This is a genomic window from Spirochaetota bacterium (genome assembly GCA_034190085.1).
Lineage (GTDB): Bacteria > Spirochaetota > UBA4802 > UBA4802 > JAFGDQ01 > JAXHTS01.
Map to the genome: position 1 here is coordinate 1 of JAXHTS010000052.1, position 57671 is coordinate 57671.

General features: G+C 30.2%; 54 protein-coding genes and 2 pseudogenes (1 of these 56 running past the window's edge). 43 read left to right on the forward strand and 13 right to left on the reverse strand.

What is annotated here, in order from left to right:
* Positions 1-56 precede the first annotated feature (56 nt).
* A pseudogene (locus SVZ03_09790) lies at positions 57-266 on the reverse strand (transposase).
* A gap of 322 nt (positions 267-588) precedes the next feature.
* Between SVZ03_09790 and SVZ03_09795 the strand changes: the two are divergent.
* The 30 genes and pseudogenes from SVZ03_09795 to SVZ03_09940 all read left to right on the forward strand — a co-directional run bounded on the left by SVZ03_09795 (position 589) and on the right by SVZ03_09940 (position 29042).
* A complete protein-coding gene (locus tag SVZ03_09795) occupies positions 589-900 on the forward strand; it encodes a MarR family EPS-associated transcriptional regulator (GenBank protein ID MDY6934498.1) in 312 nt (103 codons plus the stop codon).
* A 208-nt stretch (positions 901-1108) separates the two neighbouring features.
* Positions 1109-2587: a lipopolysaccharide biosynthesis protein gene (locus SVZ03_09800; GenBank protein MDY6934499.1), complete on the forward strand. Its 1479-nt coding sequence runs from the start codon at positions 1109-1111 to the stop codon at positions 2585-2587.
* Positions 2588-2757: 170 nt separating this feature from the next.
* Positions 2758-3654, forward strand: coding sequence for a glycosyltransferase (locus SVZ03_09805; protein MDY6934500.1), 897 nt, complete (start codon positions 2758-2760; stop codon positions 3652-3654).
* 41 nt (positions 3655-3695) lie between these two features.
* The gene (locus SVZ03_09810) at positions 3696-4382 is read left to right on the forward strand and encodes a class I SAM-dependent methyltransferase (protein MDY6934501.1); all 687 of its coding nucleotides are present in this window, start codon (positions 3696-3698) and stop codon (positions 4380-4382) included.
* Between the two features lie 33 nt (positions 4383-4415).
* Complete coding sequence (locus SVZ03_09815) at positions 4416-5039, forward strand: hypothetical protein (GenBank protein ID MDY6934502.1); 624 nt, start codon at positions 4416-4418, stop codon at positions 5037-5039.
* Positions 5039-6034, forward strand: coding sequence for a glycosyltransferase (locus tag SVZ03_09820; GenBank protein ID MDY6934503.1), 996 nt, complete (start codon positions 5039-5041; stop codon positions 6032-6034). Before SVZ03_09815 ends, SVZ03_09820 begins: the two co-directional genes overlap by 1 nt.
* Positions 6031-7143 (forward strand): DegT/DnrJ/EryC1/StrS family aminotransferase, encoded by a 1113-nt coding sequence (locus SVZ03_09825; protein ID MDY6934504.1) that lies wholly within the window; start codon positions 6031-6033, stop codon positions 7141-7143. The genes SVZ03_09820 and SVZ03_09825 overlap by 4 nt, the downstream gene beginning before the upstream one ends.
* 2 nt (positions 7144-7145) lie before the next feature.
* Positions 7146-7808, forward strand: a complete 663-nt coding sequence (locus tag SVZ03_09830) for a GNAT family N-acetyltransferase (protein MDY6934505.1) — start codon at positions 7146-7148, stop codon at positions 7806-7808.
* A gap of 11 nt (positions 7809-7819) precedes the next feature.
* Positions 7820-8986, forward strand: coding sequence for a hypothetical protein (locus SVZ03_09835; protein ID MDY6934506.1), 1167 nt, complete (start codon positions 7820-7822; stop codon positions 8984-8986).
* A gap of 113 nt (positions 8987-9099) precedes the next feature.
* The gene (locus SVZ03_09840) at positions 9100-9753 is read left to right on the forward strand and encodes a polysaccharide deacetylase family protein (protein ID MDY6934507.1); all 654 of its coding nucleotides are present in this window, start codon (positions 9100-9102) and stop codon (positions 9751-9753) included.
* 46 nt (positions 9754-9799) lie between these two features.
* A complete protein-coding gene (locus SVZ03_09845) occupies positions 9800-10240 on the forward strand; it encodes a MaoC/PaaZ C-terminal domain-containing protein (protein ID MDY6934508.1) in 441 nt (146 codons plus the stop codon).
* Positions 10233-12173, forward strand: a complete 1941-nt coding sequence (locus tag SVZ03_09850; GenBank protein MDY6934509.1) for an HAD-IIIC family phosphatase — start codon at positions 10233-10235, stop codon at positions 12171-12173. Before SVZ03_09845 ends, SVZ03_09850 begins: the two co-directional genes overlap by 8 nt.
* Positions 12166-12414 (forward strand): acyl carrier protein, encoded by a 249-nt coding sequence (locus tag SVZ03_09855; GenBank protein MDY6934510.1) that lies wholly within the window; start codon positions 12166-12168, stop codon positions 12412-12414. The genes SVZ03_09850 and SVZ03_09855 overlap by 8 nt, the downstream gene beginning before the upstream one ends.
* Before the next feature lie 17 nt (positions 12415-12431).
* A complete protein-coding gene (locus SVZ03_09860) occupies positions 12432-13664 on the forward strand; it encodes an MBOAT family O-acyltransferase (protein ID MDY6934511.1) in 1233 nt (410 codons plus the stop codon).
* Positions 13665-13836: 172 nt separating this feature from the next.
* Positions 13837-14859, forward strand: coding sequence for a hypothetical protein (locus tag SVZ03_09865; protein MDY6934512.1), 1023 nt, complete (start codon positions 13837-13839; stop codon positions 14857-14859).
* Positions 14856-15608: an SDR family oxidoreductase gene (locus tag SVZ03_09870; protein ID MDY6934513.1), complete on the forward strand. Its 753-nt coding sequence runs from the start codon at positions 14856-14858 to the stop codon at positions 15606-15608. The genes SVZ03_09865 and SVZ03_09870 overlap by 4 nt, the downstream gene beginning before the upstream one ends.
* Positions 15609-15659: 51 nt before the next feature.
* Positions 15660-16121 carry an acyltransferase gene (locus SVZ03_09875; GenBank protein ID MDY6934514.1) on the forward strand — a complete coding sequence of 154 codons (462 nt, stop codon included), beginning with the start codon at positions 15660-15662 and terminating at the stop codon, positions 16119-16121.
* Between the two features lie 131 nt (positions 16122-16252).
* Positions 16253-17149: a glycosyltransferase family A protein gene (locus tag SVZ03_09880; GenBank protein ID MDY6934515.1), complete on the forward strand. Its 897-nt coding sequence runs from the start codon at positions 16253-16255 to the stop codon at positions 17147-17149.
* A 917-nt stretch (positions 17150-18066) separates the two neighbouring features.
* Positions 18067-18264, forward strand: coding sequence for a hypothetical protein (locus SVZ03_09885; GenBank protein ID MDY6934516.1), 198 nt, complete (start codon positions 18067-18069; stop codon positions 18262-18264).
* Between the two features lie 35 nt (positions 18265-18299).
* Positions 18300-18578 (forward strand): hypothetical protein, encoded by a 279-nt coding sequence (locus SVZ03_09890; GenBank protein MDY6934517.1) that lies wholly within the window; start codon positions 18300-18302, stop codon positions 18576-18578.
* 494 nt (positions 18579-19072) lie between these two features.
* Positions 19073-19993 carry a glycosyltransferase family A protein gene (locus SVZ03_09895; GenBank protein ID MDY6934518.1) on the forward strand — a complete coding sequence of 307 codons (921 nt, stop codon included), beginning with the start codon at positions 19073-19075 and terminating at the stop codon, positions 19991-19993.
* A complete protein-coding gene (locus tag SVZ03_09900; protein ID MDY6934519.1) occupies positions 19990-21216 on the forward strand; it encodes a hypothetical protein in 1227 nt (408 codons plus the stop codon). The genes SVZ03_09895 and SVZ03_09900 overlap by 4 nt, the downstream gene beginning before the upstream one ends.
* A 105-nt stretch (positions 21217-21321) precedes the next feature.
* Positions 21322-22143, forward strand: coding sequence for a glycosyltransferase family 2 protein (locus SVZ03_09905; protein MDY6934520.1), 822 nt, complete (start codon positions 21322-21324; stop codon positions 22141-22143).
* A gap of 18 nt (positions 22144-22161) precedes the next feature.
* Positions 22162-23304: a glycosyltransferase gene (locus tag SVZ03_09910; protein MDY6934521.1), complete on the forward strand. Its 1143-nt coding sequence runs from the start codon at positions 22162-22164 to the stop codon at positions 23302-23304.
* Positions 23305-23438: 134 nt separating this feature from the next.
* Positions 23439-24128, forward strand: a pseudogene (locus SVZ03_09915) (transposase).
* A gap of 103 nt (positions 24129-24231) precedes the next feature.
* Positions 24232-25047: a class I SAM-dependent methyltransferase gene (locus SVZ03_09920; GenBank protein MDY6934522.1), complete on the forward strand. Its 816-nt coding sequence runs from the start codon at positions 24232-24234 to the stop codon at positions 25045-25047.
* Positions 25048-25138: 91 nt separating this feature from the next.
* Positions 25139-26236 carry a glycosyltransferase gene (locus SVZ03_09925; GenBank protein ID MDY6934523.1) on the forward strand — a complete coding sequence of 366 codons (1098 nt, stop codon included), beginning with the start codon at positions 25139-25141 and terminating at the stop codon, positions 26234-26236.
* A 42-nt stretch (positions 26237-26278) separates the two neighbouring features.
* Positions 26279-26986: a class I SAM-dependent methyltransferase gene (locus SVZ03_09930; protein MDY6934524.1), complete on the forward strand. Its 708-nt coding sequence runs from the start codon at positions 26279-26281 to the stop codon at positions 26984-26986.
* 171 nt (positions 26987-27157) lie between these two features.
* Positions 27158-28027, forward strand: a complete 870-nt coding sequence (locus SVZ03_09935; protein ID MDY6934525.1) for a glycosyltransferase family 2 protein — start codon at positions 27158-27160, stop codon at positions 28025-28027.
* Positions 28028-28058: 31 nt separating this feature from the next.
* Positions 28059-29042, forward strand: a complete 984-nt coding sequence (locus SVZ03_09940) for a lysylphosphatidylglycerol synthase transmembrane domain-containing protein (protein MDY6934526.1) — start codon at positions 28059-28061, stop codon at positions 29040-29042.
* A 31-nt stretch (positions 29043-29073) separates the two neighbouring features.
* On the opposite strand, the gene SVZ03_09945 is transcribed toward SVZ03_09940, so the two are convergent.
* From SVZ03_09945 to SVZ03_09965, 5 genes are all read right to left on the reverse strand, one after another.
* The gene (locus SVZ03_09945) at positions 29074-30489 is read right to left on the reverse strand and encodes a radical SAM protein (protein ID MDY6934527.1); all 1416 of its coding nucleotides are present in this window, start codon (positions 30487-30489) and stop codon (positions 29074-29076) included.
* A gap of 7 nt (positions 30490-30496) precedes the next feature.
* Entirely contained in the window at positions 30497-32521 is a 2025-nt protein-coding gene (locus SVZ03_09950) for a hypothetical protein (GenBank protein MDY6934528.1), read from the reverse strand.
* Complete coding sequence (locus SVZ03_09955) at positions 32522-33052, reverse strand: methyltransferase domain-containing protein (protein MDY6934529.1); 531 nt, start codon at positions 33050-33052, stop codon at positions 32522-32524.
* Positions 33053-34702: 1650 nt separating this feature from the next.
* Entirely contained in the window at positions 34703-35281 is a 579-nt protein-coding gene (locus SVZ03_09960) for a hypothetical protein (protein MDY6934530.1), read from the reverse strand.
* Between the two features lie 81 nt (positions 35282-35362).
* The gene (locus SVZ03_09965; protein ID MDY6934531.1) at positions 35363-35980 is read right to left on the reverse strand and encodes a hypothetical protein; all 618 of its coding nucleotides are present in this window, start codon (positions 35978-35980) and stop codon (positions 35363-35365) included.
* Positions 35981-36358: 378 nt separating this feature from the next.
* On the opposite strand from SVZ03_09965, the gene SVZ03_09970 reads away from it, so the two are divergent.
* The 11 genes from SVZ03_09970 to SVZ03_10020 all read left to right on the forward strand — a co-directional run bounded on the left by SVZ03_09970 (position 36359) and on the right by SVZ03_10020 (position 46736).
* Positions 36359-37129 (forward strand): glycosyltransferase family 2 protein, encoded by a 771-nt coding sequence (locus SVZ03_09970; GenBank protein ID MDY6934532.1) that lies wholly within the window; start codon positions 36359-36361, stop codon positions 37127-37129.
* Positions 37129-38292 (forward strand): GDP-mannose 4,6-dehydratase, encoded by a 1164-nt coding sequence (gene gmd / locus SVZ03_09975; GenBank protein MDY6934533.1) that lies wholly within the window; start codon positions 37129-37131, stop codon positions 38290-38292. Before SVZ03_09970 ends, gmd begins: the two co-directional genes overlap by 1 nt.
* Before the next feature lie 66 nt (positions 38293-38358).
* Complete coding sequence (locus tag SVZ03_09980; GenBank protein MDY6934534.1) at positions 38359-39519, forward strand: GDP-L-fucose synthase; 1161 nt, start codon at positions 38359-38361, stop codon at positions 39517-39519.
* Positions 39516-40484: a GDP-mannose 4,6-dehydratase gene (locus tag SVZ03_09985; GenBank protein MDY6934535.1), complete on the forward strand. Its 969-nt coding sequence runs from the start codon at positions 39516-39518 to the stop codon at positions 40482-40484. The genes SVZ03_09980 and SVZ03_09985 overlap by 4 nt, the downstream gene beginning before the upstream one ends.
* 223 nt (positions 40485-40707) lie before the next feature.
* Complete coding sequence (locus tag SVZ03_09990) at positions 40708-41616, forward strand: MraY family glycosyltransferase (protein ID MDY6934536.1); 909 nt, start codon at positions 40708-40710, stop codon at positions 41614-41616.
* Positions 41613-42878, forward strand: coding sequence for an O-antigen ligase family protein (locus SVZ03_09995; GenBank protein ID MDY6934537.1), 1266 nt, complete (start codon positions 41613-41615; stop codon positions 42876-42878). The genes SVZ03_09990 and SVZ03_09995 overlap by 4 nt, the downstream gene beginning before the upstream one ends.
* Positions 42879-43220: 342 nt before the next feature.
* The gene (locus SVZ03_10000; protein MDY6934538.1) at positions 43221-44174 is read left to right on the forward strand and encodes a metallophosphoesterase; all 954 of its coding nucleotides are present in this window, start codon (positions 43221-43223) and stop codon (positions 44172-44174) included.
* Positions 44175-44226: 52 nt separating this feature from the next.
* Positions 44227-44646 carry a hypothetical protein gene (locus SVZ03_10005; protein MDY6934539.1) on the forward strand — a complete coding sequence of 140 codons (420 nt, stop codon included), beginning with the start codon at positions 44227-44229 and terminating at the stop codon, positions 44644-44646.
* 43 nt (positions 44647-44689) lie between these two features.
* Positions 44690-45289, forward strand: coding sequence for a hypothetical protein (locus tag SVZ03_10010; GenBank protein ID MDY6934540.1), 600 nt, complete (start codon positions 44690-44692; stop codon positions 45287-45289).
* A gap of 178 nt (positions 45290-45467) precedes the next feature.
* Positions 45468-45992, forward strand: coding sequence for a signal peptidase I (gene lepB, locus SVZ03_10015; GenBank protein ID MDY6934541.1), 525 nt, complete (start codon positions 45468-45470; stop codon positions 45990-45992).
* 18 nt (positions 45993-46010) lie between these two features.
* A complete protein-coding gene (locus SVZ03_10020) occupies positions 46011-46736 on the forward strand; it encodes a methyltransferase domain-containing protein (protein ID MDY6934542.1) in 726 nt (241 codons plus the stop codon).
* A 7-nt stretch (positions 46737-46743) separates the two neighbouring features.
* On the opposite strand, the gene SVZ03_10025 is transcribed toward SVZ03_10020, so the two are convergent.
* The 5 genes from SVZ03_10025 to SVZ03_10045 form a co-directional block, all read right to left on the reverse strand.
* Positions 46744-47793 carry a hypothetical protein gene (locus tag SVZ03_10025; GenBank protein ID MDY6934543.1) on the reverse strand — a complete coding sequence of 350 codons (1050 nt, stop codon included), beginning with the start codon at positions 47791-47793 and terminating at the stop codon, positions 46744-46746.
* Positions 47794-47877: 84 nt separating this feature from the next.
* Positions 47878-48612: a 23S rRNA (guanosine(2251)-2'-O)-methyltransferase RlmB gene (gene rlmB, locus SVZ03_10030; protein MDY6934544.1), complete on the reverse strand. Its 735-nt coding sequence runs from the start codon at positions 48610-48612 to the stop codon at positions 47878-47880.
* Positions 48594-50024: a cysteine--tRNA ligase gene (gene cysS / locus SVZ03_10035; protein MDY6934545.1), complete on the reverse strand. Its 1431-nt coding sequence runs from the start codon at positions 50022-50024 to the stop codon at positions 48594-48596. Before cysS ends, rlmB begins: the two co-directional genes overlap by 19 nt.
* 15 nt (positions 50025-50039) lie before the next feature.
* Complete coding sequence (locus tag SVZ03_10040) at positions 50040-51578, reverse strand: ABC transporter substrate-binding protein (GenBank protein ID MDY6934546.1); 1539 nt, start codon at positions 51576-51578, stop codon at positions 50040-50042.
* Positions 51541-52068: a hypothetical protein gene (locus SVZ03_10045; protein ID MDY6934547.1), complete on the reverse strand. Its 528-nt coding sequence runs from the start codon at positions 52066-52068 to the stop codon at positions 51541-51543. Before SVZ03_10045 ends, SVZ03_10040 begins: the two co-directional genes overlap by 38 nt.
* Before the next feature lie 341 nt (positions 52069-52409).
* Between SVZ03_10045 and murB the strand changes: the two genes are divergently transcribed.
* Positions 52410-53348, forward strand: coding sequence for a UDP-N-acetylmuramate dehydrogenase (gene murB / locus SVZ03_10050; protein ID MDY6934548.1), 939 nt, complete (start codon positions 52410-52412; stop codon positions 53346-53348).
* Between the two features lie 86 nt (positions 53349-53434).
* Here the strand turns inward: murB and SVZ03_10055 are convergent, their stop codons facing one another.
* Both SVZ03_10055 and SVZ03_10060 read right to left on the reverse strand, forming a co-directional pair.
* Entirely contained in the window at positions 53435-54988 is a 1554-nt protein-coding gene (locus SVZ03_10055) for a hypothetical protein (protein MDY6934549.1), read from the reverse strand.
* A gap of 350 nt (positions 54989-55338) precedes the next feature.
* On the reverse strand, positions 55339-55692 hold the full coding sequence (locus SVZ03_10060) for a hypothetical protein (GenBank protein MDY6934550.1): 354 nt from the start codon (positions 55690-55692) through the stop codon (positions 55339-55341).
* Between the two features lie 768 nt (positions 55693-56460).
* On the opposite strand from SVZ03_10060, the gene SVZ03_10065 reads away from it, so the two are divergent.
* Positions 56461-57671: the 5' portion of a CoA transferase gene (locus tag SVZ03_10065; protein ID MDY6934551.1), read on the forward strand. 70 nt of this gene lie beyond the right edge of the window; 1211 of the gene's 1281 nt are visible here — the first part of the coding sequence; its start codon is at positions 56461-56463; the stop codon falls past the right edge of the window.

The window sequence follows — 57671 nt, forward strand, 5'->3', positions numbered from 1 at the left end:
CTGGTGATGAATCTTGAAAGGAAGCTAAGGCTTCTTTTTGCCCAAATTTTACTGCGTCACATGAGACGATGTGAATGTGGAGTGTTCCCTGTATAGTCTAAATATCTACTTTTCCAGGAAGCCTTATTTAGAAAATGTAAGCATGCTTTTTTTAACTCAAGAAATGTTTCGTAATATTTGTTATAATGGATAATCTTATGAAGAAATTTCCATAATCGTTCTATAAGATTTAGATTTGGCGAATATGGCGGTAAAAAAAAGTGTAGAAAACTGGATATTTAATTCTATGATTACTTGTTGGAAAGATTATCTGGTTTCGATATAATACCTCAATTGTCAGAAATTATCCGTGAACAAATTCTTGGTAGTACATAATATCTATGCTTATAGTAGCACCATGAAGGGCAAAAAGAGGAACGGTAATTAATTTTATTTTGCCTACTACTTCTTGATAAGTTACAAAATATTATGATGTTTTAATTAAAAAATATTGACAATTTACTAAAATTAAAATAGTGTGTTCAATGATTGAACGTTTCCATGAAAATTATCAATTCATATTCATAATTAATGAAAAATCATGAAAATATAGAGGACATCTATAAGATAATAAAAGAGATTGAGAGTGATGACTTTACTACGCAGCGCTCTATTGCAGATAATCTTGGGTATAGTCTTGGCAAGGTGAATTATCTAATAAAATCTCTTGTAGACAAGGGTGTTATTAAGCTTGAGAATTTTAAAAATAGCAATAATAAATTAGCTTACAGATATATATTAACACCTGTCGGCATTAAAGAAAAGATGAAGATTACTCGTGAATATTTGCGCAGAAAGGAAGAGGAGTATGAGGTGATGAGAAGTGAGATTGAGGAACTGAGGAGAGAAGTGGAGATTTGATATTATATATTAGTATTTATAAAAGTGATAGCAAAAGTAATGTATAATCATTCATAAACTATAATTATCTTGTCTCATATCAATAAATATAGTCTAGGGAATGGTATTATAGTATAAAATTTATATGATAAAAATAAAATCAAAATAAAGTATCTGTCTTTAATAAATAAATACAAAACATCTTAACTAATGATTTAAAGTTTCAAAATTGGAGAAAATAATAAAATCATTCATAAATACGAAACTAAATATATCAATTCAGAAGTTCATAGGAGATGGAAATACTCTTAAAGTAAAAGTAACAAAAGGATTTTATTGGTTATTTCTACTGCAACTTTTAAACAAAGGTCTTGGATTTATTAAGACGATTATTTTAGCTCGACTTCTTGCTCCAGAACACTTTGGTTTAATTGGAATAGCGTCAATAGTTATAAGCTTTCTTGAGTTGTTCTCCGAGACGGGCTTTAGAAGTGCTTTGATTCAGAATCAATCAATTGATGAGAATTATTTAAATACTGGTTGGACAGTATCAATTATCAGGGGTTTAATTTTATTTCTCATTTTATTTTTATCTGCCCCACTAGTTAGTGATTTTTTTGAAGTCGCTGAATCTAAGCTTATAATACAAGCAATGTCCTTTAATTTTATTATTAAAAGTTTTAGGAATATAGGAATAATATTATTTTCAAAAAACTTAAATTTCAAAAAGAGTTTTATTTTTGAAATTATCAGCATTATACCGAATATCGGAATTACAATTTTATTAGCATTTATACTAAGAAATGAATGGGCTATTGTCTGGGGAACACTTATAACAACTATGATAACAACAACAGCATCTTTTATGATACATCCATACAAGCCAAAATTTAGGCTTGACCTTGAGAAAGCTAAACAATTATTTCGCTATGGTAAGTGGATTTTATTAACTGGTATAGTAATATTTCTATCGAAAGAGGGTGATAAAATTGTAATAACTAAAATATTAGGAGTAACAAGCTTAGGAATATATATAATGGCTAACCGAATTGCTGAATATATTGCAACATTTAATAAAATTATTCAAAAGGTCATGTTCCCTGCCTATTCAACAATTCAGATGGATGTATTACGACTAAAAAAAATATATTTACAAATTTTATCAATTATAGCTTTAATATGCATTCCCTTTGTTGGTGGGCTTATCATATTAGCTCCTTCGTTTGTAGAACTATTGTTGGGGAAAAAATGGATATTAGCTGTAACCCCAATACAGATTATCTCAATAGCAATTTTAATAAAAATCTTTACTGATTCCAGTGCTTCATTATTTAACGCATTTGGTAAACCAAAAATAACTTTTTTAATGGTAACATCGAGGGTAATTATATTATTTTTGGTAATAGTTCCACTTACAAATCAATATAATATAACTGGTACAGCTATTGGACTTCTGATATCTACAGCAAGTACAACTATAATCTGGTTTATTTATTTATATAAGATATTTACAGTCAAGATTAATGAACTAAAATTTATTATATATCCATTATTCAATACATTGATTATGGTATTAGGAATATATTATTTAACATCGATTATCGCAATATCAAACTTATTTATATTTTTCATATCTGTCTTAATCGGAGGATTCATATATGTGTTACTATCAATAATAATGTATAAATTACAGATTATAAAAATATAGTAAAGCATTATAAAAGCAGTAACAAATTTGATGAATAAATAATATGAAATTGATGTATTGAGAATAAACAGTAACATACAATAAATAAAATTTTATACACAGAATTATTGAGTGCTGGCAATTTTAATTAAAATAGTTTTCAATAGTGAAATTGTAAAAAGTATAAAAATATGAATCCTAAAAAAGTAAGCAAACTATTCGATAATAAACCTTCACGAATATCAATTTTATCTCCATCTGATACAGATTCAAATCTATACCGACAAATGCAATGGGGTGACTACTGGGTAAAATATGAGCTTACTAAAGCTTTGGGGCAATTAGGATATCTTGTAACAAACGATAAACCAAATATTATTATTCATTTATTCGGATCTCATATGAAATTGCCCAAAAATGCGTTTAAAATTATCTGGATATATAGTCATCCTGAAAAAGTTGATGATAACCTATTAAAAAGATATGATAAAATATTTTGTTTATCTTCCTCATTTAACAAAAAAATTGAAGAAATGGGATTTGAATCCAACATTTTATTTGGAGCTACTGCTAAAAAATGTTTTCATACTCCTGATAATAGTTTTGATTACGATATCTTTTTTGTAGGAAATAATAGAATTGATGGGATAAGGCAAATTGTGCAGGATATAGGAAAGACTAAATATAACTTTAAAGTATGGGGAACAAGATGGGAAAATAGAATTAATAGTCAATATATTGGTGGACAATATATTGACTATACAAATCTTAATGAGTATTATGCAAAGTCAAAAGTCAGCTTAAACGATCACAGCGATGAAATGAGAAAAGAGGGTTTTGTTGCTGTACGTATCTTTGATATTTTAGCTAGTGGAGGATTTTGTATTTCTGATCTTAATCATGGTATTGATGAATTATTTAGAGGAACAGTTCCGCAATATGAATCTCCTACTCATTTGAAAAATTTGATCAATTTCTATATTGAAAATGACAAGGAACGCCAAGAACTTATGCTCCAAGGAAGGGAAATAGCTTCCAATTACACATGGGATAAAGTTGCAAAATCTCTTATCTCTTCGTTTTTATAAATTTTTAAATTAATAGAATCATTAGTATAGGGAGTGAATAAATGAATATAGTATCATTAATTAATCGCATTATAGAAAAAAATAAGAATGGATCGGCTTGGGAGTTATGGCAAAATAAATGGGATGATAATAAAGTCGATAGAATTTGGGGTGAAAAATTAAGAAATGAAGATTGGGAAAAAGATCCAACCTATAAGCTAATAGCAGAGAAGTGTGTAAAAAACGGAACAAATATTCTTGATATCGGATCAGGGGGAGGAGTGCAATATAGAGCAATAAAAGAATATGCTGATAGGATATCTTATACTGGTTTAGATATAACTCCAAGGCATATTGAATTTTCACGAAAAATGTTCCCAGAAGCAAGGTTTGAATTAGGAGATGCTGCAAATTTACCTTTTAATGATAAAGAATTCGATGTATCTATTATTAGACATGTCATTGAACATCATCCAAAAGATAAAGCAGAAAAGATTCTTGCCGAATCTTTAAGAGTCAGTAAAAATTGTGTGTTGATTCTATTTTTTATTCCCCCTATTGAAATGCAAGAGGATATAATTATAAAGAGAAAAAAATCTGGTTTTTTTCTCAATACTTACAACAGAGATTTTATTATTAACACAATAAAAATGAACGTAAAGAACCCAAAAATCAACCAAGAAATGATTTTTAAAACTGAATCATCACCTGCTCTTTCAGATCAAGAATTATATATTATTAAATTATGAATATGTTAATTTTATTTCATGATAAAATATTTAATGAAATTAATTAAAAAGGCTGCGAAAAGGTTATATCAAGTTCCAATTATTAAACATATTTATATAGCTCTCTTTAACGCTTTTTCAATAAAAAAAATAAAAAAAATCAATACTTTAAAGTTACACCTTGGTTGTGGATCAGTTAAATTAGATGGATTTATTAATATTGATATTGAAAATTGGGCTGGAAAATGTGATCTCATTATGGACTGTGTTAAATTAAAAAAGATTAAATCAAAATCTGTCGATTATATCTTTACTCATGCCTTATTGGAACATATACCACCATACAAAACTTCTGATACGCTTATAGCATGGAATAGAGTGTTAAAAATAGGTGGAATAATTCTAATAGAAGTACCTGATCTTGAAAGAATATTTGAAGATTGGTTAGTTAAAGGGATACTTTCTGAAAAAGAAGCAATAAATAATATTTTTGGAGGAAATAAAAAAGAAAAAGACAAATATTCAGCTCAAGATCATTTGACTGGATTTACATATACTCGACTGTGCAATTTCTTAAAGGAATGCGGTTTTAACAATTTCAAAAGGATTGAACATGATATATATCACCATATTTTGTGTATCCAAGCAATGAAAGTAAAAGATGTAGGCAAGAATTGATGAATTTTAAAGTGTTGTACGTTGATACGATTTCAGAACCACAAGCGCAAATAAATGTTGAAGGTATTTCTTCAGCTTATAATAAAATAGTAAAGTTAATAAAATTCGATTATCGTAAGATAGCAAAGTATTTTGGAAAGCAGATAATGAATACATCCCTTTATATAGTTGCAAAAATAACAAGACCGAATTTAATACATATTGGGAAAGGTGAAACAATACAAGGGGATACTATAAAAATAATAAAAAAAAATTCTAAATGCAAAGTAATACATTTTTATGGCGATTTCCGAAATACTCCTCAACCTTACGTTATTGATATTGGCAAATACGCTGATATAACATTATTGTATCATAAAGATCAAAGAATAATTAAGCAGCACCACGATTTGGGAGTAAAAAATATCGGTTTCTGGTGGGTTGGATCAGATCCAGATATTTATAGACCGATTCAATTAGAAAAAAAATACGATGTTGTTTTTTTTGGAAACAATGCCGACTTTTTACCAGGACATGAAGAAAGAAGAAATTTAATTAAGGCAATTGCTGAAAGTGGAATTACAATACATATTTTTGGAAACAACTGGGATTTATTTACAGATCACCAAAACATTGTATTGCATAATTTTGTTGTAAGTAAAGAATTTGTCGATACATGTTCAAAGGCAAAGATTACTTTAGGGTATAATGCAGTAAATGATGTTTATTATTATGCCTCTTGGCGCAGACCTTTTAACTGTATGGCATGTGGTGCGTTTCATCTTACAAAATATTTCCCAGGTATAGAAGAGGTCTTTGAAACAAAAAAACATCTTGTTTGGTTTGATACAATCAATGAAGCTGTAGAGTTAATTCATTTTTATCTTAATAATTCTGAAGAGAGAGAAAATATTGCACAAAATGGAAGAGAAGAAATAATCAACAATCATACTTGGGATAAACGGATTGAAGAAATGATTAATATATATAAATCAATAGGTGGCGAAATAAAATGATACAAGTATTTAAACCATATTATAATGAAGAAGAGATAAATGCTGTGAGTGAAGTAATACGATCAGGATGGGTCGGTCTTGGTCCGAAAACAGCAGAATTTGAAAGAGAATTTGCAAAATACTGTAATGTTAAATATTGTATAGGTCTAAATTCATGCACAGCGGCTCTTGATATGGCAATGAAGCTTCTTGGTGTTAATCATGGAGATGAAGTTATTGTACCAACAATGACTTTTGTTTCTTCAGCTCATTGTGTTGTTTATAATCTTGCAACACCTATTTTTGTAGATATTGATGAAGATACATTAAATATCGATATAGAGGATGTTGCTCGTAAAATTTCACCAAGAACTAAAGCAATTATTCCTGTACATTATAGTGGTAGACCTGTTGATATTGATAAATTAAAGGAAATAGCAGGTAATATCCCCATAGTTGAGGATTGTGCGCATGCTTCTGGAGCAAAATATAAAGGTAAACCAGTTGGAGGATTAGGTGACATCGGATGTTTTAGTTTTCATGCAGTTAAAAATCTGGCAATGGGAGAAGGTGGCGCAATTACCTTAAATGATGAAAATTTGGCTAATAGAGCCAAGAGAAATAGATGGTTAGGAATCGACAAAGGTACGTGGGATAGGACAAAATTAGATAGAAGTTATTGGTGGGAATATAGTGTAGATGAGATTGGTCTTAAATCCCATCTCAATGATATTTCTGCAGCAATTGGGTTAGTCCAATTAAAAAAATTAGAAAAAGGGAATAAAAGAAGAAAAGAAATTATTGATATGTATAGGGAAGGATTGAGGGATTTAGAAGAGATAAAGATGCCCCCAGAAGATAATGAAGTTTTTAATTCATCATGGCATCTATGTGAAATTAAAGCTCAAAACCGTAATGAATTAAGTGTTTTCCTTCAAGAAAAAAAGATAAATACAGGTGTGCATTACAAGCCAATTCATTTGTATCGTTGTTATGGGAATCGAACAAGCTTGCCGAAAGCAGAAAAAATTTTTCAAATGATTATCACCCTACCTTTATATCCTGATTTAACAAATAATGAAGTACAATACATTATTGATACAATTAAAAAATTTTATAACAATAAGTAAGTATGAATTCTTTAGAAATAATAAGTAATCTAAAAAATGGTAAGATATTAAATAATAATTTTCTAAGAGCATACGACAATGAGAATAATCTTTATTATTTACGTCCTGTCAAGATTGGAATTGATGATGCGAGGAACATGTCGAGATGGCGAAGAGATTTTTCTAAATCATTTTTATCATGGATAGAGCCTGACGAAAACGAGGTATTGAATTGGCTTCAATCTTATAAAGATAAGAATAATGATATAATTTTCATTATTGAATCTGAACATAATATATCAATAGGACAAATATCAATTTACAATTTAAATCCACTTACAAAACAAGCAGAATTTGGGAGAATTATCCATGATAAAAATTGCAAATCAAAAGGTATTATGACATCCGCTTCAAAAACTTTAATAAAATGGGCTTTTGAAAATTTATCCCTAGAAAAGCTATCGTTAGAAGTATTTGTAGATAATAAATCTGCAATATTGCTCTATAAAAGATTAGGATTTATTATTGATAGCATATCAGTTTATTATAAAACTATCACAATTGATGATGTAGTTACATGGAGAAGATTTGATGAAATTACTAAATATCCAAAAAATTCCCAACAAGGTGAATTTCGAGAAGTATATGAGATGAGTATTAATAAACAAATATTTAAACAGAATTAAATTTATCTTTTATGGGTAGTAAGGCAATTGTACGAATAGCAAGAATCAAAGACAAAGAAGAAATATTTAATTTTATATCAAAAAACTGGAAGGAACGATCTCCATATCAGATACCTGAGAGATGGGAATGGTTATTTATAAAAAATCCTTTCATAATAAAGAACTATATTAAATTACCTCTTCCAATTTGGATTGCAAAAAAGAATAATCAAATTGTTGGGCATACTGCTGCAATGATAGTTCCTTTGAAATTAGGGAAAAAAATTTACACAGCGTCATGGTCTATTAATACGCTTGTTTTATCTGAATTTAGAGGTGAATCAATTGGATACAATTTGCAGAAAGCGAATCAGGAATCAGCGCAAATTTTTATGAGCCTTGGAATGAGTAAGGCAAATCGAAGCATTAAACATAAGCTTGGCGGAATTGATGGTCCACCAGTGTTTAATTATTTCTTGAGACAAAGATGGACAATTGAAAAAATATCTAATGCTTTATTAAAACGACTTAATATGTTTAACAAATTTGGGGATTTAATTTTTATATACATAAAAAAATTTAAGATTATAATATTATTACATTATATATTGAATCTTCCTTTAAAAATTAGGTTGTTATATTATAAAATAAAAAATTATACAGTTTTGAATAAATCTGGAATAAGTATTAGTGAAATTGAGCGTTTTGCCGATTTATTAGATAAAGATTTAATAGGATTAATGAAACCATACAAATTTGCTGTTAATAGAACAAGTGAATACTTAAACTGGAAATTCGTTGATCAACCTCATCTAGAATATCGTATTTTTTTAGCAACAAAAGGTGAAAATGTTTTAGGTTATACAATAATTAGAGTTGGACAAAAACCTCATGAAAATAATAACGGGATAATACTTGAACTAATGGCAGACCTAAAAGATAATAAGACAATGTATTATCTACTCAATCATGTATTGTCAATTTTTACAGATGCAAAAACAGAATCCTCAATCATTTCAACCTCTATAAGTGAAATAGAGAAAGTGATTAAACGATTTGGGTATAAAAAAAGAAGTGAGACAATCCCTGTAATATATATATCAGACGATATTGAAGAAAAAAAATTATTCCAAGATAAAACATCTTGGCTTTTCAGCTATGGAGATCATGATCTAGACCAGTTCCCAAATATAATATAAAAAAAATTTCAATAATGACTTACCGATCAATTAAAAAAAAAATATTATATCTATGTACAATAATCGGCTTACCAAAACTTTTTTATATATTTCATCCAAGAGATGTTATACTTATGTATCATTCTATAGAAAAAGAAAAATCCAATTATGAATATGCCATATCAGAACAAAAATTAATTAATCAAATTAAAATAATAAAAAAATTTTTTATTATTGTACCTTTGCATGAGTTAATAAATAAGCAATCAATTAATTTCCCTCGAATAGCACTAACTTTTGATGATGCTTTTGATGATTTTTTCTATAATGCTTTTCCAATTCTTAAAAAAAATAATATTCCTGCTACAGTATTCGTTCCTACAGCATTTATTGAAACAGACAAATCAATGATAGAAGGTAAAAAACATTGTTCTTGGCAACAAATGAAAGAAATGATGGAAACTGGTCTTATAGATTTTCAATCACACGGGCATTGTCACAAACATTTTAAAAATATGGATATTATAACTTTGAAAAATGACATTATGCTATCAAAGAAAATCATTGAAGAAAATTTATCGAATAAAGTTGATATGTTTGCCTATCCTGGTGGTAAATTTCATGACTGGCAGAACGATGTTATACTTAAAATGGGGTATAAAGCAGTCTTTACTTCAATATCAAAAACAATTCATAGAGAAAGAAAAGTGTTACCCAGACTTACAATAACTGATAAATGTGATAGTATTAATTTTAAGATGTTAATTAGTGGTATTAATGAGATTTAAATTATTATACTCAAATTAAACATTTATGCTAACAGATAGATTTGATATGTCATCAGATAAGTTGATATGGTATTCAATTGATGAATTATATGGAAAATCGATTGAACGAGAATTCATAATAACTGAAGAATTGATTGATCACTTTGCTCATATTTCTGGTGATTTTAGTAGTATACATATTTCAAATAAAGCAGCTAAAGCTAAAGGTTTTAAAGGACGAGTTGCGCATGGAATCTTATTAACGAGTTTTGTTTCAGCAATAATTGGGATGGACTTGCCTGGTGAAAAAAGTATTTTACAAAGTATTGAAATGAAATATCTCTATCCATGTTATCACAATGACAAGATTACAATCAAGTTGGAAATAACCGAAATATTCAAATCTGTCAAAACTGTAATTGCAAAAGTAAACATCTTCAACCAAGAAGGAACTAAAGTTTCGAAGGCTAAAATTCAAATTGGATTAAAAGAAGATTATAATGGATGAAAAAATAACTAACGAATTGAAAGAATTTATTACATCTGAAGGGCAAAAAAGATTACTCCTTTTCCCAAAATTTAAAAAATCATTATCGAAAATGATTTCTTCAAATCAATCAGATGTTGCATTCAACGTTTTGAAATCAGCTTTATCTATAGATTATGACTACTCTACTTTTAAATCCTATTATAATTTAGTAAATAAAGTACGAACATATAATCTGAATAAAAATATAAATAAGACAAAAATAGCAATATTAGGTAGTTATACGACCAATCAGTTAACATGGTTTATTGATCTATTTTTATTCTGTTCAGACATTGATGTAGAAATTTATGAGTCAGAATATAGCGTAATAAATCAGGAAATTTATTCAAAAGATTCGAATTTATATCGCTTTAAACCTCAAATTGTCATTCTAATATGTGGACACAAGGATATCAAATTATTTCCAAAATTTGGACTAAGCGAAAATGATGTAAAAGAAATTGTTGATCAGGAAATCAATCGTTGGATGAATTTATGGAATACATTACACACGAATATTAACTGTCAAATAATACAAAATAATTTTGATATTCCTCCATGGAATGTTATGGGCAACATTGAACACAGAGTTCCATATTCACAAGGAATGTATTTTACATATTTGAATCAATCTTTATCTAAAAAAGCTCCAGCTTATGTCAATATTCATGATATTGACATGCTCTCTTCAATGCATGGGAAATTAGAATGGTGTGATCAAAGATTTTATTACGATTCTAAACTCCCTTGCACACCAGAATTACTTCCATCATATGCCAACAGTATCGCATCGATAATAGTTGCATTACTTGGCAAAAGTAAAAAATGTTTGGTTTTAGATTTAGACAATACTATATGGGGAGGTGTTATTGGTGACGATGGATTAGGTGGTATTTCTCTTGGTCAAGGAAATCCAACAGGTGAAGCATTTCTAAATTTTCAGCAATATATAAAAAATCTAAAGGATCGAGGTATTATTCTAGCAGTTTGTTCTAAGAATGATGAAAAAAATGCTAAAGAACCATTTTTAAGACATCCTGATATGATTTTAAAATTAGACGACATCACTTGTTTTTTAGCAAACTGGAATAATAAAGTAGCAAATATACAGAAAATAGCACAAGAGATTAATATTGGCACTGACTCAATAGTATTTGTTGATGATAATCCACACGAGAGAGGAATTGTACGATATTATCTCCCTGAAGTTGCTGTGCCTGAAATGCCAGAGGACCCAGCATTTTACATACAGAAAATTGACAGCTATCGTTATTTTGAGACAACTTCCTTCACTAATGAAGATCTAATACGAGCAGAGTTATACTCGTCAGATATTAAAAGAAAGAAATTGCAAAATAAGATAGTAAATATTGATGATTATCTTCAGTCACTGAATATGAAAGCAATAGTAGAACCAATTAATCCAGAAAACATCAACAGGTCTGTTCAACTAATTAATAAGACAAATCAATTCAACCTCACAACAAAACGTTATACAAAAATTAATATTGAAGAAATAATAAATAATTCTTCCTGGAAAACCTTTACAGTACGACTTATTGACAATTTCGGTGATAATGGCTTAATTTCAATTATACTATCTGAAATTAAAAATGAAACTTTGATAATTGATACTTGGCTTATGAGTTGTCGGGTTTTAAACCGTGGAGTTGAACAATTTCTTATGAATTATATCTGTAATTTATCACGAAATAATAATATTTCGATTATTGAAGGTAAGTATATACCGACTGCAAAGAATAAAATGGTTGAAAAATTATACTTCCATTTAGGATTTGAACAAATAAATGATTTAAATGACGGTACTACATACTGGTCATTAAAAACAAATTCAATTAATATTAATAATTTAAAATATTTCATTATGGAGGGAAAAAAGAGAGATGTCTGATGTTAAAAATCAATTACAACAAATATTCCGTGATATTTTTGAAGATGATAGTATAATAATTTTTGATGAGATGACAGGTGATGATATTGAAGAATGGGATTCCCTTGAACATATTAATCTTATTATTGCTGTTGAGAAAAACTTTAATATTCAATTTGCCACATCTGAAATTTCCAGATTAAAAGATGCAGACCAAAATGTTGGAAAATTTATTAAACTTATTGAACAAAAAATTTGTTAATGGTTTAACTAAATCAAATGAATATTGCTTCCATTCCCTTTCTGATTTTCATAAGTTTATCAGTTATCCTGTTTTTATTAGGAAACAATCTTGTATATCGTCAATTACTTTTAAGTTTTATTAATTTAATTTTTCTTATTACTTATATACAAAATATTAATACTTGTATTGTTTTTTTTGTTTTTATTTTATCAAGTTATTTAATCTTAAAACTTATTAAAAAATACTCATTACAAAATTATATATTCATTTTTGTATCCATTATCGTTGTATTTTTCCTCTTTATAAAAAAATATGATTTTCTAAAACTGATCATCCCTACAAACTTACTAGATCATAAAATTGAGTTGATTGGCATATCCTATATGATGTTTAAATTAATACATATGATTATTGACTTATATCAAAATCAATTATCCAATATCAAATTACTTTACTATGCAAACTACCAGTTAGGTTTTTTTTCTTTGTTAGCAGGACCAATTCAACGTTATAATGATTTTTATAATTATTTTAATGAAATTGATAAAACCTCATTCACTAAAAATGAAATCTTATCTTCATGGAATAGGGTACTTACTGGAATGTTTAAAATGGGATTATTATCAATTTTAGCACTCAAACTTTATCAAAGGGAAGCTATTGGAGTAATAAGTAATGTTTCAAGTATCAAAGTAATTGTACACTTTATGATATATTTTTATAGTTATCCAATTTATGTTTATTTAAACTTTTCAGGTTATTGTGATATCGTTATTGGTTGCGCTCAACTTATTGGTCTTAAATTACCAGAAAATTTTAATAGTCCTTTTATAGCTCGCAATATGGTTGAATTTTGGAACAGATGGCATATTACTCTTTCAATCTGGATTAGGGACTATATCTTTATGAATTCTTACAAATGGATCGCTCAAAAATGGAATAGACATGCGAAGAATGCTGGATATATACTTATATTTATAACATTTTTTATTGCTGGTGTTTGGCATGGTTCAACCTGGAATTTTATTATTTTTGGATTAATTCATGGTTTTGGTGTTGCAGTAACACGTATTTATGGGGATATTTTAAAATCATTGCTTGGTCGTTCAGGATTGAAGAATTACTATAAGAATTCTGCAATTAGGTTGATTGCTATATTTATCACTTTTAATTATGTTTGTTTTAGTTTTATTTTTTTTCATGTTGATTTAAATCGAACTTTAAAAATTGTTAATACTTTTTTTATATCCATAATTTCATTTATATAATCAATTAATAATAAATGATGAAACAATTTATAAAATTTAACAACAGAATAAAACCAAATGATACATATTTTATGGTTTATATCATTTTTAAAGCTATCATTATTTTAATTATTCTTTCTGTATTGTGGGCATTGGAAAATAAAGATTCTGTTGTTCTATATATGGATTTCTAATGAAGTCAAGTAATCAGAATAATGATAATAATGATAATAATAAATGGATAATAATATCTCCATCAATGTATATTTTAATTATTTCATTGTTTATAATGATATTACTTTACTCAATATCAATATTTTTTTCAAAAGATATGAACCAATTTCTTAAGTTATACCGAGTTCCTACATTTGAGGAGTCACTAATCTATTATCAAATGAGTTATGTTCACAACTCAAATGAGTATAATGATGTGATTTTTCTAGGAGAAAGTGCATGTCTTTCTGGAATAATAACAAGACAATTTGAAAAAAAAACAAACTTAAAAGCCTACAACTTAGGTACATTAGGATGGCTCGGTCCTGATGGATATATTGATATACTGAAATCTTACATTGAAAATCATCATGAACCAAAAATTATTGTATTTGCAGTTTTCCCACCTTTATTGGCAGATGAAAAGTCAAAAAATCCTGAAATAAAAAAAAGATTTATAAGATCGTTTGGTGGTGATATTAAAACAAGTATGCTTAATTCTTCTATACCTCCTCAGTATTTGGTTCGCGAGGGTATAAGAACTATTTTTGGTAAAATTCAAGGGGGAGCTGATTATTATTTCAATGTAAATCGATATCATAGACCTAGTCATTTTGATATGTCGAGATCTATTTTAGAGCAAAGGGGTTTTCAGGAAGATATTCGTCGAAAAACAATCAAACCAATTGAAAAAAAAGCATTTATAGTCTCAAAAAAATACAAAAAAAACATATTCGATATGGCTCTTTTAGCAAGAAAAAAAAATGTTATTCTAATGATTCGTCTAATGCCAATTCCCTTTCAGGAAAATTATATCGATGCAACGCCTTTAATTCAATACTTGAAAGTTATTGAAAAAGAATTTTCGAATGTTATTATTGATAAACCAATAATACTTCATTATAATACAAAACTCTACGCTAAAATCACACACCTCAATATATATGGTGCTAGAAAATTTACAAATTATTTATCAAAAAGGATATCAAAAATAATAAAATGACAAAATCATACAATTTTGATACTTGTTTAATCACTGGAGGTTCACGAGGAATTGGTGCTGCAATAGCCTTAAAGTTATATAGTAAAGTTAAAACTATATATTTAAATTATCATAAAAACCGAAATCAAGCGAATCTAATCTGCAATCTTATTCATGAATCAGGGGGAAGAGCAATCCCCATCAAAGCAGATGTGTCAGATATTCTTGCTGTGAACAAAATAATAGAAAAAATACAAATAGAAAATAGTAAACTTGATATTTTGATTCATAATGCTTCACTTCCAATTATTCCACAAAAAACTTTGAAATTAGATTGGGAAGAAGACATTTTACCTCAAATAGAAGTTGCATGTTTAGGTTTTCTTAATTGTATAAAATCAGCAAATCATTTGTTTGTCGAAGGTAGTAAAATAATTGTTATTTTAACAGATGCTTTATTTCATACACCACCTGTGCAAATGGGTGCATATTTAACAGCAAAAGGCGCATTATGGGGATTAGTCAGATCCGTTGCAAAAGAATTTCAAAGCAAAAAAATTTCAGTTAATGTAGTTTCACCAGGTATGACAAAAACTGAATTACTAACTAATTATAATGAGAGGTCATTGGAAATTATTGCTAATGATTTACCTTTAGGTAGACTTGCAAAACCTGAAGAAATTGCATCTGCAATAGAAATAATAATTGGACAATCAGGAGATTATATGCATGGAGCTAATATTGTGTTAAATGGTGGTGTGTATTTTTAGAGTCAACAATAATACATTAGTTATTATTAATTTTGTAGTACAGTTTAAAATATGATTCTTTGTATTAAACAAATATTTTATCTTATCCAATATTATTGGAGAGAGTTCAAACAAAAATGTATAAAACAATTATATTTTAATCAAATTGAAAAACGTGATGGATGCACCATTAGTTCTCTAGCCAATTTTACTGGGCCTATTGAAAACATTTCTATTGGGAAAGGTTCACGCATTAATGGATATGCAAATTTACGATTCAAGAAAGGACGAATTACAATTGGTAGCAATGTGCTTTTTGGCCAGTTCGTTACAATAATTGCACATTCTTATAATTACGAAAACAAAAATCAACTCATTAAAGATCAAGGTATGTATACGAAGGATGTAGTAATTGGCAATGATGTTTGGATTGGAGCCTATACACTCATTATGCCTGGTGTTAAGATTGGAGATGGTGCCGTTATTGGAGCATCTTCAGTTGTTACAAAAAATGTTCCTGAATATGAAGTTTAGGCTGGGATCCCTGCTAAAAAGATAAAAGAACGGATATAGATAAGTTTATTATTTTTATAAATTGTTCTTTCGCAAAAAAAATAATAATAAGTATAATTCTTTAAAAACAAATTATTTTTTCAAAATAAAATATGAATCCTATAGTATCAATCATTATACCTACTTATAATAGAGCAGAAATGTTGAAAAGAGCAATTGATAGTGTTCTATTACAAACATTTCAAGATTTTGAATTAATTGTCATTTCTGATGGTTCCACCGACAATACAGACAAGATAATATTACATTATAATGATGACCCTCGTATTGTTTATATTAAACGAGATATTTCAGGTGGTGCTTCAGCTGCTCGAAATGAAGGATTAAAAATTGCAAAAGGAAAATATATTGCTTTTTTAGATGATGATGATGAATGGGTTCCTGATAAACTTGAATTGCAATTACCTTTAATTGAGAATTCATCAAAAAAAGTTGGATTAGTATATGCATGGATGGAATATTTTGAAGACAAAAAACCTGTAGCTATAAATGCACCCCAATTAAAAGGTAATGTCTTCCCAGAAATGCTGGATAAACAAGCTATTGGTGGTTGTCCAACAATAATTATAAAAAAAGAAGTCGTTGATAAAGTAGGCTATTTTGATGAAGAATTACCACGAGGAAATGATGGTGATTACTGGCGAAGAATTACAAAACATTATCTGGTAGACTTTACACCAAAAGTTCTCGCAAAAGTATATATTGGACATGATAGGATAAGTGTGAATAATAAGAAAGGCTTAAAAAATCATATTAAATCAGCAGAAACAAGATTAGAAAAGTTTAGTGAAGATTTTAATAAGTTTCCAGAAGCAAAAGCAAAGCTATTGTTTGAAATAATGAAAGCAAATTTTAAATTGAAACAATTTAAACATTTTTTCTATAGTCTATTTCGGATTTTACGTGTTTTGAATATAAATCCTATAAGATGGTTAAACTTCTTATCAAAATTTTTAAAGGTAAATAGGGATGGTAAAATTTTTTGGTAATCCTGCTGTGTCACCATGGTTGTATTAAATCAGGAGTTGGTGATTTTATTTTTAACGGGGAAACAAAGTATAGTGCTTTTATTAAAAAATGTTAAATTAATAATTTAAAATATTTAGAAATTAAAAACTAACAAATGTAAAATTAAAAATTATTAATTCAAGAAATACTCCAACAATCTCAAAAAGATATTGTTGCGCGCAAACTAATTTTTCGGGTATAAAGTCATAAAAATGCTATTAATTATTTAACATTATATTATAATCTCCCTTAAATATTTTAAGGGAGATAGGGAAATATATCGAACAAAAAAATTAAAAATGGTTACCAGAAGCAATTAAGAATGAACTATTAGATTTAATGGAAAAATAAATTGAGTCAATCACAATAACAAATAATGTTAAGACATGCACATTGCATCATGTGTTTGAAGTTAAAGTACTCGATATCGGGAAACGATATAAACAAAAAATGTTAGAGAAGATTGCTGCACATGAAGCAGAAGAATATGGGAAAATACATATCCCCATTGTCATGGAAGACTAAAAAATAAAGGTAAAATCAAGTGGATAATTTCAACTACAACTGGAGAAGTAACTATTTATCGTCAGCATTATGTATGCGTTAAATGTATGAAACATGTTTATCCTGTGAATAGAGTTCTTGAGATATCCAGAAGTCTGCCAAGCAAACACTGTGCAAGCGATAAGTCTTGTAGCTTCATTTATACCATTTGAGCATACAAGATTCTTTATCACAATTACTTATCTTAGATGTTAGTGAAACATGTATTGAATGAGTAACTCATCGAATAGGAACAAAACTATATCATGATTCATGGATAAAAGGTCGATATCCTTATATTTTGTGTATAGAAGCAGTATCTCCAACACATATATATATCCAGATGGATGGTGGCATGGTGCCAATATGTGGTAATAAGAAAGTAGTTTATAAGGAAAACAAACAGGGGATTGTGTATATGGATTCTGATATTGTGTATAAAAAGAGTAAAAATGGTAAAGAAAGGATAGAAATACATAATAAGCGCTTTGTAAGTAGTCTTGGAGAAGGAGTTGATACATTTAAAAAAGATGCTTTATGCATAAATCTGTGAGCAAGGCGTAAGAAAAGGCTAAGGTAGTAATAATTTTGGAATATGGCGCAATATGGACGAATAAATTCAAAGAGGATTATTTCCCCGATGCAGATCAAATATTAGATTGGTACCATGCAGTGGAACATTTATGGGATACTGCGCGTGTTTTCTTTGGAGAAAATGATATGAAACGATGTGAAGAATGGGAAAGTCTATTAAAAGCATTCTTATGGGAAGGAAAGGTCGATGTTGCAATTGCTAGGATATACCAGGAAGCAATGTTACTAAAGAGTAAACGAACAACGTTTTTAAATTACGAAGTTATTTTGTAAGTAATAAGGATTATATGAAATATGATGTATACCGAGTAAAAGGATACAATATTAGAAGTGGTGCAATAGAGTGCTAACAAGTATATAGTCGGTCAACGTTTAGTTATCTGGTATGCAGTGGACGATCTCACACGCTAATGCATAGATATGCATATTCGTTGCAAATACTTATGAAGGCTGCTGGGAGGAATTCTGGGATGATTTGAATTTAAAGGAATACCTTGACCATGGGCTTACCAAAAAGCATAAAGCTGCATGAACTGCCCTAACCCTAATAATTAAAGTGCGCACGATATCAGTATCGTTTTGGAGTAATTGAACCAGTAAACAATTTTTTTATTAAGGGTAAAATGTGGGCATGATAATTGATTAATAAATTTACATTATCCCATTTTCATTGATGCGATACATAATTGGTTGTAAATTATTTATAATATTTTTCCTTAATCAACGATTTTGCATTTTAAACAAATCTATTTCTATTCAATAATACAATGATAAATATCTCTGTAATAATTCCAGTATACAATAGAACAAAAGAATTATTAAGAGCATTGGACTCAGTCTATAATCAAACATCAATCCCTGAAGAAGTCATAATTGTAGATGATTGTTCTGATTATGATTTGAGTTCCGATATAGATTTGAGTTTCTATACCGGTTTGAATTCTAATTTAATATTCATTAGAAATAAAAAAAGGCTAGGAGCTGCGGAGTCTAGAAATATTGGGGCAAGAATTGCTAAAGGTAAATATCTGGCCTTTTTAGACTCAGATGATTATTGGGACTCTCATAAACTCGAATTGCAATTAAAATTAGCATTATTTAATGAAAATATAGGATTAATTTACTGCGATCAGTGGGTTATTGATAGTAATGGTTTAAATAGACCATCTGGGAAACAAATGATCAATGATAATATCCTTGATCATTTGTTAAAGGGTTGGACAGCTCCTAATACATCAACATTGTTAATAAAAAAAAATATTTTTCAAGAAATTGGTGGTTTTGATAACACTTTAGCAAGCTGTCAAGACCATGATCTTTGGATGAAAATAGCAATAACAAATGTTATTGTCCAATATATCCCAGATAGATTATCATATTTTTCAACCAATTCAACTAATAGAATTTCATTAAATTATGAAAACAGATTATCTGGTGCAAAATACTTTTTAGATAAGTGGGGAAATCTAATAACAGAATTGAAAGGAACAACTTACTACAAAAAATTCAGGAAAAAATATATCAATATCGTTCTACTTCCAATTATTCTGGACTTATTTATTAAAGAAAAAAGAATATTAAAATCAATAAATATATTTATAAAAAATTTGTTATTTATCAATGCAAATTTTTACATTTCACTATTTAATTCCATTATAAGTAAATGGACCTACAATAATAAAAAATGATTTTAAAAAATACTCTATCATTATTATCTATATTTATAATGTACACTTCTATGCCATATATTACTCATGCTTTATTCCCCGGATATCATTTTGTCGTATCAGGCGGTCTCACTGTAGCCCTTTTTATAATGCTTATACCATATTTTAATTTAGATAATAGAGATCTTACATGGATAATGTTATGGGTAATATATGTTATAGCCCTCTTTATATTAGCATTTATTCAAAGCCCTGTTGAGCTTGAAGAATTAAGAAGGCCATTTGGTGTCGTTTTTAAGTTCATATTTTTAATAAGCACATGTATAATATTAAAAAATGGTTACAATTTTTACATAAAGAGTATATATTTTATCAACTATATAATCATTGGTTTATCAGTAATTTTATTCACTATATTAGCAATTGGTGTAGATATTGAACCTATTCCTTTTATGGTGCGTACTCGCCCCTATCTTTTTTATTATATCGGATTGATATGTAAAAATGTACATTTCAGAATAGGAGACATTTCAGTAATTAGAATATGCGGTCTTGCAAATGAACCTGGGGCGCTTGCTTTAATTATCACTTGGCTTTTAGTTTTAAATGAATTTACGTTTAAATCTACAATTACCAGAGTTTTCCTGGTTATATCAGGATTTTTGACACTTTCAATGGCTTTTATAATATCTTTATTTTTTATGGTAATTTATTGGTTTGTTATAAGTAAAAACAAAGTTAAACAAATCTGTATTTTAGTTTTGACTTTTTTAATAGTTATTATTGCTTTTCAAAATTTTTCAAGCCCAGCTATTAAAAGTGTAATTAATGATAGACTGCTTGCGCGCTTTCAATATAATCCAACAGCCAATTCTTTTAGCGGTGATAATAGAAATATGCTTCAAGATTTTAAAACAGATATAGTGAATGAAAATGCATTATTTGGTTTATCAAAAAAAAAATTTGCAAATGATAACACTATTGTGAAGACCAGCGGAGTGGGCTTTTTATTAAGAAATGGTATATTCGGATATGTCTTTTTTTATCTGCCTTTCCTTTTTCTTTGTTATAAAAATATTGGAAGTAAAAAAATTATTTTATTGTTCATGTTAGGTTTAAATTTTCTTCAACGCCCACAAATTGAAAATATGAGCCCAATGGTTTTTTTGTCTCTTTTGTACTATTCACAGTACTATTTTATACAAATAACAAATAAACATAAATCTCTTGAAAATAAAATTTAAAAAAATATTTTCAATATTCAAATTTATACAACAAAATTATAATGTATTTATTGACTATATTGCCTTTAATTGACGAATAGTGAATTTTTATACAAAGAGTAAAAAATGCAGGGTGGATTAAAAGTTAAAAATTTAAAAAAATATAGAGATCAAAATAAACGACTCATTAGTATCATTACTGTTGTTTTAAATAGTGAACAATTTATAGAAGGTACAATTAGAAGTGTTTTAGATCAGTCGTATGATAATATTGAATTTATAATAATTGATGGCAACTCTACAGATAATACTCAAAATATAATAAAAAAATACGAGAATCAAATTGATTACTGGATTAGCGAGCCTGACAATGGTATTTATGATGCTATGAATAAAGGACTTGAATTAGCTACAGGAGATTATGTAAATTTTTTAAATGCAGGAGATAGATTTTATAACAATGATACATTGGCAATTCTTTTTCATGATGTAAATTCTGTTGATATTGATTTGGTATATGGTGATACTATTGTACAAACTGAAAAAGGAAACAAATTGGGATATTTAAAAGCTTTTGATTATAATAAAAAAAATTTGATTCGAATGGGAACAAGGACTGTTAGTCATCAGTCTTTGTTTATTAAAAAGAATAAAACCCCATTTTATGATTCAAAATATCAGCTTAAAGGTGAACTGGACTGGTATTTTGAAATATTAGAATCAAATAAGGATTTAAAAATTTTCTATAAAAACATTCCAGTTGTATATTATTCATTAGGAGGTTTTGGGTATAATAATTTCTATAAGAATCTCTATGAAAGGATAGTATTGATCTATAACAGATTCGGTTTGATAAGAAGTATTTATAACATCCCTATTTATTTTATATCAATCATTTTTCATTATGTGACAATTCTTAAAGAAAGATTAAGAGACAAAAAAAATTAACATCATCTATGGATTTTAATGAAGAAAAAAAAAGTAATACTACTAACAAATATAATAGCACCATACAGAGTTCCATTATACAATGTGATTAGCCAAGATAAAAATATTGATTTTCTTGTATATTTCTTTGCTGAAAGAGAGAAATTCAGATCTTGGGAAATTGATGATAAGGAGATTAAATTCAATTATGAAATACTAAAAGGATATCAATTATCGTTCTTTGGTAGTGATTTGTTTACCTATCATTTTAATCCTTCAATTATATACAAATTAATAAAACAGAAACCTGATATAATAATTGGTATGTATAGTTCATTTGCCGATCATATGGGATGGTTATATTCAAAATTTAGAAGAAAAACAAAAAATATTATCTGGTTGTCAAACACTGTGTTTGAAAGATCCTTAAAAAGAAAAATTTTCACATTTGTTAAAAAAATTATAATTAAAACTAGTGATGCTTTTATTGCATATGGCACAAAAGCTAAAGAGTATGGAATAGAACTTGGAGCTCATGAGGAGAGTATCTTCTATGCTTTTAACAGTATTGATAATGATAAATATTTTAAAATTAAACAAAATCTGAATAAAGAGGATATCAGAAAGAAGTATAAACTTACTAATAATATAATTATCTGTTTTTGCGGAAGATTAGTGCCACTTAAAGGAGTTGATTACCTAATAGAAGCTTATCAAATATTGCAAGAAAAGCATAGGGATATCAGTTTGGCTATTATTGGAGATGGTCCATTATTAAACGAGCTAAAATCCAAATGTATTAATGAAAAAATTGAGGGTGTATTATTTTTTGGAAACAGGTCAACAGAAGAGATATGTGAAATATTATATGCTTCAAGTATTTTTGTTTTGCCGTCATGGAGGGAGGTTTGGGGACTTGTGTTAAACGAAGCAATGATATTTGAATTGCCTATTATATCTACAGACAAAGTCGGTGGATCATATGACCTGATTAAAAATGGTTTAAATGGATTTATTGTTGAAAGCAAGTCGAGCGTTGCTATTGCAGAAAAAATTAACATAATTATTTCCAATAAAGGATTAATCACAAAGATGGGTAAAGAGTCACTAAAATTGATAAAACATATTAATATCGAGAATGAAGCTATGGGAATTATTAATTCAATAAACTACATCAAATGAACATGTCCCATAATTAAGGCTTCCTGAAAAAGTCAAAAGTACTGAATATTTGAGAGTTTTCGTGGCATAATGCTTGCTTAATATGCAAGGAAAATGTAAGAATAAGCGTATAATCCTTGCACATGGAGTAAAAGTTGTACCGAAAGAAATCATTGGAACAACTCGAATTCGAAGACTTTTATCTTCCCTTTGGAGGTAAGCTCAGAAGTGACAAAAGGTGGGTAATGCTTACAAAGCTGATTCCATGAGAAGAGATAGAAAAGTTATATTCAGATAGATTTTCAAAACAGATGGGAGCGCCAGCCAAACCATTAAGGATGGCACTCGGATCATTGATAATAAAAGAGCGTTGTGGATTTACAGATGAGGAGATAGTAAATCAGATACAAGAGAATCCATATTTACAATATTTCATTGATATAGATCATATTGAACAATACAAAGAACGTTACGGTTGTTATCCTGAAGCAATACAGGTAGATAATATATATCGGACGAGGCATAACATAGCATTTTGCAAAGAACATGGAATACGGATTTCAGGACCAACTCTTGGTCGTTCCCCCAAAACAGTTAAGCCGACTGAAGGTCTAAAAGAGGAAAAACAAGATTTAAGAGAACGAATAGCTATTGAAGGCAAAATTGAAGAAGGCAAGAGACATTATGGATTGTCCAGAAAAATGGCAAAGATTCCTAAAACAAATGAAGCAGTTATAGGAATTATCATCCTGATGATGAATCTTGAAAGGAAGCTAAGGCTTCTTTTTACTCAAATTCTATTGAGACAATTTAAACTTTATAAATGGTTAAGGTTAGCCGTATAAGTCAATTTTCGACTTTTCCAGGAAACCTTATTTATCATTTAGATTAGATTATAAAAGAAATTAATTCAACATAAATGTTGAATGTTTCATTAAGTGAGGTAAAATGATGATTTATGATAATAATTATCATAAATATTTAGATGGCAAAAAATTATATGGAGATGACTTTGATCTTGTAGATATTGAGAACTGGTTTAAAGATGAAGAGAAAGGTTATTTCAAACTAGTTTCAAAAGACGAAAAAAAATATCAATATTGTTATCATGCTTTAAACTACAGAAAGGGATATCGATTTTTACCTAGAAGACATTTTTCTCATGTACTTGGAATTGGAAGTGCATATGGTGATGAATTTATTCAAATTTCTAAATTTGTTGATCAATTCACAATATTAGAACCATCCCAAGGATTTGTTACCAAAGATATTAATGATGTTAAGGTAGATTATGTTAAGCCAAGGATTGACGGTAAATTCCCATTTCCTAATAATTCGTTTGATTTAATAACATGTTTTGGAACTTTACATCATATTCCTAATGTTAGTAAAATTGTTAATGAGATTCATAGATGCCTAAAGAAAGATGGTTATGCTCTTATCAGGGAACCAATTGTTTCAATGGGTGATTGGAACAAGCCTAGAAAAGGATTAACAAAGAGGGAAAGAGGTATACCTCTTTCCCTCTTTAGAAATATGATTATTTCAGTAGGTTTTGAAATTATTAAAGAGCAGATGTGTATGTTTTCACTTACTAATCGCTTAACATATATTACAAAAAGGCCTGTATATAACTCAACATTTGTAATTCTACTTGATAATGTGTTATGTTGGCTATTTACTTGGAATTATATCTATCATGCAAATAATAGTCTAAAAAAAATCAGACCAACTTCCGTATTTTATATATTACACAAAAAATAATAATCAATAACTAATAATCCAACTAATTTTGACATTAAAAGTTCTACAAATAATTAATGCTTTTTATCCCTGCAGTTCATATGGTGGGCCAGTGCCAGTTGCTTATAATATTTCTAAACAGTTGGTTGATCATGGGCATGAGGTCACAATCTATACTTCAAATCTTTTCGATGAAAAAAATGTAATTCGTGAAAAAGAGTCTGTTATAGATGGAATAAAAGTAAATTATTTCAATAATATTTCAAATAAACTTGCTTGGCGTAAACATTTATATATTTCAATTAAAGGTTGGTTATGGTTAATAAAAAATATAAATAAATTCGACATTCTACATCTTCATGAATATAGAACATTGAATAATGTTATAGTACTGATTCTAACTCGAATATTTAAAAAACCTTACATCATCACAACTCATGGTTTCATTGTAATTGCAATGAAAAGTTTTAAAAAAAAGAAGATATATGACCTCCTTTTTGGAAATATATTGAAAAAATCAAATTTTGTACATGTTCTTACTGATGAAGAATATAAGGATGCTCTGGATTTTGGTATAAACAAAACAAAAATAGTAAAAATTCCAAATGGTGTAACAATTCATAAAGATATTCAAAGAGTAAATTTTAAAGATAAATTTAATATAAAAAATGATTATATCTTCTTTTTAGGGCGAATAAATAGAGTAAAAGGAATAGATCTCTTAATCCAAGGTTTTGCAAAGTCAGAAATAGGTAATACAGATTTAGTAATTGCTGGACCAGATGAAAATTATTTACATGAATTAAAAACTATTGTTAAAAGACAAAGAATTGAGCATAAAGTTCATTTTATAGGTTCTATCTATGGTGATGAAAAAATCGCAGCTTTCAATGAATGCAAAATCCTTGCATTAACATCTAGATTTGAAGGAATGCCAATTGTTGTATTAGAAGCATGCTCCTTTAAAAAGCCTGTAGTAATAACTGATAAATGTAATATAAATGATATTGAAAGGTATAACTGTGGTATTATTATTCAATTTGACGAAAAAGAATTAATTGAAGCATTAAACAAACTAATAAATGACACAAATGATTATCTAATAAAGAGTGAAAATGCTTATAAATTAGTTAAAGAAAAATATACATGGGATTCAATTGTGCAACAAGTTGAAAAATTATACAAAAAATCATTAGGTAAAAAAGTTTAATAAGTCAATTTATAATCTTCAATATCAATAAAAGTAATAAAAATGATAAATGAAAAAGAACTATATGAAATTCAGGAAGCAAAACTTAAGAATTATATATCATTCCCTATATTAAGAAAATTATTTAAGAAATATGATCTTCACCGTGAAGATTTAGCATTGAACCTTCTAGAAAAAGGTGAAAATTTTCTTGATATTGGTTGTGGTACTGGATCGTTATTATTCAAAGCAAAATCAAAATATAATCATATTTATGGAATCGATATTGTAGACTCAAAAATAAATAAAGCAAAAAAAGAGGCAGAAGCTAGGAAAATAAATAACTCATATTTTTTTGTTTCAAACATTAATGAAAAAATTGATTTTCAAGATAATATGTTTGATGCAGTAACTTGTATTGCAGTAATTGAGCATATTTTTGATCCTTACTCAATAGTTAATGAAATTTACAGAATAATAAAAAACGGTGGAATTTTTATTGCTGATGTGCCAAATATCGCATATATAAAACAAAGGTTTTGTCTACTTTTAGGGAGATTACCTGTTACTGGATCTCCATACAATTGGAAAGAAACAGGATGGGACAGTGGTCATCTGCATTACTTTACAGAAAAGACATTTTGTAATTTGCTCGAAGATTGTGGATTTAAAATATTAGAGGTTACAGGCTGTGGATTATTTGGAAAAATAAGGGGATTGTATCCTTCGCTTCTTACTGGAGATATTTGTGTTAAAGCAATGAAAAAATAACTTCAATCGAAAAATTTCATTTTATAAAATTTTCTAGTATAACATTTATTAAAATTAATGTGTTATTAAGTATTCAATTATTTATATTGTGTATTTTAATATTATTATTTCAATTTATGATAAAAACAAATAGGGAAGTCAGCAAGATATGTGACAATTGAGGAAATTATTATGAAGTATTCACTCATTATACCAGCGTACAATGAAGAAAAGACATTACCTGAAATTATCAATAATTTTATAAAAGATTCTGACTTTAATAGTTTTGAATTAATTTTTATTAATGATGGCTCAACTGATAAAACCAGAGAGATATTGGAAGACTTTCAAAAAGAAAAAAATAATCTAAAAGTCAAGATTATTAATCATCCTTATAATAAGGGTTATGGAGCTGCAATAAAAACAGGTGTACGCTCAGCAAACACTGATATAATAGTATTGATGGATGCAGATGGACAGCATTCTGTTGATGATGTACTTACTATTGTTGAAAGAATGAATGAATTTGATATGGTTATTGGAGATCGAGGAGGTAAAGCAAGTCCCAAAAGACGAAATCTGGGCAAATGGGTTCTACAAAGGACAGCAGAATTTTTAGTCGAAAAAAAAATACCAGATTTGAATTCAGGATTTCGTGCATTTCGAAAGAGCAAATTTCTTGAATTTCTACACCTTTATCCAAACACTTTTTCAATTACATCCACAATGACTTTAGCATTCATAAAAGCTGCATATAACATAGATTTTATACCAATTGATATAAAAAAAAGATCAGAAGGAGAAAGTCAAGTTAAAATCAGGGATGGTGCTAAGACAATGCTATTGCTTCTTAGAATTATTATGATGTTCAATCCTCTGAAAGTATTTGCTCCAGTTGGATTAGCATTATTATTGCTGGGCTTAATTTATTCAATTGTTGGGATTGCTCTTTATATGTCATTTCCGAAAGCAGGTATATTTGTTTCCCTTTCTGGCTTAAACATTTTCTTTTTTGGTTTAATTGCAGATCAGCTTTCTCAAATAAGAAAACTATCCGATTAGTATTATTAATACTCTTTCAAATACTTATAAAGTGAAAAACAATACTTTTCCCCACTCAAAAAGAAGATATCACAAAAGCACATGGTTTCACCTAGTAGGAATAGTAATATTCATATTTATAGTTAATCAGATCGATTTTTCCAAATCAATAAATATTTTACAAAAAATATCATTTAACTATCTTATTTTAGCAATTTTATTAAACATTCCAATGATACTAATTAAAGCTTATCGTTGGAAGATGATGCTTTCAAATCAAAATATATATTACTCTTCTTTTAGTTCAATTATCGTGTACGCGAGTAGTATTTTCATTGGTATTGTTACTCCTGGAAGAATTGGCGAATTTGTGAAAGCTTATTTTTTAAAAAATGATCTGAATATTTCAATCAGTAAAGGGATGTCAAGCGTCATTGGCGATAGATTGTTTGATCTATATTTTCTTTTAATAATAGGTAATTTTGGATTTTGGTACTTTAAACTATTAGGAAAAGTTTCATACATTTTTTTTATTTTAGATTGTACAATTATTGCATTACCCATTCTAATTTATAACAAACGATTCATGAAAAAAATTGTTAATTTTTTATACAGATCAATTTCAAATAAAGCTTATAAAGAGAAAATTGAAACCAGTTTTAATGAATTTTATCAAGGTGTAGATCAACTTATTGCACCTAACATAGTATTTCAACTGATCTTAACAGTTTTTGCATATTTATTCTTTTTTCTCCAATGTTATTTCTTAGTTATAAGCTTGCAACTAAATATCGATTTTTTAACAATAACTCTTTTTATGAGTATTTCTAATCTTATTAGCTTAATACCTATTTCTATTGGTGGGATTGGTACACGTGATGCTGTATTGATCTATCTATTCTCAATGTTAAGCATTAACTCAGAATATGCTGTCTCTTATTCCTTATTAATCCTTTTTACTTTTTTAATTGGAAATGGTTTTTTCGGAGGAATTGCTTGGTGGATAAAGTCTGTACAAATGACTGTTGAAAAATAGTAATAAATTGTTATTAAGATTGTTAAAATATTTAGATTTTGAAAATATTTAATCCCATACTAGCTTTATTTACTAGCTCTTTAAATGATGATACCTCTTTCAAACGTTTGATTATATAAGTTGGTCGCAAATAAAATGACTGGTATGCTTTTTTTAGTAGTCCAATCAATTCTTCTCTACTTAAAATTTCATCCCAAATCTTTGGATTAAAATTTTTATTTGGATTTCTCGCAAAATCTCTCCAATAATCATTTGCATAAATTCCATTTTCTAATCCAAGTTCATATAGAGCTGTACCTGGATATGGAGTAGTTATAGAAAAATGAGCATAATCTGGATTTAATTTTCTTGCTAATTTAATAGTAATTAATATATCTTTTTTAGTTTCTGTAGGAGAACCAATCATAAAATATCCTAAAGTTTGAATGCCATGCTTCCTTGTTAACCTAAATGCTTCGTTTGCCATTTCTACTGTAATACCCTTACGAAGAATATTTATAATATGTTGCGTTCCTGCCTCAACTCCATAATGAATTCTTTTACAGCCAGCATTTTTTAAATTCTTTAATATCTCAGCATCGACTGTGTTTACTCTCGTTCTAATATCCCATGAGATAAATAATTTTCTCTTTATTATTTCAGAACAGATATCCAAAACACGCTGACGATCCACACCAAAAGTGTCATCATAAATAAATATCTCCTGAATGCCCATATTTTGGCACTCTTCCATTTCATCTACTACATTTTGAGCTGAGCGAGGTCTGAAATATTTTCCCATGTGAGGACGATCACAAAACAGACATTTGTATGGACATCCACGACTTGTGAACATAGTTGTAACAGGAAATTTTTTTGCCATGCTTGATTTATACTGTTTGTATGGTGTCAAATGACGAGCTGGCATTGGAAGAGCATCAAGATTAACATTTAATTCTCTGTAACCTGTATTTATAACATTATTGTTGGTATCTTTAAAAACAATTCCTTTAATTTGAGACATTTTTTCTGAACTAGCAATATTATCTAATAATTCTCTCAATATTTCTTCACCCTCTCCTAAAACTAAATAATCAACACCCTTAAGATTGATAGTCTCCTCAGGATAAAGATGTACGTGTGGTCCGCCTAAAATGACTTTAATATTTTCATCAATTGATTTTACTTGATGCACTACATCAAGCACATCAAGCAAAGTAAATGTCATTGTTGTAATGCCAACTGCATCAGGCTGTTCATGAATAAGTCTATCGCGAAGATCAGTAAAATCTAATTTTTCAATTTGGCAATCTATGATTTTAACTTCATGCTCAGAGTTATTTTGCAAATATGCTGCAAGATACATAAGACCTAAAGGAGGCATTGGATCTTCTTCTTTTAATAGAATTTCAGGCAAGCTTGGGTCAATAACATTTGATATAGGTGGATTGATTAGTATAATTTTCATTTTATATTCAGTAGATAGATGGTATCGAATTTATTATTTTTATTGTTTCATCAAAATCAATGCCAATTGTATCACAATACCATTGAATTGAATCAAATCTAGGTCTATTATCTAATCGAGTAAGGCTTAATGCTTCTTCTCTTGAAATAAGGTTTTCTCTTATTTGATTACTGCGAAAGGTGTCATTTTCAGAAAAACCTGCAATTGTATAATATATATAATTGTAAAATGATGCTGTTCCATCTCCTATTCTCCAAGTACTTTTTGTGTCAGTTGCAATCTCCCAATCAAATTCACTGATCAATTTTGTATTTATTTCAGTCTCATCCCATTTAACATATTGAAATAAATATAGATAATTATGAGGTATTACATAGTATGAAAAATAACCAGAGATAGTATCAAGAATTGAACTATTTATGTATGATTTATTTTTTAAGAATTGTTTTCCATAATAGGTGGCTAACTTAAACTTATCCCCTACTCCTAAAAAATATGGAGGTTTATCAGAACGATTGTGTTTAACATTACAAAAACCATGTTTAAAATGGGTTCTTTCCAAGATATTTTCACACATTAATATCAGATTAACATCTATTTTTTTCATTAACTGATTGGCATAATAAAAGTACTGCTTATCACCTGCCATAAACAATGGAACAGTACCTAAATCTGGCTTTTGTAACCATGCTAAAACATTTTTTCTAATATTTTCTCTTTTTTTCTTTATATCTGCTGAAATTATTATATGTTCAACACCTAAATTTCCACACATTCTTGCCTGGTTTCTTCGTCCTAGATCAGTGATCATACCCCAATCATAGGAATAAGCAACTGGATTCATTCCTAGAATTTCTTTTATGTAATATAATCCATAACTGGAATCTCTCCCACCGCTTAGTGCAACTAGACAATCAGGTTTCTCATTATTTTTTTTGTATTTTGAAACAAGTTCTTTCAGAGCATTCTCACCCTTAAGTTCAATCCTATTATAACTTGTGCAATAATTACAAATGCCTTGGTCATTAAACTTTATCAATGGCATTGATTCAGGTAAAATGCATCTTGAGCAACGTTTTAATGAATCAATAACGGATTCTTTTTGATGGAATTGGTCCAGATATGATGATATGAAGTTATTCCGTTTCGTTGTTTTCTTTTTTGTCTGCAAAGATTTAGTGTTATTAAAATGCGAAAGGTCAACAATTTTAGAAGTAGATTTATTAGAATAATTTCTATCTACAAGACATTTATTCTCATTAAATGAGAATGTATTAGTTACCAAACTGCTAATATTAATTATACATCCATGATTCGGTTTAATTTGTGATATTTCATTAAAATGGAATATATTCTTTAAAAATTTTTTTATTATATTTTTTATTATAAATATTTCAGAAGCAAAAACACAAATACTTTTATTTTTACTAAAAGATATATATAAAGAACCAGTATTTGTAGCAAGTAACAAATTATTGGAATTGTTAAATAGAATAGAAATTGATGCTGAACCATTAATTAAACTGAATGTTTTCTTTATTGATTCTTCTAATGATTTTGTTTCTTTTAAAAATTTACTTATTAAACTCACAATAACTTCTGTATCTATATCGTAATGCTTTTCTATATTCGAATTATTTTCCCAGAGTTCATCATCGTTAACAATAATTCCATTATGTACACCTACCATTCCATCTTTAATAATTGGTTGATTATTAATATTTAACTCCATAGAGCCATTAGTTACTAATCGAGTATGTCCAATTATTGCTATTGGATGGACATTATTCAATGACTCATTTTCTTTATTAATATTATAAAATAACTCTTGATATTCCTTTTTTTTTATTAACTGTGAAGCAGGAATAGGTTGTTTAAAAACTTGTATCGAGTTATTAGAGGATATAGCAATACCTGCTGCTTCTTTTCCACGTGATTCAGATAATCTAAATAAATTATTAACTATAGGTTGAATTTTCGATTGAGGAAATTCTGATTTTCCAGTTCTTATTAATCCAAATATCCCACACATTTATATCTTTCCTGCTAATGTTAATCGATTGATAAAAAGCATAAATCTTAATTCTTTTTTAATTATAAATCCGCACTGTTCAATTAAATTAATAATATTTTTTTTAGTCATCCCATATACTTCACCTTCATTCATACCCCTTTCTTTTTGGTCTTTGTCCCAGGGTGAACGGATTAAATGCCAAAATTTTGAAATTCGAGGTGAAATCATAGTTATAATCAATCTTCCATCTCTTTTTAGAATGCGATGGATCTCTTTTAATACTTCTTCTCGATTGGGTATGTGATTTAATGAAGCTATAATGGTAATTGTGTCAAAGGATTCATTATCATATGGAATTTTACTTGTATCTTTTAATATTAGATCTGCACCTCCAAATTGATAGACATCAACACCTATACCATTACCATATTGTTTGACAAGTTTGTTTGTTCCACAACCAATATCCATTAAGCGTCCGTGAATATATGGTAAAACAACTTTAATTCTCCAATTTAATAAAAATTCACCTAATAAATCTAATTTCCCCATAATGATTGATTTTTATATACAATAAATGTTACAATGTCAAGAATTATTATTTCAAATTTGTTAAATAAGTCAATCCTCTACAATAGCATGTAACTATAAATTTTTTATTCAATTTATAACATTGAGTGGGACATTCTCCTCAATAAATCAAATATTTATTTTTATAAAACTCTATGATCCTAGATAAAATGACAATAAAAAAGAATACTGAAACAGGAAAAATATGCAATAACATTCTATTGCCACTACCCCAACAGTTATCATCAGCTATGGAAGGCGCGATTGTATATAATATTAGACGGAACCAAAAGAATATTAAAATACTATACAATAGAAATCTTACACTTTTATCGTTAAAAATGAAAATTAAGCTAATGGGAATTGCAATTAATATTAAATACCAGTGTATACCCCATCCACCGAAATCATTATAAAACATTAGTTTCAATAAATTTTTAAGTGATTCTGTGAATTCCTTTGAAAAAAAGATTACTAATATTATAGAAACAATAATTACCAATGAAAAAAAAATTGAATTTTGATATTTTTTAATTATATTTTGCGTTATTTTCAAATTTATTAAGATATAACACAATATAGATAATACCAAACATTGAGTATACAGATAATAATTTCCTGCACTATTTAGTGAATTATTATAATTAAATAAATAACTTAATTTATATTCATTGAATAAAAACATAAATGTATACCATTGATAACCAATGATTAAAAACAAAATGAATAATATCCATTTTCGCTCAATTGGTTCTTCAAAGAGAATTACAAATAAAAATATTGGAATTATACTAAAAAAAGCCATTTCGATTCTTAATAGAAACAATTGTGATGAAAAAATGAAACCTAATAATATAAAAATTTGGTTTTTATTTATAATTGCCAAATAAAACATGAAGGTTGATAATGAAAAAAATATACCTGTCAACAAATTGCCATTTAAATAAAATGAATGAATAACGTACATCCATGGTAAACATAAAAGTAATAATAAAAATGTATTAAAAAAAATTTTGGAGTAAGTATTTCTTGAAATAAAGTTAACTTCTTTGTTAATCAGAAAATAAAAAAGTAGAGTAAACATTATTGATGTTGTTGGAAAGATTGAATATAACATTTTAACATTAAATAGATGACCAATTGCTAAAAGAGAGGATAAAAAAATAGAATAATATTGTGACAACCAGATTTCGAAACAAGTTCCCTTTTCAATAAATAGTCCTTCATGGAAAAGCAAACGTCCCAATCCATCATAATCTTGTGAATCAGGAGTAAAATATAAGTACTTTGATACATATGATGTAAAAATGAAGATCAAGAGTGCAAGACACAACAGAGGAAACAGCTTTCTAATATCCTTTACGTCAAATTTCTTCAGGTTCTTAAATTGTGTTATGTATAAAGGAATTGATAATAATATGATAAAAATAGCTATTGTTGAAAGCTTTACAGAATTAAAACAATAAAGGCTGAGCAGTAAACCCTGTACCCAAATAACTAGACCAATAAAAAAACTTAAAAAACCTGATAATGTGATTCCAATTCGATGAAAGAAGGGAATTAAAATAAATAAGCCAGTAAACCAAATTGTTGATAATAAGACTATCTGATTAAATTCATTCAATGTAAATCTCAATTAGTTAATTTTTTAAAAGGCATTATAAAAACATGATTCCATTTTGTCACATTATCGTAATAAGCAAATAAATAATAATCAATCGGTCGAATGTTATTTTTCTTATGAAGAAAATATAGAATAATCCTTCTGTTACTAAATTTTTTTTTTCTTAATCTTCTTTTCAAGAGTCTGTTAAATTCAGTGTATGTTAAATTATATTTATATGAATCTTCAGTAAGATGCTTACCTGGGTAAATGTATAGATCAAGAAGACAAGTCTTAAAATGTCTAAAAAAATATGAATCAGATTTCCTTCTTTGATTGTCTGATGGTATTATTAAAGTAACACTAGACATCTTTTGGTCTAAATATTTTCTAAACTCTATGCCTAAAAAACCAATATGTCCGTTACCACTTGTTGAAAAAGGTGAGTAATAATTATTAATTCGTAATCCAAACATTGAGGTTGTATATCTTTTACTTGGGAAGTTTAAAAAAATTGAAGAAAGATTCAATGAAATTGAAAGAATTGTTAATAATATCATTATTCTAATGACAGTATTTGTTATTTTTTTTTTCATCGGTTCTTTCATAATTTTAACATGCTATCTTATTTTACTGTCATACATAGTTTTAGCATAAAAGATATAAATTAGTTTATAAATTATCTAATATTAATGTAATGATGTATCTCGTTTTTTTATGTGTAAATCTATTACTAATTTCCCAAAATAGAAACCACTCAAGAGCCAGAATAACAATAAAATCGATGTTTGTATGAATAAGGCAATTGGCATATTGATAGTATGTTCTTTATCGATTTTCGATAAACCCTTTATAAAATATTTTTCAGTGTTTGTATGGACAACAATTTTTCTTATCATAAATCCTAAATACCTTTGAATAAGGATATATTTCCATGCATTTGGATTGATCACTTCACCAGGTAGGTCTAACATATATCCATTGCCACTGGAATTTTCCAACTTACCAAACACATTGATCTGTGTCTTTGCACATAACTTTTCAGAACATAATGGAGCAGCCAATATTCCACTACCAATAGAACCTATGGCAATATTTTTGTTTCCAATCAATTTCTGCGCTATCTCATTAGAATAATTCATGTCAAAGTCTAAACCGATTGTAAAAGCGTGAGATATATATGAGGCATCATCACCACTAAGTATCTTACGAGTCAACCAATGTGGGTGAAACATTAGTGCAAAAAATATTGCAAATAAAAGCGAATAAAGAGCTGGGATTTTAGTTTTTGATATTAATGAAAACATTGTTATTGCTTTTGGAATTGTTTTTCTAAAAGAGAATTAGAGAAATAGAAATTTAAAAAATAATCCTGAAAAAAATAGTTCAAAACATCATTAAAAATAGTGTCGAATTATTCTTTGTTAGTTTCTAAAACACTAGTGGAAAAAAGCAATTAAAATATATATGAGCTTTTCAATATCTCCAAATAGCTAAATAATACAAAATAGCATTCCGGTATTAGATATATACTGATATTTATCATTAATCTGTGTTTATTACCACTTGCTATTAGAATTTAATTGAAAATAGATATGAAACAATTTTCATACCTGTAATTAGATTGACAATATAGATTATCTATGGCAATTATTATTTTATATTAAATTCAAGTTAATCTACCCATGAAAGTTACAATAATCACAGTAGTATATAATGGTCAGGATACAATTCAAGATACTATAGAATCTGTTCTGACCCAAACTTATGAAAATATTGAATATATAATCATTGACGGCAATTCTAATGATGGAACGGTTGAAATTATAAAATCATATGGCAAAAAGATTTCAAAGTTTATCAGCGAACCTGATAATGGAATTTATGATGCGATGAATAAGGGAATTGGGTTTGCTACGGGAGACTTGATTGGATTTCTAAATTCAGATGATTTATACTTAGATGCTTCTGTTATTGAAAAAGTTGTCAATACAATTGAATCCAATAAATCAAATAGCTGTTATGGTGATCTAATATATTTTGATAAAAATGATAATGACAAAATTATCAGAAACTGGCATTCTGACAATTATTACAATGGTATTTTTAAGAGAGGGTGGCATCCTCCTCATCCTACATTTTTTGTAAGAAAAAATATATATGAAAAATTTGGTAATTTCAATCTTGAATTTAAGATTGCTGCAGATTATGAATTAATGCTCAGGTTTTTAGAAAAATGTAACGTATCAACCTGTTATATACCAGAGACTCTTGTAAAGATGCGAATTGGTGGAACAAGCAATAGAAATATTAAGAATATTATTATTGCTAATATAGAATGTTATAAAGCTTGGAAAGTTAACAATTTACAATATAATCCGTTAATGTTTATTAGTAAACCATTATCAAAAATTCAACAATTTAATTATAAAAAGAAATCGATTTGGAGCGCTTGATGGATAAAAAAGCACTGATTACTGGTGTCACAGGACAGGATGGAGCTTATCTTTTAGAACTATTATTATCCAAGGGCTATGAGGTTCATGGTATAAAGAGAAGGAGTTCGCTTTTTAATACACATAGAATCGATCATATGTACAAAGATCCACATGAAGAGGATGTAAAATTTTTCCTGCATTATGGCGATATGACAGATTCAACAAATCTGATAAGAATCATTCAGGAGGTTCAGCCTGATGAGATTTACAATCTTGCAGCTCAGTCTCATGTGCAGGTATCCTTTGAAACCCCAGAATATACAGCAAATGCTGATGGCATAGGAACTCTCCGCTTATTGGAGGCAATACGCCTATTAGAACTTCAGGACAAAACAAGATTCTATCAGGCTTCAACCTCTGAGCTTTATGGCAAGGTTCAGGAGACACCCCAGAAGGAGACAACACCATTCTATCCGCGCAGCCCATATGCGGCAGCTAAGCTTTATGCCTATTGGATCACAGTCAATTATCGTGAGGCATACAACATTTTTGCATGCAATGGAATACTTTTTAATCATGAAAGTCCTATCCGCGGGGAAACATTTGTTACCAGAAAGATCACAAGAGCAGTTGCAAGGATTATTCTAGGCTTGCAAAAAAAATTATATTTAGGGAATCTAAATACTAAAAGGGATTGGGGACATGCAAGAGATTATGTTGAAGGAATGTGGCTGATTTTGCAGCAGGATAAACCTGATGATTATGTATTAGCATCAGGGGAAACACATTCGGTTCGCGAATTCGTTACAAAAACGTTTAATGAAGTAGGCATAGCAATAGAATGGCAGGGAAATGAAGAAGATGAAAAAGGGATTATATCTAACATTGATTCGGATGTTCTAAAAAATTCTTTGAATAATTCGGATGATAATACTGAAATATTTACTTCTTATATTAAATCTGGGGACACAGTTGTTGAAGTAGATAAACGATATTTTCGTCCCACAGAAGTTGACCTGCTTCATGGAGATGCAACAAAGGCCAGAAAGGAGCTTGGTTGGATACCCAAAACTTCGTTTGATGAATTGATACAGGATATGATCAATGCAGATATTAAAGAGGCCAAAAAGGACATTCACCTTCTAAATGGTGGCTTCAGTGTTTTACAGAAAAAGGAATAGAACAATTCTCGATTCTTATTAATTAAAATGACCATCACCAAGAAATAAAAATAAAATATTAAGATAATGAATAAAAATTCCAAAATATTTATTGCAGGTGGAACTGGATTAGTAGGATCAGCAATTATCAGAAATCTATTATCAAAAGGATACAATAATTTAATATCGAGCTTTAATAGAAAAAAACCTCAAGAATATGAGAACTCCTTAATAAAATTTTATCCCATCAATATGATCTCTCAATTGGACGTGAATTCTTTTTTTGAGAAGGAAAGGCCTGAATATGTCTTTTTATCAGCTGCAAAAGTTGGAGGGATTGTTGCAAATAATACATACAAGGCTGACTTTATCTATGATAACATAATGATATCAAGCAATGTAATCCATGCATCATATAAATACGGAATCAAAAAATTACTCAATCTGGGATCCTCGTGTATCTATCCAAAATTATCACCTCAACCAATGAAAGAAGAGTATCTGTTAAGCGGAGCATTGGAACCTACAAATGAACCCTATGCAATTGCAAAGATAGCAGCAATCAAAATGTGCAGATATTTTAATGAACAGTATGGAACGAATTTTATTTCAGTGATGCCTAGTAATCTTTATGGAACGAATGATAATTTTAATCTTGTTGATTCTCATGTGCTTCCAGCATTGATACGCAAATTCTACCTAGCAAAGCTCCTATCCCAAGAAGATTATAAGAACATCAAAAATGATTTTCGCATTGCTGGCAATAGCAAACTTCACATAGACAACAAAACAGTTGTTATTGCTAATGACACATCTAAGGAAGATATGCTTCTTGCATTAAATTATTTTGGAATCAAAACTGATTCATTAAATGCTAATAATAATCAATATATTACAAATCAAATAAATGTCTCACTATGGGGTACAGGCACTCCATTCCGTGAATTCTTGTACGTTGATGATCTGGCAGATGCAGTTGTTTATCTAATGGAAAATTATGATTACAAGGATATAGGTGAGTTTATAAATATAGGATCAGGAATCGATCTTACAATCAAGGAACTTGCATCAATTGTGAAAAGAATTGTTGGTTTTACAGGAACTATCTCTTTTGATGTAAGCAAACCTGATGGTACACCCAAAAAATTGCTGGATATATCGCATCTGAAATCATTAGGTTGGAGTCCATCTGTATCACTGGAGGATGGTATAACCAAAGTATATGATTGGTATAAAAATAGATCATGAAAAGAGCGCTTATTACAGGAATAACTGGTCAGGATGGATCTTATCTTGCAGATTTTCTACTGGATAAAGGCTATGAAGTGCATGGCATAGTGAGGAGAGCGACAATTGAGGATGAGAGGAAACTTGCAAATATCAAACACATTCGTAAGGATATCAATCTGCACATATGTTCTCTTGAAAACAGCCTTAATCTGATAAAAGTTATAACCGATGTAAAACCTGATGAACTCTACCATCTTGCAGCATCTAGCTTTGTGAGTTATTCATTTGAAGAAGAATTTTCAATTATAAACTTTAATTTTACTTCCACTCATTACATCCTAGCCACTCTTAAGGAGTTTGCACCTAACTGCCGAATCTATTATGCAGGTTCAAGTGAAATGTTTGGCAATGTCGAAATCTCGCCTCAGAAAGAAGACACTCCCTTTAATCCTCGATCAGTGTATGGCATTTCAAAACTCTCGAGTTATCATCTAATGAAGAATTATCGCGAACAATATGGTCTATTTGCTTGTAATGGAATAATGTATAATCATGAATCGCCTCGCCGGGGATTTCAGTATGTTACGCGAAAGATAACATCATCTGCTGCAAGAATAAAACGCAATCTACAGGACAGCTTATATCTAGGTAATATTGATGCAGTCCGAGATTGGGGATATGCACCTGATTATGTTGAAGCAATGTGGCTGATGCTGCAGCAAGAACAGGCAGATGATTATATAATTTCAACAGGCAGACTGCATTCTGTAAAAGAATTTCTTGAAATTGCCTTCAATTATCTTGACCTCAATTACGAGGATTACGTAAAGATCGACAAAAAATTTTACCGCAGTTCAGAAAAAATTCCTCTTTGCGGTGACTACTCAAAGGCATTCAATCTTTTAGAATGGAAACCACAAAAAAATTTCAAGAATATGATCATTGAAATGATTGAGCATGATATAAAAATCATTAATTATTGAATTGACATTCAATGATTTTTTGTTCAATACCGATTATTAAAACAGAGCAGCTGTCAATCAAAAACAAACCATAGAAATTATGAAAAGTAGTTATATAATTCAAATTTTATTTTCTTTTCTTATATCTGTATCTTTAATACCAGTAATTATATATCTATCAAAAAAATTCAATTTCTATGATCAAGTTAATGAAAGAAAAATACACAATGGCAATATAAGCAGATTGGGAGGTTTAGGGATATTCATAGGTTTTATTATTCCTTTTATAATTATTGCTCTAAATAATGCCCCTTTTCAATTCAATATTATTATATATCTTATTGCAATTTTTATAGCCTTTTTAACAGGATTTGTAGATGATCTATGGAACATAAGAGCCAGATATAAATTGATCCTTCAAATTATTTCAGGGTTATTAGTAACTCAATCTGGATTACTTTTTGATCGGTTAATATTTTATAACATCATATCAATAGAATTTGGCATCTTTTCGAATATTATTACAGTATTATGGATAGTGATGTTTATGAATGCAATAAATCTTATTGATGGTATGGATGGTCTTGCATCTGGGATAGTATTCATTGCAAATATCTTTATTCTTTTAATTGCTATTTTCTATAATAATCACTTAATTATTCAAATTTCGATTATTCTTGGTGGAGCAATCCTTGGATTTTATATTTTCAATTTTCCTCCTGCAAAAATATTCATGGGTGATGGTGGGGCATATTTTCTTGGTTTTTTATATGCAACATTGCCTCTAATGGGTATTAAAAAAAGTTCTGTTGCAACTCTATTTTTAATTCCATTTATCCTGCTTCTTATCCCAATAGGAGATATTGCGCGTGTAATTTTTATAAGATGGAGAGACGGAAATAATATATTTCTTGCAGATAAGAATCATCTTCATCATAGACTACAGAATTTAGGTTTTACAAACAGGGGCATACTGTTTGTTATATATGGTTACACTATTATACTTGGATTGACATCAATTCTTCTGCTTTATATTGAACCAAAATATTCTCTAATCCTTTTTTTAATTATCTCCCTTCTGGTACTACTCACTTTTTATATTTTCCATCATGTTGAAAATCTAATCGAAAAAAAAGATCATAATAAAGAATGAAATTGGATGTTTTAAAAGATAGAAGCAATCTGTTTTTGTTTGTACTGGGAGTTATATCAAGCACTGCTCTTCTTCCTGAATTAGATATCCCATACCTGAAGGTTGACCTGTTTAATCTCACAGCACCTATGGCTGGCCTTTTCTTGATAGCATATAACTATAAAACAATAAAAAATTCTGTCTCTATATATAAAAAAGAATTTGTCCTTATTTTCCTCTTTTTGTTAGTACTTTTTCTTTCATCAATATCAAGTTATGATAGTAGAATAGCTATTAAGCATTATGTGAAATATTTTGAGGTAATTATTGTTTTTTTTGGAATCGTTTTCTACATTGAATCTGATGAAGATGTAAAAGCAATTTTCAGATTTTATCTATCATCTGTTATCTTTCTTGCGTTGGTTGCAATTTTAATCTATATTTTCCCAAATTTCTTTAAGAACATTCTCTTTGTACATAAAATCGGTCTTCAATTTCTTCCTAGAAATGAATCACTAATGTCAAATCCCAATGTATACGGCGTATTTTCTGCAGTTATTTGTATTACTTCATTGACTTTATTAAAAGAAAAGTTTATATCAAAGAACTTTGCAATTTTATCCCTGATAGCTTCTGTATTTGGAATATTAGCTGCAGGCAGTTTAAATGGATTTTTCACAATTATGGTCTGTTTATGCTTATTCTTATACATTTCACAGTTATCAATTATAAACAAAATTATACTCATTACAGGAAGTTGTGCAGCAGTTATACTCCTACTCCTTACTATTCTTTTTTTCATAAGAGGACAATTAGATAATAGAATAAATATTCAGGGAGCTTACAATAGCATATTTCATGGCTCATTAACACCCAGATTAGAGCTATGGAAAGGGGTGATAAAGTCTCTTAATGATACTCCATTTTTAGGTACTGGTCCATCAGTATATAATCACTATTTTAATAAATATACAAAATTAACTGGACAGGATGAAAAAAATATTATTGGAGCATACAACTCTCATAATTTATTTCTACAAATATTAGCTGAATCTGGAATTATTGGCTTTGCGATTTTTTTATCTATTTTTATTTTAATTTTTAGACTATTTAAAAAAAGAAAATATTATATAGCCATTCCATTTTTAGCACTTCTTTTTGGTCAGTTATTCGATTGTATAGTGTATGACTATTTTTTCCTTGTTTTCTTCATCTCTTTGCTTGCCATTGCTATATACGAAAACAGAAAATGCGATGAGAACGCGCAAATAAAATCTACATAATTTTTGAGTTTGTGTCATTAGATTTTATATGCACAAGACCGCTTTTAGTGCTTTGAGAGCCTCTGGAAAAATTGAGTATTTATTGTTTTGTTATCACATCATTGGTCGCCAATATAATGACCTCCTTTATATTTATTTTTATAAATTTATGGACAATGATCATGGTAGTGTTTTTGAATAATAGTCGAGAAGATTGTTGTTATAATAATTACAGTTGGTGGTATCATTCGTGAGAAATAATTGTCGCTTGACAAGTTGAATATAATGAATGAGATGATGCCGAATGGATAAGTGAGTATACTGAAAGTGTTAATTCAAAATTAAATTTTTCTGAACTGAAAAATGCAAAAATCTATTAACAAATCGTTTCACCTTATCTTAATCATTATATTTTCAGTTATTTTAATTAGCTGTTCTTCACAGAAGAGAGACACAAGAATCATTGAACCATTCTTTGGTGATGATAAATATGTTATTTGGGTTCATTCTGATATCCAACCACGGGACAAAAAGGAGTGGTATCATTATGAGTTGGCTGTAAAGGATATAAGAGATAATTTCAGGGATGTTGATATGGCAATTATTGCGGGTGATATTATTCATTATTCAAGAACACCTCATGTATATGAATGGTTTTTAAGAACAAGAAATGAATTATCGATAAAATACTGGTATGAGATAGCAGGTAATCATGAGGCAAAGGATTATGCTAATTATGATAGATATATAAATAAACCGTTATGTTACTCTGTGCGAGTTGGAAATATCCTCATTTTATTGATGTCGGATGAAAAGAATAGCCCTCCGCAAGATATATCAGATGATACTTATGTATGGTGGAAGAATTATGTAATAAACAATCAAAATTGTATAATCATTACAGTGACTCATGCCTATCTTGAGCAGAGCAATCTTTTTGGAAGCTGGATCTCCAGTAGAAATATAATTGGTTCAGGGAGATTTGCCGATGTATTAAAGCAATATAAAGTAGATGTTTGGATTGCAGGTCACACACATTGGCCAAATTATCTACCTGGAAACGCAAAGGTATCAGAAGAGTTGAATAACACTCTTTTTGTCAATGTTGCGGCAATAAGAAAGGATATTATAAACTATGTGGCATCTAGGATTTTTATCTTTACAAAAGGTTCGGGTAATTTATTAATAAGGAATAGGAATCACGAAAAGAATAGCTATGATGAATGGCTTGATATAAATCATCCCCTGAGTCATAAATTTATTTGGGATGGATCGCCTCCTTCTCAAATAGAGGGGAGGAATACAGTTTTGAATTAAGCATTTATTTATAGATTCAAATCACTAAGATCCAATAGATATAGTTTAAACCATGATTAATATATTATTCGATATTATAGTTAAACTACTTATTATTCTTTTTTTATTTAGTTCGTGTTCAGATGATGATTCAGATGATACTGTTTTCTCATATTTTGAGCAGTTTAGAATAAAATCACTGTCATCCACAGCTGAATTCCTTTTTGTTTTTAATAGAGATACTAATACTAGTCGAACTGAGATTTACTCAATGGATCGCAATGGAGAGGGTGTAACCCGTATTGCCTACACTGAAGAACACCATTTTATTATGGGAGTTGATCCGGTGCGACGATACCTTGTCTGCTCACGCTCTGAGGAGGATACGAATGATAATGGCGAATTGGATGATTGGGATAGAAGATCCCTTTGGATAATTGATTTAATTACAAAGAATGAAGTCCGTCTTACTGATTTAGAAAATCATTGCTGAGGGAGATAGTTTCTCCCCTGACAGCGAATGGATTGTGTTTCTTATGAAGTTTCCAGATGAAGAGAGTGATATATACAAAATAAGGGTCAATGGATCGAGTTTAACCAATCTCACAAAAACATCTTATGTGATTGAGGGTGATCCTAGCTGGTCATCCGATGGGGAATCCATTGTATATAGCTCTTTTGATGCAATAACGCCAAGATTCGTGATTAAAAAGATGGATGTTCTGGGTGGCAAAATAGAGACTATTTATGATGGTGGGGAGGGTGTCTCTACTCCTGCCTTCCCGCCTGGCAATTATGATCCATGCTATAGCCCTGATGGTCAATGGATAGTATTTGAGCGGCCAGTAGAGTATAATGGAGAGAATTGGGGAAGTGGTATCTGGCATATATTTAAAATAAACATAGATGGGCGTGGACTAATAGATTTAATTCTGATTGGAGATCATAGCGATCGTGCAGAATATCTTCCATCCTTTTCGCCTGATGGAGATTTTATTGTCTTCGGTTCATTCTATGAGGCAGATCCTCTTCCTCAAAGTCATGATGATATATTTAGAATAGATGCCAATGGAGATGCATTGACTAGATTAACTGATAACCCAGCTAGTGATAAATATCCGGTATGGATCCCTTAATAGTCTTTACTTCTTGACTTTTTGACTTTTTTATAAAAATTAAAGGAATGGCTGGCAATCAAGGGATAGGTTCATACTAACTGTTTTTCTATATACTACTTCTGCTGATTTAATGGGAGACTTCGCCTCTTCTATGTGTTAAGAGTATTAATTAAATATAAGCATAAGGTTTAAGTGAATGTACATACCTGAAGAGAATAGAGGATCAGTCTTTATTCGGTTAACAAAGGTAATTATGCTTGTTACGGGCCTAGTCTTGGGTCTTTTCATTGCGAGGATATTCATTATCCCTTTTACTGTTCTCAACGAATCGATGTCTCCAAATCTGAAAAGGGGGGATATCGTTTATGTGCTAAGGCACATAACGCCTGCTGTGGGGGATATTATTTTATTCAATAGCCCTGTGGAGCCAGATAGGGTATTATTAAAAAGAGTAATTGCCAAGGAGGGGGATACAATTGAGATTAGTAGGAAAAAAATATATAAAAACAGTCAGGAATTTAAATCTGATTGGGAGGTCCTTTCTAATGATGATAGGATATTTCCTATGAATTTTTCATATAGGGATAACATGCAAGCGATGAGGTTGAAGAGGAATGAATTCTTCGTGTTAGGGGATAACATTGATTATAGCTTTGACAGCAGAACCTTCGGAGCGATCAACAAGGACGCGGTGATTGGTAAGGTTATTTTTAAGAAATAGGATGTTCTGGATTATTAGGTGAGATCAAGATTTCATGATAGACAATTCGCTTGTGCCTATGAGAAAAGATTGTCCGCTGAGGGGTATCCTGGAGTTCTATTAGATATAGTCCTGGAAGAGATAGATGAAGGGAGGACAATAATAGATGTTGGGGCGGGAACTGGTTTCTTCTCTATCCCCTTAGCAAGAATGGGCTATAGAGTAATAGCCATAGAACCATCTCCTGAGATGGTCAAACTCTTCATGGAAAAGATAAACGAACAATTTTCTCAATTAGTTAGTTTGAATTGTATTGATTGGGAATCATGGCATAAAGATAGAGGGGACAATCTCATTTGTATACATTCTATATATGGGATGCAGAATATTGATGCTGCAATAAAAAAGATGAGTTGTTTTTCAAATAAGTCTATTCTTATTATCAAGGCTGGTTCAGGAACCAAATCATTATCAGAGATTATATGCAAGAGTCTGAATATTAAGAGAGGTTATTCTGATTTTTTTTACAAAATTGAGATGATCCTGCAGAAAAATGGATTAAAGTACAGGCATAGAAGAATTGAACAGAGAAGAAATTACATATTTATAGATTTGAACAAAGAAGCAGAGTATTATTGCAAGCGTCTTGACATTGATAAGGGTAAACTGGATGTGGTAAAGAAGATAATAGAGAGCAGTTGTCAGAGGGATGGGGATAGGTATGTTTTTCAGGGTGTATATAAAGACATCCTATTTGTTTTTTAAGAACACTTTATTTTTTTTCAAATAGTGAAGGAATCTTGCTATTAAGATATGTTATTATATCCAAAAATTTATTCATGTCTATTAAGTAGAATCCATTGTCATTTCTTATGAGGAGATGCTCAAGATATCTCCCAGCCAATTTAAAACGAAAAGGCAATCTCACTGGTCTCTTATTAGAATAATTCATAATCCATAATCCATCATTATTCTCATAAATTATACCAGAAGGTGTGAGTTCTAAATCAATTAAATTATTAAAAGCGAGTAGTATATTCCTCTTTTTAGTATAGATAGATATCCTTCTCAAAGTCCAATTCCCAGTGGAGCCTGTAATACAATACAGGTATCCTTCTTGGAAAGATATCTTTGATGATGAAATCTTCCAATTTTGGAGCATGATTGAGCTATTACTGAGGTCAATTACACTCATATTGTAGGAACCACCAATACCGACAATTATTGCTAATTTATTATTATTTGTTTGTAGTTGAACAAGATAAAACAAACTCGGTGAAAATGGGGGTGAGAATCTATCCTTTACCAGACGTCCTGCATTATTTGAATGTAGACCAGTGAAATAAATCCTTCTATTACAATAATAATAGAGTTTATCATTCAGTAAAGCTATTGCTTTTACTTCCTTCCCATTTGCTTGATTGAGCGGCACGTCCTTTACGAGAGCGCCTTTCATATTGAAGATATCTGCATTCATGCCATTCAGCAACCCAACTCTTTGTAATACTGGATCATAGCATAGATTGATGCTATTGTTATTAATCATGATATCCATCTCATGGGGATAAGCTATTTTAAGGTAATCATTATTCCTATAATAGATTAAATTATTTGAGCAGGATAAATTTGTTGTGCTAAAATGCTTAATTGTTACAGAATCTATGATCCCCTTTTCAATCATTGTAATGGCTTTGGCCGTTTCCCCTTGTTCAAATCGTTTAATTCCAGTATTCAATATCCGTTCTGAGTTGGGTGTACATCTGGACATCACTAGGGGTAGTAAACAAACATAGAGTAAATATCCGATTAGTCTTGTATTCATAATAATTTCCCGGTAGGTTCTTTAGTTTAACCCTTATGCTTTAATAAATACTATGCACAGAAGCAATAGAGGTTGATATTATCCTCATTCAATCAGCGCCTCATATAAGACAATCCCAGCGGCAACCGAGGCGTTTAATGATGTCATGTTACCCTTTAGTGGGATCTGCACAATGAGGTCGCATTTTTCTTTTGTTAATCTCCTCATTCCGCTTCCTTCATTTCCTATTATAATGATAGATGGCCTAAGCCCTCTTAATCTGGTTAAGTCAGAATCCCCTTTATCAGAAGTTCCTATAATCCAGAATCCCATCTTTTTAGCATTTTCGAGGAAGTTTGCGATATTTGAGACAGTGAGAATTCTTAAGTATACAGTCGCACCGGCAGATGCTTTCACTACAACACTGGTTATATTTGAGGAATGGGATTTCGATATTACCACGCCATCTCCACCAAGAGCCTCAGTTGTCCTTATGATGGATCCGACATTCTGAGGATCTGTCAATTGATCCAGCAAAACGAGCACTCCCTTATTGTGAAGAATATTCTCTATAAATTCCTGATCGTTAGTTGCCTTCTTTTTACGTGGAAGAACTAAAACCACTCCCTGATGGTTTGATGATGAATTAAATCTTGTTAGATAGGATTTCTCGCAATATTCAATTGGGATTTCTTTTCTTTGTGATTCCTTTATGATAAAATCGATGATCTTGCCATGTGCGGTTTTTGAGATGAATAACTCTGCGCCGGATGGATTGTCGAGTTGTTTGATATATTCCAATGTTGTGTTTCGTCCGTAGACTATTTTTTTATTTTCCACCTTGTACCATCTTTCTTGTCTTCTAAAATAATATTCTCCTTCAAGAGCATTTCCCTGATCTCATCAGCCTTTTTGAAGTCTTTCTCAATTCTTGCATCGGCCCTTTCCTGTATAAGTTTTTCAATTCTATTGATATCAATGGCTTTATCCTTTTTTTCTTTAAAGAAGATAAATCCGAATACAGAGTCTATTCTCTCTAAAGCGTCATTTATATCTTGGATGTCGATTTTGGAAATTCTGTTTATGTCAATTAGTGAATTTATTTCATGCAAAAACTTGAAGAATCTGCCTATTCCGCCTGATATATTTATATCATCATCCATAATATCGATAAACTCTGAAAAAAAGTTGTCAATAATGGATTTGACCTCTGGATTTTTTTCGTTATCAATACTAATCTCTTCTAATCTGGATAGCAGATTATCAATTCGATTAAGCGCATTATCTGCTTGCTTTATGCCTTGAAAGGTAAAGTTCAATTGCTTTTTGTAATGAGCTGACATAAGGAGGTACCGGATGGATCTGGGGGAATAACCCATATTCAGAATATCTCTAAGTGTATAGAAATTTTCCAGAGATTTGGACATCTTCGCCCCATCCACCAAGAGATGTTCTGCATGTATCCAATACCTGACAAAGGGCTCATCATAGGCAGCCTCGCTCTGAGCTATCTCATTCTCGTGATGAGGGAAGATGAGATCCACGCCGCCGGTATGGATGTCTATGGTTTTGTTAAAAACCTTTCTTACCATAGCTGAGCATTCTATATGCCATCCAGGTCTGCCATTGCCATATGGTGTTTCCCAGTATGGCTCATTCTCCTTTGGCGCTTTCCATAGAGCAAAGTCTCTTACATCATCCTTGTCATATTCGTCACTATCGAATCTTAACCCGCTTGTAATTTCTCGTTTGTCGAGCCTGCTGAGCTTGCCATAGTCAGAAAAATTCGCTATGCTATAGTATATAGATCCGTCTTTTTCATAAGCAATACCCTTCTTAAATAATCTTTCAATGATATCGATCATAGAATCAATGGATTCTGTAGCCCTTGGTGTATGTTCTACAGGCTCAATATTAAGGGTTTTCAAATCTTCAAAGAATATCCTTATGTATTTCTCTGTAAATTCCCCTAAACTTACGCCTTCCTCATTTGAGCCTGCAATGGTTTTATCATCTACGTCCGTTATGTTCATTGTGTGATTAATCTTGAATCCTCTGAATTTGAGGTATCTTCTCAACAGGTCATTAAATAGAAAGGTTCGGAAATTGCCAATATGCGCATAGCTGTATACTGTGGGTCCACAGGAGTATATGGTAATGGGGGGATAATCTTCAATATTATCCTTCCTAACTCCACCTGGGATTAGCTCTTCAGTTAGTCTGGAGAGTGTGTTATGTATTCGTAAAGTCAATTTATCCTCCATTATCTATTCAGTTTTGCTGGCTATGGATATCTCGTTTCCCTTAAAACCACAGTATATAGGATAGGGAACGAATTGTGTTATCCTTTTTGTAATAGCAATTCTCTTGTCACCATACCATAAGAAAATCCACGGGGCATCGTCAATTATTATTCTTTCGATTTTGTTGTAGATTTTAAATCTTTTACTATTATCAATGGTTCTTTGAGCCATTATGAGAAGGCGGTCAACTTCTTCATTAAAGTAAAAGGATCTGTTCCCTCCGGTTCCGCTGTTTTTTGAGAAGAATAATGGGTATAAAAAATTTTCCGGTTCAGGATAGTCGGCATGCCATGTAAAGTAGGCTAAATCATAGGATCCCTTTATGGTTGCTGCCTTTAGGGCTGACCAGTCCATCTCCTGTATTCCAATATTTAGATCCATTTTTTTCAAGTAGTATTGTACCATCTGAGAGATCAGTGATACCTGATGATCAGATTTTGTGAAGAGCGTGAACCGCTTATTGTTTAGGGTGAATTGCTTGATTATCTTTCTTGCCTTTGAAGGATTATAGGGTATGGAATCGGTTGTTGTCACATAATCGCCTATTCTCGGCGGTATCGGACCAGAGGCCCTTTGGAATCTATTCTTTAAAAGGCTTTTCATGATCATATCCCTATCAATTGCCATGTTTAGCGCCTTTCTGAATACCTTCTTATTGAAGGGATATCTTGAGGTATTAAGCGCTATGTAATGAACACTGAGTTCAGGTATTTCTATTATTCTTGCATTTTTATTGAAATGGGCGTTTTTTACATAATCGATGTTTGCTAAATAGGGGAGTTCAAAATAATCCAATGCTCCATTAAGGAACTCAAACCTTGCGGTGAGGTCCTCAGGTATAATCTTGAACACTATTCCTTTGATCTTCGATCTTCTGCCAAAATAATTTTGATTAGCTTCAAGTACTATTTTTTCATCCTGTCCCCAAGTCTTTAGGATAAAGGGGCCGCTTCCGATGATGTTTCTGTGTTTCAAAAATTCATTCTTTGAGATTATATAACAGTTCGGCATAGTTAAAAGAGATAGGAAGGTTGATGAGGGTCTTTTAAGCTTGATGCTGAACTCGTGTTCACCTCGCTTTGCTATTGTTTTAATATTATTGAATATCCATCTCCTCGGGGATGTCGGATTTTTGGAGTTTTTTATTCTTTCGTAGGAGAAAATAACATCATCAGAATTAAGAGCTAGTCCATTATGAAAATGTACATTTCTCTTAAGCTTGGCTTTCAGGATTTTGCCATTAAATGTAAAGCTATCAATCAGATCTCTTTTAATTATTCCATTATTGTCGATTTTAAAGAGACCATTGCATATCTTAGTCAGTATTCTTCCTGAAACCACATCAGTGCTATAAAAAGGGTCCAGCTTTCCGGGATCTGATTGAATGTAGGTATAGAAATAATTTTTATCTTGTTCTTTTTGGCAGGATATGGCGGAAAGCACACATATGAGTAATGCTGACACCCTAAAAGTTAGCCGGTTCTCCTTCCTCTCCATTATCATTAAGCACAAACTCTTCAATCTGCACATAGTCAATCTTTTTCTCTTCAACCTCTTCCATAATCTTTTGGGATTCTGACAAGATTTCAGAGATTGATTCGATTTTATTAAAATCATCAGGTTTTAATTTATAGTATGCCAATAGCATGTGTAATTTCTTAATATAATCAATGAGTTCTTTCAGCTTTATGTTTTTCCGATCAATCGTTTCTTTTGAGTTTAATAATAATTTTTTTAGCAATTCGTTTTGTTTTTTGAGTTTTGTCTGTAATTCAACCGCTTTATCATGATATTCCTTGTTAACCCTTTGAAAGTCGATCCTGGCAAGAATAATATCCCCTGTCTCCTTTTCTTTATCAATGGATTCTATTATGTCAACAAACTCATCATTGGAGAATAGATCTTCAGGGGAGGTTTGAATCCACTTTCTTCCTTCCTCATCAGTAAACTCTGTTAAATCTGGCAACTCTCTATTTTTTATTTTTTTCATCATTTTATCACATACTCACTTTTTTACTTTTTGCAAGCTATTAATAAATAAAAGAGAAAATAATCATCTAAAGAAATGTCATTAATTTAGTCAAATGAATAATTGATGAGGTATTTGCTCGTTCATTCATCCCTAATATTGTAGTTGTATTCTCGATTGTCGATTAAGATAAAATGTTATTATTACGTACTGTATTCTCTTTCTTCTTGACATTGTGTTTATTTTAGCTGAATGTAAATGATTCAAATATTATTACAGAAGATGGATTATTGTAACAATATTTTTAAGAAGCTATAGGGAAGTATATTCCAGTTAAGGTAACAGATTATAATGATGAACTAATTATGAATAATAATCAGCGGTTTAGGAATAAGGAAAAATTAATAGAAAGATTGAGTAAACTTGGGATTATGAGGTTGGATGAATCCATGAGGAATCATACTAGCTTTATGACCGGTGGGCCTGCGGATATTCTCATATATCCCTTAAGTCATGATTATCTAAGGGAAATAGTACTAATTGCTAGAGATGGATTGATTCCCCTTACAATTATTGGAGGAGGCTCAAACCTGCTTGTGGGGGATAAGGGTATTCGGGGTATTGTAATCAAGTTATGTGAAAATGGTGTTTTAGATGGTAGGATGGAGATTCGACCCGATGGGCTGGTATATGCTGACTCAATTATGAAGAAGGAAACCTTTGTCCAATTTTGCCTTGATCAGGGATTTAAGGGAATGGAGTTTATTGCTGGAATCCCTGGTTGTCTGGGTGGCGGGATTATGATGAATGCAGGCACTGATATGGGAAATTTTATTGATATCCTCCATTCCGTTATATCTCTTAACTGGAGTGGAACAATTGAGACCAAAGAGTTGACAAAAGAGATGGCGGAGTATAGAAGGCTTAACATTGAAGAGGATACTATTATTTTAGGATCATTATTCAAACTCCCAAGGGGTGAAAACATAGAGGACATAAGGCATAGGATTGAAGAGAATATTAATCAGAGGCGATTAAAACATCCTTTAGATTATCCTTCAGCTGGATCTGTTTTTAAAAATCCGCCACAGCGTTCCTCATGGGAATTGATTGACGAAGCTGGACTTAAAGGGCAGAGGGTTGGTGGCGCAGTAGTCTCAACCCTACATACAAATTTTATTGTAAATGCCAATAATGCATCTTCATCAGATATATTGAGTTTGATGGATCACATAAAGGAGAGGGTTTATTCAAAGTTCAATATCTTACTTGAGAGTGAGATAAGAGTATTAGGCGAAATATAGTTATTATTCTGCCTGTGAATTGTATGGATGTAGTCATTAGGATTGTTATAATTTTTACAATAATCCCTAAAAGGGATTATTTTTATCTACCACTTCTTTTTATGTAGTTTTATATAAATATTATTACCACTCTTCCTTTCCGATAAAAGATAATCCCTTCCGTAATAAATATTGAATTCGAATTGATCCAAAAAAATAAAATGTCCTGATACACCTGAGACAACCCCAAACTGATTTCCGGAGAGATCATAGGATGATCCCTGAAACCACGCCAAGTCAATAAAAATGCCGGCATATATGAAATCTCTATAAGCTGATATTCGATAATTGTTGGCAGATCTAACCATTTTCCTGGTGTGATATGAACTCCCCATGAATCCCTTAAATGTTGAACCTGGAATAGATTCCTCATGATAGAATGGGGGATTTTTCCAAATTCTATAAAATTCAATTGCGGGTATATATATTCCATATTTAGTTAACTCAAACACTATCTCGCTTTCAAAGATAATCTTGTGAAATCCATCCCTATTAAAATAATAATCATATACCAACTCAACCCTTTTCCTAAGCGTTCTTTTGGGTTTCCAGGGTATCATATCGACTACTCTGATCTCAAAGAAACCCCAATTATCCACATGCCTTTCAATCTTTGGATGATATTCGGAATCATCATCAACAACATCTGGATCCAGTACATATACCCTCTCTCCCCCAACACCAGCATATATCTTCAATCGATGCAATAATGTGATTCCAGGAGCCAGTGTTCCTCTCATCTGCAAGAATTTGTATTTGGTTAAACCAAGATCAATGCGGGATGCTCTTGAATTATGAATTAGTCCAGTGAAAAGAGGTGTGAAGTATCCTTTTAATGTCGGCACAAAATGATAGTTTGAATATAGCTTCATAAAGGTCCAGTTGGGTATTTCAGAGAATCCAGACAGGTTGGGTTTGGAGAATTTCGTTAAATCTATTAAGATTGAATCAATGCTGTGTAAACCCTCATATCTGATTCCAATAGATGAGCCTATCTCAAGAAAATCCTTCTTTACTGCAAAAGATGGATGATAGTACCTAACATATGGGATCAGACCTTTTCTATAACTGGTTTTAAGTCCATAATCAAATTTATTGACTGGAGATGACGGATGTGGTTCAAACACTACTATTAAACTATTAGCATATCCGAATTTATCGAGAAAGGGTAGACTAGTCTTCCCTAAACCAGGTAGTTCAAACTCCTTGTAGAGTTGAAAGGAGGCTTTATCAAATTCTTTAGCCGGTTGTATGATAATATGTATATCTTTATATCCATATTTTTTTTTAAGTCGGTTAGTCTCTCTTTCTACTGCATATTTATTATAGATTTTATGCTTTAGATTAAACTCTTGACGCATTATTATAGTCTTAATTGAGCTGAGCCTATGGAATACTATTTTCCCCAGACGACCTTCATCTATAATGATCTTCAAGGAATGCTTGGTCTCTTCTATCAAATGGGTCTTAACCAATGTATAACCCCTTTTTTTATAGAATTCTAAAATAGATTTAGAAACGGATTTATAGCGTTCCCTATCAACAGAAATTTTTTTTAGATTTAGATATTCTAATATATATTCTTGTGAATATATTTTCATTCCGAAAAGCTGAACTTCTTTATATTTCGTGAGTGAAAAGAGATTAGAGGTCCCCTGATTATAAAAAGTGAGGATTACTATTATCGAGTATAATCGCATTTTCATTTCAAGATGATGTCCAACCGTTTTTTATCTTGTAGGGATGATTGAATATTAGGAGTGTTTCTTCCTTCTTCCGTTTACGTTTAATATATCATTTTCGTGAACTTGAAGGAGGTTTGTTTTATAGTATAGGTTATGTGAATTTAAGTCAAGAGAGATAAATATCAGAAACATTAGACATTATAAAAAGTATATGTCAAAGTTCACATACTTCGATTCTGATGTGCAACTTATGGGCAAGTGTATTATTAGTGAGATATTATAGGTTGTTTATTTGATTTTTGTAATTTTGGCGAATATAATGGATTATCAACCTCATCCATTTCCTGATTAGTAAAGTTTAGGTAGGTCGAAACATTGAGCATGTTTAAAATTTTATCAAATGATGGGGAAGTTTTAAGAATTAGAATACCGCCCTCCTTATCAATCTTTTGCTTAGCGTGTATTAAAAAACCAATAAAGGATGAATGCGTGGTTTTCGTTTGCCGGAGATCGAATATAATAGTTTTATCATGAGGTATAACAGAAAATTTTTTGGAATACTCCGGTATTGTTTCAAATTCTATGTTGTTAGGAAATATCCATGTATTATTGTCTTCCATAGTACTGTTTCATCCTTAAATAAGCAAATTCCATACAATATCATTTATCGTCATTTCTTTAATTAGAATAAAGTAGAAAATATTTAAAAATGTATAGCTTCAATGAAATGGGACAAAAACAATAATCACCTGAACATTTATATCTATCTTAAATAAAGATGGATAATCTGAAATTAGATTTTGGATCAAAAATCACATTTTCAATAATGTTAGTGGCTCATATATATTTCATAGGGAATTTGTCAAAAAAATTCGTAACAGAAATACTATCCTAAGTAATAGGAATGATTAATTGATATTGGAAAATATAAATTGAGATGATCTTATAATAAGAACACTATCCATACTTGTGAAGGTAAATCTTATTTAGAATCTGTGATAAGCCATATATCGATTATTATTATTATTATTGTCCAGATTGAGTTAGCGATTACTTTATACTAATGATGATAGTATTCATATCCCGAATTCAAATTCGGGCCTAGTTTTTTTAATCATACTAACTTTTTTAAGTTGACTCCCTCGCTCTAAAATATATATATAATATTGAATTAATATAATCAAATATGGTATATGATTGTAAGTAACCGATTAGTTTCTTACTATATTTTACTACTAAGATAGACTCTTAAGAGAGATTGTTTAACATGTTATTATGGTTCAGTGAATTTGATTCCGAATCGAATGATCCTTGCAATATAATATGCATATTTCATGTAATATCAATCCATACTGTTAGCGTAATTATAATAAATGAGGAGCAGATAAATGGCGATAACAAAGGGTCCACTAAATGGCATTAGAATTCTTGATATGACTCATATGCATGCCGGTCCATATGGAACTATGCTTTTAGGGGATCTGGGAGCGGAGGTTATCAAATTAGAATCACCTACTGGCGATATGATGAGAATGGGGAATAAGGAAGTAACCATTGAAAATTTGTATATTATTGGTATCAATAGAAATAAGAAGAGTCTGGTCTTAAACTTGAAAGGAGAATATGGCAAAAAGGCTTTTTATGATCTCGTTAGAAAATCGGATGTTGTTTATTCCAACACACGGGCGGAAGTTCCCCAAAGGCAGGGTACTGATTTTAATACACTTAAGAAAATTAATCCAGGAATAATACGCTGTAACATCTCTGGTTATGGCGAGACTGGACCAGCTATTGGTTATCCCTCTTTTGATATTATAGCCTGTGGGCATAGCGGTATATTGAGTATCTCCGGTGAACCTGGCAAGGCTCCAATAATACCTGGGGGTATTGCTTTGGCTGATATGATGGGCGGCATTGTCGGCTCAATGTCAGTATTAGCTGCTTTGGTAAGGAGGAAGATGGATGGTAAAGGAGTGCAAATAGAAACAAATCTTCTCGATGGACTCTTGTTGCTTCAACAGGTCATGTTTCAATACTATTTTTTATCAGGAGAAGAGCCTGGTCTTCAGGGAAAGCGGCATCTCTTTGGCCCTGGATATGGAATATATGATACAAAGGATAGTCATATAACGATGTGCCCAGATGATCATGATAAAGCTCTCAAACTCATAGGGCTTGAATGGACTTTGAGTGATCCTCGTTTCGCAAAACCTGATAATAGGGTAAAGAATCGGGAAGAGCTTGATAAATATATTGAGGATGCTTTATTAGAGAAAACAACCGAGGAGTGGATTAAACTTCTCCGTGATCAAAATGATCTTGCCTGTGGACCTGTTTTGAATTATGAGCAAATATTTAATGATCCACAGGTATTGCATAATAAAATGATCATTGAGATGGAGCTAAAGGGGGAAAAATACAACACGCTTGGATCTTTATTTAAATTATCAAAGGGAAATAATCAAGACCTAATTGAGGGGACATTCGAATCAGCCCCTGATTTGGGTGCAAATACTGATGAGATACTAAAGGATATTCTATGCTATTCGGATGATATGATTGAAAAGATTAAGGCAGAAAATGTCGCGTATCTACAGAC

What these genes read in the sequence shown, in the direction of transcription:
- SVZ03_09805 (MDY6934500.1), top strand. Translation starts at nt 2,758, where the DNA reads ATGAATCCTAAAAAAGTAAGCAAACTATTCGATAATAAACCTTCACGA.
- SVZ03_09810 (MDY6934501.1), top strand. Translation starts at nt 3,696, where the DNA reads ATGAATATAGTATCATTAATTAATCGCATTATAGAAAAAAATAAGAAT.
- SVZ03_09815 (MDY6934502.1), top strand. Translation starts at nt 4,416, where the DNA reads ATGAAATTAATTAAAAAGGCTGCGAAAAGGTTATATCAAGTTCCAATT.
- SVZ03_09820 (MDY6934503.1), top strand. Translation starts at nt 5,039, where the DNA reads ATGAATTTTAAAGTGTTGTACGTTGATACGATTTCAGAACCACAAGCG.
- SVZ03_09825 (MDY6934504.1), top strand. Translation starts at nt 6,031, where the DNA reads ATGATACAAGTATTTAAACCATATTATAATGAAGAAGAGATAAATGCT.
- SVZ03_09830 (MDY6934505.1), top strand. Translation starts at nt 7,146, where the DNA reads ATGAATTCTTTAGAAATAATAAGTAATCTAAAAAATGGTAAGATATTA.
- SVZ03_09835 (MDY6934506.1), top strand. Translation starts at nt 7,820, where the DNA reads ATGGGTAGTAAGGCAATTGTACGAATAGCAAGAATCAAAGACAAAGAA.
- SVZ03_09840 (MDY6934507.1), top strand. Translation starts at nt 9,100, where the DNA reads ATGTATCATTCTATAGAAAAAGAAAAATCCAATTATGAATATGCCATA.
- SVZ03_09845 (MDY6934508.1), top strand. Translation starts at nt 9,800, where the DNA reads ATGTCATCAGATAAGTTGATATGGTATTCAATTGATGAATTATATGGA.
- SVZ03_09850 (MDY6934509.1), top strand. Translation starts at nt 10,233, where the DNA reads ATGGATGAAAAAATAACTAACGAATTGAAAGAATTTATTACATCTGAA.
- SVZ03_09855 (MDY6934510.1), top strand. Translation starts at nt 12,166, where the DNA reads ATGTCTGATGTTAAAAATCAATTACAACAAATATTCCGTGATATTTTT.
- SVZ03_09860 (MDY6934511.1), top strand. Translation starts at nt 12,432, where the DNA reads ATGAATATTGCTTCCATTCCCTTTCTGATTTTCATAAGTTTATCAGTT.
- SVZ03_09865 (MDY6934512.1), top strand. Translation starts at nt 13,837, where the DNA reads ATGAAGTCAAGTAATCAGAATAATGATAATAATGATAATAATAAATGG.
- SVZ03_09870 (MDY6934513.1), top strand. Translation starts at nt 14,856, where the DNA reads ATGACAAAATCATACAATTTTGATACTTGTTTAATCACTGGAGGTTCA.
- SVZ03_09875 (MDY6934514.1), top strand. Translation starts at nt 15,660, where the DNA reads ATGATTCTTTGTATTAAACAAATATTTTATCTTATCCAATATTATTGG.
- SVZ03_09880 (MDY6934515.1), top strand. Translation starts at nt 16,253, where the DNA reads ATGAATCCTATAGTATCAATCATTATACCTACTTATAATAGAGCAGAA.
- SVZ03_09885 (MDY6934516.1), top strand. Translation starts at nt 18,067, where the DNA reads ATGGTGCCAATATGTGGTAATAAGAAAGTAGTTTATAAGGAAAACAAA.
- SVZ03_09895 (MDY6934518.1), top strand. Translation starts at nt 19,073, where the DNA reads ATGATAAATATCTCTGTAATAATTCCAGTATACAATAGAACAAAAGAA.
- SVZ03_09900 (MDY6934519.1), top strand. Translation starts at nt 19,990, where the DNA reads ATGATTTTAAAAAATACTCTATCATTATTATCTATATTTATAATGTAC.
- SVZ03_09905 (MDY6934520.1), top strand. Translation starts at nt 21,322, where the DNA reads ATGCAGGGTGGATTAAAAGTTAAAAATTTAAAAAAATATAGAGATCAA.
- SVZ03_09910 (MDY6934521.1), top strand. Translation starts at nt 22,162, where the DNA reads ATGAAGAAAAAAAAAGTAATACTACTAACAAATATAATAGCACCATAC.
- SVZ03_09920 (MDY6934522.1), top strand. Translation starts at nt 24,232, where the DNA reads ATGATGATTTATGATAATAATTATCATAAATATTTAGATGGCAAAAAA.
- SVZ03_09930 (MDY6934524.1), top strand. Translation starts at nt 26,279, where the DNA reads ATGATAAATGAAAAAGAACTATATGAAATTCAGGAAGCAAAACTTAAG.
- SVZ03_09935 (MDY6934525.1), top strand. Translation starts at nt 27,158, where the DNA reads ATGAAGTATTCACTCATTATACCAGCGTACAATGAAGAAAAGACATTA.
- SVZ03_09945 (MDY6934527.1), bottom strand. Translation starts at nt 30,489, where the DNA reads ATGAAAATTATACTAATCAATCCACCTATATCAAATGTTATTGACCCA.
- SVZ03_09950 (MDY6934528.1), bottom strand. Translation starts at nt 32,521, where the DNA reads ATGTGTGGGATATTTGGATTAATAAGAACTGGAAAATCAGAATTTCCT.
- SVZ03_09955 (MDY6934529.1), bottom strand. Translation starts at nt 33,052, where the DNA reads ATGGGGAAATTAGATTTATTAGGTGAATTTTTATTAAATTGGAGAATT.
- SVZ03_09960 (MDY6934530.1), bottom strand. Translation starts at nt 35,281, where the DNA reads ATGAAAGAACCGATGAAAAAAAAAATAACAAATACTGTCATTAGAATA.
- SVZ03_09965 (MDY6934531.1), bottom strand. Translation starts at nt 35,980, where the DNA reads ATGTTTTCATTAATATCAAAAACTAAAATCCCAGCTCTTTATTCGCTT.
- SVZ03_09970 (MDY6934532.1), top strand. Translation starts at nt 36,359, where the DNA reads ATGAAAGTTACAATAATCACAGTAGTATATAATGGTCAGGATACAATT.
- gmd (MDY6934533.1), top strand. Translation starts at nt 37,129, where the DNA reads ATGGATAAAAAAGCACTGATTACTGGTGTCACAGGACAGGATGGAGCT.
- SVZ03_09980 (MDY6934534.1), top strand. Translation starts at nt 38,359, where the DNA reads ATGAATAAAAATTCCAAAATATTTATTGCAGGTGGAACTGGATTAGTA.
- SVZ03_09985 (MDY6934535.1), top strand. Translation starts at nt 39,516, where the DNA reads ATGAAAAGAGCGCTTATTACAGGAATAACTGGTCAGGATGGATCTTAT.
- SVZ03_09995 (MDY6934537.1), top strand. Translation starts at nt 41,613, where the DNA reads ATGAAATTGGATGTTTTAAAAGATAGAAGCAATCTGTTTTTGTTTGTA.
- SVZ03_10000 (MDY6934538.1), top strand. Translation starts at nt 43,221, where the DNA reads ATGCAAAAATCTATTAACAAATCGTTTCACCTTATCTTAATCATTATA.
- SVZ03_10005 (MDY6934539.1), top strand. Translation starts at nt 44,227, where the DNA reads ATGATTAATATATTATTCGATATTATAGTTAAACTACTTATTATTCTT.
- SVZ03_10010 (MDY6934540.1), top strand. Translation starts at nt 44,690, where the DNA reads ATGAAGTTTCCAGATGAAGAGAGTGATATATACAAAATAAGGGTCAAT.
- lepB (MDY6934541.1), top strand. Translation starts at nt 45,468, where the DNA reads ATGTACATACCTGAAGAGAATAGAGGATCAGTCTTTATTCGGTTAACA.
- SVZ03_10025 (MDY6934543.1), bottom strand. Translation starts at nt 47,793, where the DNA reads ATGAATACAAGACTAATCGGATATTTACTCTATGTTTGTTTACTACCC.
- SVZ03_10040 (MDY6934546.1), bottom strand. Translation starts at nt 51,578, where the DNA reads ATGATAATGGAGAGGAAGGAGAACCGGCTAACTTTTAGGGTGTCAGCA.
- SVZ03_10045 (MDY6934547.1), bottom strand. Translation starts at nt 52,068, where the DNA reads ATGATGAAAAAAATAAAAAATAGAGAGTTGCCAGATTTAACAGAGTTT.
- murB (MDY6934548.1), top strand. Translation starts at nt 52,410, where the DNA reads ATGAATAATAATCAGCGGTTTAGGAATAAGGAAAAATTAATAGAAAGA.
- SVZ03_10055 (MDY6934549.1), bottom strand. Translation starts at nt 54,988, where the DNA reads ATGAAAATATATTCACAAGAATATATATTAGAATATCTAAATCTAAAA.
- SVZ03_10060 (MDY6934550.1), bottom strand. Translation starts at nt 55,692, where the DNA reads ATGGAAGACAATAATACATGGATATTTCCTAACAACATAGAATTTGAA.